The following is a 54463-nucleotide window of genomic DNA, read 5'->3' on the forward strand; positions in this document are numbered from 1 at the left end:
TGCAGTCTCGTGGGCTCGGAGATGTGTATAAGAGTCGGAGATCCCACCGCGCCGGCTTGATCCCTCCGGAGGCGATCCGCTCGACAAGCTGCAACAGGTGCTGCAGGACGCCGCGTCCCCGTAGCGCTCTGTCAGGCTGTCGGTATGAACGGACCATGCCCCTGCGGCAGCGATAACGGCTATCGCGCCTGTTGCGGGCCGCTGCACGAGGGCGAGTTACAGGCCCGGACGGCCGAGGAATTGATGCGGTCGCGGTACTCGGCATTCGCCTACGGTGACGCTGACTACCTGTTCCGCACGTGGCATCCGCGCACCCGCCCGGCCGACGTGACCGTCGACCCGGGCATCACCTGGACCGGCTTACAGGTGATCGACACCCTGGCGGGTGGGCCGGGCGACGAGTCCGGGGAAGTGGAATTCACGGCCCGATACGAGTCCGCGGGTCGCGCAGGCAGCCTGCATGAGCGCAGCCGCTTCGAGCGCCGCGCCGGCCGATGGTTCTACCTCGACGCCATGGACGATTCGTAGCGGCGCTCCACCTCGGTCTGCCTTGGAGCGAGTGACGGGATTTGAACCCGTGTGTACGGCTTTGCAGGCCGCTGCCTAACCACTCAGCCACACCCGCACAACTCGCAACCATGCCAGCGAACGCGGGCATAGCCCAGTCTTTTACTCGGCCCGATCATTTCGTTGAGCGGCTGCGCGCCAAATAGCTCACAGCCCGATGTAGACGGCCTTGGTGTTGAAGTAGGCCTCGATGCCCTTGCGGCCCCGCTCGCCGCCCCACCCCGACTGCTTGTGCCCGCTGATCGGCATCGACGGGTCGGCCGCCAGCGAGGAGTTCACCCAAATCTGGCCCGCACGAAGCTCATTCACCACACGATGGGCGCGGGAGAGGTTCTCGGTCCAGATCGAGCCGGCCAACCCGTAGTGTGTGTCGTTCGCCGCGGCGATCACCTCGTCCTCGTCGTCGAACGGGATCACACAGCCGACCGGGCCGAAGATCTCCTCTTTGATGAGCCGCATGTCCGGCGTGGTGTTGGTGACGATCGTCGCCTCGTAGAAATACCCCTTGCGGTCCATCGGCTTGCCGCCGGTGATCACCTGCGCGCCGCCGGCCACGCCCTCGTTCACGATGCCTTCCACGCGCTTGCGCTGCTTCTCGCTGATCAGCGGACCCAGCACCGAATCGGGGTCATCGCTACCGCCCATCGGCAGCATCTGCGCGAACCCGGCGAGGCCCTCGACCACCTGGTCGTAGATGCCGCGCTGGACGTACATGCGCGAGGTACACGAGCAGTTCTGCCCCGAGCCGGCGAGCAGACCCATGCCGGCCCCCATGATGGCCTTATCGAGGTTCGCGTCGTCGAACATGATCAGCGGCGACTTACCGCCGAGCTCCAGCGTCAGCCGCTTGAGATTGCCCGCGGCCGCCTTCACGATCAGCCGCCCGACCTCCGTCGATCCGGTGAATGAGATCTTGTCGACGTCCGGATGCGCGGTGAGTGCGGCACCCGTCGTCTCGCCGTAGCCGGTGATGACGTTCAGCACGCCGTCGGGCAGACCCGCCTCGCGGAAGATCTCCTCGAGCTTCAGTGCGGTGAGCGGCGTCTCTTCGGCGGGTTTGAGGACCGCGCTGCACCCCGCCGCGAGTGCGGGCGCGACCTTGAGCATCGCGACGAAAAACGGCCCGTTCCAAGGGATTATGAGGCCGACGACGCCGACCGGCTCGAGCTGGGTGAAGGTGTGGTAGGTCTCCCAGGTGCCGAGCAGACCGTCGGAGACGAGGTTGGCCGACTCGCCGTGGATCTTGCCGACCCAGCCTGCGTAGTACTTCAGCATGTCCACCGACACCGGGATGATGTGACGCGCGGCCGTCGTGTTCATGCCGTTGTCTTGGGCTTCGAGCGCCGCGAGTTCCTCGGTGCGTTCCTCGATAATGCGTGCGGCGCGGAAGAGGACGTTGGCGCGGTGCGACGCGGGCGCCTTGCGCCACACGCCCGACTCGAAGGTCTCGCGTGCCCGGGCCACCGCCGCGTCGACGGCCGCCTGGTCCGAATCGGGGACCTCCGCGATCTGCTCCTCGTTGGATGGGTTGAAGACCGCAATGGTGTTACTCAATGTTCGTCATGGCCCTTCACTCGCGGGAAATGCTGTCGTAGCGCGACAGAGGTTACGCGCTTAACCATAGGGTGTCCAGTACGTGTGGAGGTCACGCGGGGCGTCCGATGCGGGCGGATTGTGCTGGTCACCGGGGTGATGACACCGGACCGACGATTTGTTGGCCGCGGGTTTGAACCCAGCCCGCGCCAGCATGAATTGGCGGCTAGATTACCCATATGCGGGTTTTTCGCCTGTTCGGCGTAGTCCTGGCAATTCTCACGGCGGGTCTGCTGTGGGCATGTCCCGCCGGGGCGCAACCGCCGTCCAAGCTCACCGATCACATCACTGACAGCACCGGGGTTCTGACGGCGTCCGACCGGGCGGCGGTCAGCGCTGCCATCGACCGACTCAACCGCGACCGCCACATCCAACTGTGGGTGGTCTACGTCGACAACTTCAACAGGTTCAAACCCGACAACTGGGCCGACCGAACCCGAAGTGCCAGCGGGTTGGGCGACCACGACGCGCTGCTGGCCGTGGCCACGAACACCAAGTCGTACGCGTTCAACGTGCCGCCACAGGTGCAGGGCCTGACGCCGGCCGAGCTGAACAGCTTGCAAACCAACCAGATTGAACCGGTGCTGGGCGCGAAGAATTGGGGCGGTGCCGCCGTCGCCGCGGCAGACGGGTTGGACAAATCGACAAGCTCAGCAAAGCCGGCGAGCTCATCGAAGCGGATCTGGCCGCTGATCGCTATCGGCGTCATCGTGGTCGTGCTCGTCGTTGCATTGCTACTGGTGCTGCTGCGTGCACGCCGCCGCCGGCGTGCCGCCCGCAGTGGTGGACAACTGGACATCGGCGGGGGCGATCATCCGGTGCAGCAGGCGTTGTCCACAGCGGACGCCAGAGTGCGCCAAATCTCCGACTATGCCGCCAGGTATCGCTCCAACATCGGCTCCGAGGCCCAGGCGCGGCTCGACGACGCGAAACGGCACTTGGCGGCCGCACACGGCGTCGAGACCAGCAACGACAGCGACGCCATCGCCTACGCCAACAGGGCATCGACGCTGGCCGCTCAGGCGCAGAGCCTGGCCAACGGCGACGTTCTGGAAGCGCACCGCACCCCGCGGCGGCGAGGCAGCACGTCTACCCGGTGACCGGCGAGATCGACCAAACAAAAAGGCGCGCAAATCATTTGGTGGCGGACCACCAGCGTCAGCGGTAGGCGGCACGCAGCAGCGTCAGCGTCTGCCCGACGGTTGCCTCCATATCCCGCGTAGCGTCGACCCGCAGAAGGGACGGCTGCTCATCGGGAGGGGTGAACGCGGCCCGCAGCTCGGGCCACAGCTCGACCCGCGCATCCGAGACAACACCTTGCTCGGTGGCTCGCCGCTCGAGTCGTGCTATCAGGGTGGCGTCGTCTGCCTCGCACAGCACGACGTGAAGGTCGGCTCCGAGCCGGTGCGCCAGTTGCTGCAGCTGGGACCGCTCGCGCGGATTGCCGAATGTCGCATCGACGACCACGCCGCGGCCCCGGCGTAACCAGCGGGCGGCGTCGCGACGCAGCGCGGCATACGTGCTCCGCGTCATGGCCGGATCGTAGAGCCCCGAGCCGAATTCATCATTACCGCGCCGGGTCGGCTCGATGCCCGCCATTCTCTTGCGCGCCACGTCTGACGAGAGGTGCACCAGTCCTAGTCGCCCGGCGAGCGCGCGCGCCAGGGTGGTCTTGCCGCTTGCGGGCAGGCCCATGGTGACCACCATCGGTCGAGGGGGTAGACCACCCGCGTGCGCCCACGCCAAATCGAAATACGCTCGCGATTCGGCGATGAGCTGACGCGCTTCACCAGCGGATGCCTGTTCGGTCTGTGCTAGACGCAGGCTGCGGACCTTGCCGCGCACGTACGCCCGGTAGCAGGTATAGAAGTCGAGCAGGCTGACCAGTCCGCCGTCACCGCTGGCGCGCACGTAGGAATCGACGAACCCCCATGCCAGGTCCGTGCGACCGTGGTACTCGAAATCCATTGCCAGAAAAGCGACTTCCGAGGCCAGGTCGGCGCACCGATAGCGCGGTGCGAACTGCAAGCTGTCGAACAGCAGGATCTGGCCGTTTTCGATGCAGATGCTGGCGGCGTGCAGGTCACCGTGGCCGTCCCGCACGTGCCCTTCAGCCACGCGCCGCTCAAGCAACGATGCCTGTTCCTGCAGGAACTCGTCGACGTAGGTTCGGATGTCCTCGTTGACATCGCTCGAAATGGTTCGACCGACGAAGGGACCCATCTGGTCGAAGTTCTCCCGCCAATTCGCGATGACGCTTGAAGGGGTGCCGTACGCATCGATGTCGGGACCGGTTTCGGCCCGGCTGTGCAGCTTGGCCAGCGTACGGCCGATTCGTCGCGCGAGACGCATGTCGACGTCGCGGCGCGCGAGCTTGGCCGGCAGCATGCCCTCTTCAGGCAGACGCCGCATCCACACGGCCGGTTCGCCCGACCCGGTTTCGCCGCCTATCCGGTAACGGCCATCCTGCTCGGTGACTTCGACGATTCCCAGATACATCTCTGGGCTGAACCGCCGATTGAGTCGCAGCTCCTCTTCACAGTCCGCGCGACGCCGCTCGATGCTGGTGAAGTCGAGGAAACCGAGGTTCACAGGCTTCTTGAGCTTGTAGGCATAGGCGCCGGCGAGCAAGACCCACGAGCTGTGCGTCTCGTGCAGACGGACGTCGTCGGCCGGCGGGTCGTAGGCATCGGGCCGCAGCAGGTCGGCGACGATCCGTGGGTGGCCGTCGGGTCCGGCTGGGTCGAAGGCGTGCGTCATGGTCTCGCCGAACGATTGCAGGCGGTTCAGGTCGCCGTCAAGGGCTTTCGTATCCTGGCCGAACGTCGGCGGGCAAAACTGAACGCGTGACACCGGCACCCTGGTAGCGGAATTCGTGCACGGGACGGCGCAAGGGCTCGACGGTGCCGTCCGGCTGCGCGATCACGCCTCCGCCAGAGGGGATGCCCAGCCCGGTGGTCGTTCCCTTGAGCGTCTGAATCGCCCGCGAGAGCCGCCCCCACTCGGCTCGCTCATCGTGCGCGTCGATAACCAGGGGGATCAGATCGAACATGTCGAGCAACTCCGTCCCTTCGGTATCCGGTGATTCGACGACTCCGTAGCGTCCGAGCTGGACCGCGCCAGCCGAAATACCCACCAGGACAGCCCCTTTGGCGTGCCGGTCCAGGATCACGTCCTTCATGCCGGTTTTTTCGAACGTATTCCAGCCGAGACGCACGTCGCCGCCCGCCAGGACGATCAACCGGGCACGCTCCAGGAATGCGCGGTCGTCCGGGCCGAACGACGAACCGATCATCCGGCGATGGGTGATCCTCACAGCATCCATCGCCGCTTCGAAGATCTCATAGAACTCGGGCCGGTCCCCGTTGGATGCACCGATGTACGCCGCGCCCAGTGGCTCGTTCCGAGGCGATTCATCGAGCGCGGTTTCGAGGAGCAGCCGATCGTCACGCTTCCAGAACAGCATCTGGCTGTCCGCCAGCAGATAGAGTGGTTGGGGTTGTGGCGCCGTCACTTTGACTGGTCTTCGCCGTCGCGCTCGTCGAACCGCGCCAGGGCGAGGTCGAGCCGATCGGGATCGAAGTCCTCGATGTGTGCGACGCGATCACCCTCGACGAGAATCAGTTGAATGAGCGGGATTTCGATCGCTGCGCCATCGGTGGTCGTTCCTCTGGTGACTGCATGACCCACAGCGCCTCGAGCCGAGAGTCGGAGGAACTCGGTGGATTCGACCCTGTAGTCGGGTGCGAGTGACACCAGCGTTCGCATCGATGACATGTGGTCGGCCATCGTTTGGGTGTCCCGCTTGCCAAGCTGCCGGTGATTGACGTGCGTGGCACCGGCGGTGACCCTGGTAAAGGCATCCCAGTCGTGATTGTTGACGGCCTCTGTCAGCCGCTGCATGACCTCGACGACTTCGGTGTGGACGACGTCGCCGGACGCGATCCAGCGTTCCGTCAGCGCCGCGAACGCCCCGTTGATGTCCTCGGGGTCGAGGCTCACGGTGTGGTGGATGAGGCCGTCGTCATCGACTTCCACCACCGCGAGGAGTTCGACCGTGACCGGCTGGTCGGGTTCATTGATGTCGCGCCAACGCAGGCGCGCCAGCGCAAAGCGAGAATTCCTGATCGCGATGGGTTCCAGCTCCACTCGCCAGCTGGAGGGGGGTGTGTCGAACATCGCCCGGGCATTTTCTCGCCGGGCCGGCTCGTCGTGATAGGCGCGCAAGCCTTTTCGACGATCCTCCATTCGCCCATCCGCATCGAGCGTTGCAAGGAAGCCGTCCAAGTCAGAACGATTGAACGCGTCGAATGCCCGCGCCAAAGCCGCAGTGGCGGCGTTCTCGAGTTGGGGAGCCGACCGATTGAGCTCGTCGAACCTCGCGAGCGCGGCATCGAGGTCTGTCTCGTCGAAGACCTCGCAGCGGTCGAGCTTGTCGCCGTCAGCTGTCAGGATGCTGACCTCTCGCCACTCCGCTTCGAAACCCTCGGGCGACGCCCCAGTCGCAGCGTGAGTGACGACCGCGCCTCGCGGGCCCAGCCGATGCACCGCCGCGATACGGATGGCCAGGTCGGGGGTCTGATCCAACGCGCTCCGGAGGAATTTGATCAGCTCGCCCGGAGCCATCGCCGCCCCACGTCGATGATCGATGTCGACGAAGGCTGTTGTGGTCGGCGGAAGCTGGCCGCGGTTGAGCGCGGCGTAGCTCTCTACGATGGCAGACCACGTGCAGGAGTGCGCGGCCGCTTCGCCGGAGAGGTACCGGGTTTCGAGTTCCTCAAAGGCGGCGTCGACGTCGTCGGACTCGAAAAAGACGTGGGCCCCAATCCGCCCGTCGGAGTGGGTCTCTGCGATTCCCAGCATCTCGACGACGAATTCCCCGCGCCGTACGTCGGGGTTGAAAGAGCGGATACGAATGAGGGCGAGCCGCTCCCCGCGCGTCGCGATGACCGTCAATGTAACGTGCGCGAGGCCCTCTTCCAGGGCGCGCATGTTCGCTATCACGGCGTCGCGACCGTCCCAGAACCCCACGTTCACCACGCGACGGCGATCGTCGACATAACTGTTGCGGGTAAGCATCTCGGCTACTGCCGCCCAATCCCCGGCCGCCGAGTGCGCAAAGAGTTGGTGTTCCGCCCGGCTCGCGGCATTCTCGAGTTGAAGCGGCTGGGACTGCAGTTCCTCGAACCTCGCGATCGCGGCATCGACGTCTGTCTCGTCGAACATCTCGCAACGTTTGATCAGATCGCCTTCGAATGTGAAGAGGACGGTCTCCTGCCACTCCGCATCGAAGCCCTCTTGGGAGGACCCGCAGGCGGTATGTGTGATCACGCATCCGGTGTTTGTCAGTCGATGCACCGTCTCGATAAACATTTTGAGATCCGGCGCGTCGTTCCACGTGGCTTGGACGTACGGGACGATCTCGCCCGGCTCGAATGTTATCCCGCGCCGGTGGTCGATGTTGTCGAAGTCGGGTGCAGTTGCGGGAATCTCATGCCGGTTGAGCGTGGCGTAGGTCTGCATCATGAGCGACCACACGCGCGTGTGCGGGGCCGCCTCACCTGCGAGGTAGCGCGCGTCAAGTTCGGCGAAGGCGGCGTCAATGTCGTCGACGCCGAACAGGGTGCGAGAGGCGGCCCGGTTGTCAGCGTTGATCTCGACCACGCCGAGCGCCTCGCTGCGGAATGACTCGGGCGCTTGATCTCCGACCGGGAGAAGGAGACGACCGAGGGTCAGGTGCTCACCGCGCGTTGCCATCACGGTCACCGTCATGTGCGCGACACCGACGTCGGCGATCGCCCGCATGTCCGCGACTTCGGCATTCCGACCGTGTCGGATTCCGGCATTCACTACTGGACGGCGATCCTCGGCGCAAAAGTCTTCGGTAACTAGCTCCGCCAAGGAGATCCAGTCGCGGGCCGCGAAGTACGTGAAGACCCGCTCGAGCACTCGGCTTGCCGCGTTCTCAACCCGCCGCCAGCGCGGTTGCAGTTTCTCGAACCTCGCGATCGCGGCGTCGAGGTCTACTTCATCAAAGACTTCACAACGGTTGATCAGGTCCCCGTCCACCGTCAGAAGGCTCACCTCGAGCCACTCGGCGTCGAAGCCGTCCGGCGACGTCCCATGTGTTGACTGGGTGACGACCGCTCCGTGACCGCTAAGCCGATGCACCGCATACACGTAGATCTTGGCATGCGGCGCTAGCTGCCATGTGGCGTGGATGTATGGAATCAGTTCGCCCGGCGAAAACGCTCGCCCTCGCCGGTGGTCAAGATTTACCCAGTCTGGCGTCGTCAAGGGAAGCTTGTGCTCGTTGAACGCAGTGAAATCTCGCAACAGAGTCGACCACGTATGCCGATGGGCGGCAGCTTCCCCTGCGAGATACCGCGTTTCGAGTTCCTCGAAGGCGCTCTCGATGTCGTCTGGGTCGAAAACGACCACAGACGCACACCGGTTGTCGTCGTTGACCTGCACGACGGAAAGCGCCGTAGCTTCGAATGCTGCGGGCAGCGAACCTTGGCTTGCGAAAGTGAAGCGGAAGAGCACAAGGTTGTCTCCGCGGGTCGCAACGACGGTCGCCCGCACATCAGACTTCCAAACCTCGGCGGTGGCTCGCCAATTCGACATCTCGATATCTCGACCGCGCCGGGTTCCGGCGTTTACGCCTCGGCGGCGGTCGTCTGAGCGAAACTCCCCATCGATGAGGTCTGCCATGGCATCCCAGTCATGGGCCGCAAAGTGCGCCAAGAATTGCTCGACCGCTTGGCTCGCCTTGTTCTCTATCCGCGATGCCGGCCGGCTGAGTTCCTTCAATCGCGCGACAGCGGCGTCCGGGTCTGTCTCATCAAACACCTCGCAACGGGTCAGTCGGTCGCCATCGGCGATCAGAAGCATCACCATGCGCCATTCGACTCCCAGGCCGTCTGGCGAGGACCCGTGTGCATAGTTGGTGATCACCCCTCCAAATCTGTTGAGTTGGTGCACGGTTTCGATATGGACTTTGAAGTCCGGGGTGAGATCGAAAAGGGTATGTATTGCTGAAGTCATGTCGCTGGTAGTGAATGGTGTGCCTCGTCGATGGTCGACCGTCACCCAGTCCGCCGGGGGAAATTCATGCCGGTTGAACATCGCGTGCACGCCGGCTACCACCGACCACGTATCTGCATAAGCGGCCGCTTCGCCTGCGATGTAGCGGGCATCGAGTTCGTTGAAAGCCGCGTCAATGTCGTCCAAATCGAACACGATGCGCGCGACGGCGCGGCCGTCGGCGTCGAGTTCTACGACATCGAAACCGATTACGTAAAACCGATCGGGTCCTCGGTCCGGGCCCGAGATTTGGACTCGACTGAGGACCAAGGTCTCTCCACGAGTCGCAATCACGTCTGTTGCCAGGTCGATATCGAGATCGGCCATAGCCGAGATCTCGGCGATTACAGCATCTTTGCCCTGCCGCAGGCCGGCATTGACTACCCGGCGACGATCTTCGGTGCAAATGCTGTCGGCGAACATCTCGGCTGCTGCCTGCATGTCGTGAGCTGCATAGCACGCCTTGAATCGCTCGTACTGCCGGCTTGCCGCATTTTCCAGTTTCGGCGCCGGAGCCGTCGTCAGCTGTTCGAACCTCGCGATCGCGGCGTTGAGGTCTTTCTCGTCGAACATCTCTAAGCGGTCGATCAGGTCGTCAAGGACCGTTTGGACGTTGATCACTCGCCATTCGGCGAGGGAACCGTCGTGCGAAGTCTCATGCGCCAGGTGGGTGACGACCGCGCCGCGGTCGTTCAAGCGATGCACCGACTCGATGAAGATTCTCAGATCGGACGGGCGATTTCGCGCGGCACCCAGCCACTCGGGCATTTCACCGGGCGCAATTGATATCCCTCGCCGGTGATCAATGTTCGCCCAATCCGGCGTTGTCGGAAGAGGTTCGCGTCGATTGAGCGATGCGCAGCTCCGCGTGATTGCCGACCACGTGCGCGCATAGGCCGTCGCTTCGCCGGCGAGGTAGCGGGCGTCGAGTTCGGCTACGGCGGCGTCGAAGTCGTCGGGGTCGAAAACTATCCGCGTCAAGAGACGCTCGTTGGAATCGATTTCAATAACGTCAAGAACATCGGTGTGGAAGGCACCGGGCGCTTGATCCCAATCCGCATACCTCAGGCGGGTGAGAATGAGGCGTGCGCCACGCGTTGCAACGACGGTCGACGTCATGTTGGTGCCTCCGAGGTCGGCAACGACCCGCATGCTCGCGATCTCGGCGTCTCGACCATGCCGCGCTTCCACGCCCACCACTCGACGTCGATCCTCGGTGGAGAAGTCTTCGGCCAGCATTTTCGCCAATGCATCCCAGTCGTGCGCCGTGAAGCGCGCTAGAAAGCGCTCGGCCACTTGACTAGCCGTGTTTTCCAGCTTGAGTGTCGGTCGGCTGAGCTGTTCGAATCGTGCAATCGCGGAGTCGATTTCGGTCTCGTCGAAGACCTCGGTACGGTTTATCCAGCCGTCCTGGACCGCGAATAGCGCGATCCCGCGCCACTCGGCCGTCAAGCCCTCTTGGGAAACCTCATGCGCCGCGTAAGTAATGGCCGTTCCGATGTCGCTGAGCCGATGCACTTGCTCGACATAGATGTTGATCTCTTGCTTGGAGTCCCACCCGGCGTGGATGTATGCGGTCACGTCGCCAGGTCCGAACGCTGTTTCCCGTCGGTGGTCGACGTTGATGCAGTCCGGACTGGTCAAAGGTGGTTCGTGTCGGTTGAGCGCGGCGTAACTTTCCGCAACAGCTTTCCACGTTTCCGCATACGGCGCCGCTTCGCCGGCGAGGTACCGGGCGTCGAGTTCGGCGGTGGCGGCGTCGAAGTCGTCGAGATCGAAAGCGGCCATCGCCGCGATCCGCTCGTCTGTGTCGAGTTCGACCAATTGTAGGAAATCGACGCGGAACGCTTCTGATTCCTTGCGGCTTCGCGAGTAGCGGGCACGAGTGAGGGCCAGGCGCGCTCCACGGGTTGCAACGGTATCTGATCTCGCGTCCGTCACTTCGATGGCGGCGGCCGACCGGTAGTCTTGGATCGCAGCATCTGGGCCGCGTCGTATCCCGGCACCAACCACCGAACGACGATCGTCGCCGTAGTAGTCGTCGGTGAGTAGCTCGGTTATCGCGTCCCAGTCGCGGGCCGCGAAATACGCATGCAGGCGCTCGTATACCCGTGTCGCTGTATTTTCGAGCGGCGCTCGCGGATGCAGTTCTTCGAGCCGTGCCTGGGCCGCATCGAGCTCGGCGATCGCCGTATCGATGTCGTCGATGTCGAACCACACCTGCAGGGCAACCTGGCCATCTTCATCGATCCCATAAAGCAGGAGGAATTCGTCCTGCGGTGCCCCAGGGCTGACGTCGGCCGCGCCTATCATCAATCGAGCCAGCGCTAGACGCTCGCCTCGCACGGCGATAGCCATTTGGGTGACCCGCATAGGGACTTTCTCCAGAATGCGCCTGTTCACACCTGGGAACTCGCCCGGTGAGACGTCGACCTGTCCGAAGCCGACAATCTTGCGGCGGCTCTCGATGAACCCATTTGGCGCGAACAGCTGCTCGAATTCGTCCCAAGCCTCCCGGTTTATAGCGGCCGCTACACGTTCACCCGCTCGCACGCACGCGTTGTCGAACTCGACCCTTGGCACCTCGGGTGGAATCGGAATGGTGCCGAGGTCCCGCTTGCCAAGGATTCCCCGTGCCATCTCCGCAAGCGCCGCAGCGCCTTTGCGCTCATACAGGTCGACCGCTTGCTCGGCGGCGGCTCGAGCCCCGGCCACGTCGCCGGCGGCGCCCAGCACCGTTGCCAGCGTCAGGCATGCGTCGCCGTGATCGACCAGGGCGTCGGTGCGCTCGGCCAAGGCGACTGCCTCGGAGGCGACCAGCCGGGCTCCCTCGTAATCGTTGTTCCGCGCCAGCAGATGCGCCCGAAGCGTCCGCCACGCAATCGATGGCTTCAGTGCGTGCCCGGCGAGACGCTCACTCTCCGAGCACAATTCACCGGCCTCGTCATCTCGATCGAGCGCAAGACACCCCCGCCCCAGCAGCGCGGCGGTCTCTGCGGTGTCGGCGTCCAGGCCCATCCGACGAAAGCCGTTGTAGGCCTTACGCAGATGCGGCTCAGCGGCTGCCGGGTCATCGACGATGAGTTCGACGATGCCGGCGAACTGCTCGACCTCGAGCAGCGCATGGCGCAGGCCGAGCTCGGTGACCGTGCGCCGGGCCGAGTCGATCATCCGCCGGGCTGCCGCGGCGCGCCCGCGAAAGGCCTCCAACACGGCCTGGCATCGGGTCGAAGTGGCCTCGACGGCGGGGGAGTCGGTGGTGATCCGCAGCAGCCGAACCACATCGAGGCACCGCCCGCCGGCGCGCGGAACCGGGTTCGGGCCCCACAGCGCCGCGAGCGGCGCACCCGCCAAAACCGCGTTCACCCGGCGGTGTTCCCGCGCCCGCCGCGCTGCGGTCAGCGCGTCGTCCAGCGCGACCTCGCAGTCACCGATTCGTCCGAGACGATTGAGGCAGGCCGCGCGGACGGTGTGCGCCTTGGCTTCTCCGGCGGCGTCGTCCAGTTCGGCGAGTTTGGCCGCCGCCGCGCCCAACGCGGCTTCGACCTCGTCGAGGCGCTCGGGGTGTACCAACATCGAGAGTTGGCCGTCGAAGCATGTCGCCCATGCCGCGAGCCGGGCCGAATCAACCGTCGCCACTTGCAATTTAGATACCGCACCCGCCGCAGACGCCACGTCTCCCGCGGCCAACAAGGCCTCGCAGCGGGCGATCAACAGCTCGGCGGTCTGCTCGTCGCGGTCGGGCAGCTCGTCGTCGATCTCCTCGAGCGCGTGCAGGGCGTGGTGGTAAAGGTCGGCGGCACCCTCGTAGGCCAGTCGTGCCATCGCCTGGTCGGCGGCGCGCCGGCAGTAGAAGACCGCCTTGGCCGCGTTTCCCGCCCAAGCACATTCGAAATAGTGATGAGCCAACTCGGCCAGCAGCTCGTCCTCGGCGCCGGGCAGCGTCTCGAGGGTCGCGGCGATGCGCTGGTGCAATCGCATGCGCCGCATGGACGCCAGCTCGGCCAGCAGTGACTGTCGGACGAGGGCGTGGTTGAACCGGTAGTACCCGCCGGGCTCTTCGATCACGATGCCGGCTTGGCGTGCTTCGTCGAACGCGTCGACAAGGTCGCTTCCGACCACCTGCTCGACCAGTTCCAGGGCGAACCGGCTTCCGACGACCGCGGCCGCGGCAAGGGCTTTGTTGATCTCGGCCGGAAGCCGAGAAAGCCTGCGGCTCACCGCTTCCCGTACCCCCTGGGGCAGGGTGCTCTGGTCCCACACCCCGCCGCTCTCGTCGACATGGCGCAGGGCCTCGATCAGGAAGAAGGGGTTACCGCCCGTGACCGATGCCAGTGCGTGAGCGAGTTCCTCGTCGTCGTAACCGGCCTCCGCGACGTAGGCCGTCACGTCCTCCTCGTCGAGTCCCCCGAGGGTAAGCCGGTTGGCTGTCCCGTCGCGGTGCAGGTCGGCGAGCATCGCCGCGAGGGGGTGGGAGCGGTCGAGGTCGGTGCTGCGGTACGTGCCGATTATTTGCACACGGGCGTGATCCCCGAAGCGCAGCAGGTGCCGCAACAGGAGCAGGGTCGGTTTGGCTGCCCAGTGCAGATCATCGAGGACGAGAACGACAGGCGCGCTCTTCGACGCGGTTTGCAGCAGCGCGACGACGGCGTCGAAGAGTGCGTAACGCTCGGTGTCGGGGTCGGCGTGAGCCGGGGAAGTGAGATCGGGCAGGACATCCGCCAGCCCGGGCACAAGCGCCAGCAACGCTTCGACGCCGCGCAGCCCTCGCAGCCGGTCTGCGCCCACACACGGTGCCAGCGAACGTAGCGCTTCGGCGAACGGCTGATAGGGCGCTCCGAGATCCTCGTCGCAACGCCCGTACAACACGACCGCTCCTTGCGCGTAGGCCTGTTGCGACCACTCACCGGCCAGTCGTGTCTTGCCGACTCCGGGTTCGCCCGCGATCAGTACGGTGGGCACACCTCCGGCAAGCGCGGTCTGCCACGCCGAAAGCAGCCCTTCGAGTTCGCGTCCACGTCCCACGAACGGCCCGGGGCCCACCAACACCGCGGGAAAGTTGGGCCGCTCCATCGGCGCCCCGGGCGCCTGCGCTTCCGATTGTTCGGCACCTATTTCCAGTCGCAGCTCGAAAACATGCTCGGGCCGCGCGAGGTTCTTCAGTTGACGCATCCCGAGGTCGGTCAGCATGACGTCGTCGGCCAGCGAGTCGATGACGAGCTCGGCGGTCGCACCGGAGCACAGGATTTGGCCGCCTTCGGCCAGGGACCGCAGGCGCGCAACGCGGTTGACGGCCCGGCCGAAGTAGTCCCCGTCGCGAAGCTCGACCTCGCCGGTATGCAGCGCCATGCGGACACGGATGGGGTGCCGCGATGGCCACGGCTCGTGAGTGATCGCGTCCTGCAACTCAATTGCGGCCGCGGCGCCCGCCGAAGGACGATCGAAGACCGAAAATGTCGCGTCACCCTCGCCGCGCGTCTTGATCAGCCGACCGCCACGTGACGTGACGACCTGTTCGACCAACTCATCGTGGCGCGCGAGCGCGACCGCCATGGCATCGGGGTCGGCCTCCCACGCGGCCGTCGACCCCTCGATGTCGGTGAGCAGAAAAGTCACGGCGCGCGTCACCGACGAAGCGTGTTGTGCCACAGCGATATCCAGTGAGGCGTCCTGTGCGACGATCGCTGCCTCGAGCCGGCGAAGTGCCGGCCCCGGATCGACCCCCAGGTCGTCGGCAAGCAGCGACCGGGCTCGTTGATAAGCGCCGAGGGCATCACCTTGCCGGCCGGCGCGGTACAGGGCGAGCATCAGCTGGCCCCATCGCCGCTCCCGCAGCGGGGCGTCGGCCACCGCGGCCTCGAGGTCACCGATGACCTCCGCGGCGCGGCCCGTTGCCAGCAGCGCGTCCGCGCGGTCCTCGACCAGCGCGGCGTGGCCCTCGATCCATCGCGTCTTCTCGGACGTTCCGCGTCGGCCATCGGGCAGTTCGGGGATCCCGCGCCACAGGGCAAGGGCCTCCTCGAAGCGGGCCAGTGCCTGGCTCGTGTCTCCAGCGGCGGCGGCGTCGCGTCCGAGTCGAGCCGCCGATTTGTAGCGCGACGCGTCAACCTCGCTCTCGGCGAGGATCCAGCCCGCCCCCTGGGTCAAGACAAAGCCGTCGCCGAGCGTGCGACGCAGCGAAGAGATGTGGGTCTGCAGGGCTTTGGCGGCGGTGCGTGGCGGGTCTTGGCCCCAGAGCAGCTCGACGAGGGTGTCGGCCGGCACGACGGACCCGCAGTGCAGCCCGAGCATCGTGAGGATGGCGCGCGGTTTCGCGCCCGGTATGACGACGAACGCTCCGTCTTGCCGGACCTGGAGAGGTCCCAAAACCCCCAGTTCCACCGGTGAAAGCGTACTCATGTCAGCTATCTTCGGCGGGACAATTCAATACTCGGTCAAGATCGGGTAAAGCCACGCTGCCTGCAGTTCGTTGTCCGGCCCCAACCTCCCGTGACCTCGATGGATGTCTACCAGCTACTGCGCCGGTCCTCACCGATTGGTGCGCTAGCAAGGCCTTGTCGTGCTGGGCTCGTCCAGATACCGAACATCCGTGTTCATCCGACCGTTTACGGTTGGTACCTATGGACAGCGGCCGGAGTGACTCCGCCTTCACCTGGCAGGGCCGGCGCGAACTGGTGAGCCGGATGCATGACCAGCTCGATGAGCTGGTGGCGGCGCGTGACCAGATGGAACAACTGGTGCGGGTCATCGTCGAGATCGGCTCCGATCTGGACCTGGAGGTCACGCTGCAACGTGTCCTCAAAGCCGCGATGGAGCTGACCGGTGCCCGCTACGCGGCCCTCGGCATCCACGCAGCCGACGGCACCCTCGTTTCTTTCGTGTACGCGGGGATCGACGCTGAGACTGCACGGCGGCTCGGCGATCTTCCGGTCGGCGATGGCCTGCGCGTCGACGATCTGAATTCCCATCCCGCGACCCGCGTGTTGCCCGGACACGACCCGCCGATGCATGCGCTCCTCGGCATCCCGATCACCGTGCGGGCGGCCAACTTCGGCAGCCTGTACCTGGCCGACGACCGGCCGGACCGTGTCTTCTCCAACTCGCAGGAAGGTGCCGTGCGCGCCATGGCCACGGCCGCGGCCGCCGCCATCGACAACGCCCGACTCTTCGAGCGCGAGCGCGAATCGGCGAAATGGACGAAGGCCAGCCGCGAGATCACCACCGCGCTGCTGTCCGGCGATCCGCAGACAGGGCCGTTGCAGCTCATCGTGAACCGGGCGCTGGAGCTGGCCGGCGCCGAGCAGGCCATTCTGCTGGTTCCCCGGGAGGCCGATTTGCCCGTCGACCAAGTCGACGCCCTGGTCGTGGCCGCGACCGCGGGCCGGTACTCCTCGGAGGTGATCGGCCGACAGGTTCCGATGGACGGCTCGACCACCGGTGGCGTGGCCCGGCGCGGGCTGCCGCTGATCACCGATTCCTTCCAATACCCGATCGAGGGCTTCACCGATGTCGGTGAACGTTCGGCGATCGTCATGCCGCTGATCGCGGACGACGCGGTGCTCGGCGTCATCGCCGTCGCGCGCGACCCGCACCAGCCGGTGTTCGGCAGCGACTACCTCGAACTGGTCAGCGACTTCGCCCGGCACGCGGCGATCGCCCTGGCGTTGGCGGCGGGCCGCGAACACGCGCTCAACCAGGAACTCGCCGAAGCCGACACCGTCGATGACGCGGTGAAAGCCGCCGCGGAGGAACTGCGCCGGCTCTGGCGGGCACGCCGCGTCCTGGCCGTCACCTTCCCGAGGCAGACGTCGTCCTCCCTGGACACCACCTTCGGTGCACCGCAGGTGGTGTCTGTCGGCGAACCCGCGCAGTGGGACGACCTGCCATCGGACATCCAGCTGGCGCTCAGATCATTGCGCGACGGCGAGCTGCTGACCCCCAGTGCGACGCAACCCGGAACGGCGGGCATTGCGCTGCAGCATCCCGAGGGCGTGCTCGTGGTCTGGATGGATCTGACGGCGCAGCGCCCGTTCACCCTCGAGGACCAGACCTTGCTCACCGTGCTGGCCGGCCGCCTCGGCCAGGGTTTGCAGCGGGTGCACCAGGTCGATCAGCAGCGCGAGACCGCGCTGGCCCTACAGCACGCCATCCTGGGGCCCGCGGATCTGCCCCACGGGTTCGCGGTGCGCTACCAGGCCGCGACGCGGCCCCTCCAGGTGGGCGGTGACTGGTACGACATCGTCGATCTGGATGACGGGCGCATCGCGTTGATCGTCGGTGACTGCGTCGGTCACGGCCTCGCCGCCGCCACCGTGATGGGCCAGGTGCGTAGCGCCTGTCGCGCTCTGCTGTTCGAAAACCCAAGTCCTGGTGCAGCGCTCGCGGGGATGGACCGCTTCGCTGCACGGCTGCCCGGTGCGCAGTGCACCACCGCGGTCTGCGCGGTGCTCACCCCTGAGACCGGTGAACTGGTCTACTCCAGCGCCGGTCATCCGCCGCCCATCCTGGTGCACGGTGACGGCAGCACCCAGATACTCGACGAGGGTCACACCATCGCGTTGGGGATACGGGGCAACTGGATTCGACCGGAGGCCCGTGTGACCATCCCGGCGCGTTCGACGCTGGTGCTCTACACCGACGGTCTGGTCGAACGCCGCCGGGTTCCGCTGGATCACGGCATCTCCCGTGTCGCCGGCGTCGCCCAGGATTCGCGCGCATTGACCCTGGAGGATCTGGCCAATCAGGTCATGTCCCGCGTCGCGCCTTTCGGCGGGTACCAGGACGACGTCGTGCTGCTGCTCTACCGCCACCCGGCCCCGTTAGAGCTGAAGTTTCCCGCCGACATCGGTCAACTTGCGCCCGCCCGCACTGCCTTGCGCAACTGGCTGACCCGGGCCCGGTTGGACGCCGACCAAACCTTGAACGTGCTCGTTGCCGCCGGGGAAGCCGTCGCCAACGCCATCGAGCACGGTCACCGTCATAGGCCGCAGGGCACGATTCGCCTGGGAGCGGTCGCACTCGGTGACGAGGTCCAGTTGACCATCACCGACACGGGCACGTGGAAGGCTCCGCAACGGTCTTCCCACCCGGATCGCGGCCGCGGGATTCCGCTGATGCGAAGTCTGATGCACGATGTCGACATCCGGCCCGACACCGACGGAACCACAGTGCACCTATCCACGAGGATCACCTGATGACCACCCCGCTCACGCTCGACACCGCGCGCGGCAGCGGCGGGAAGTTCGTGCTGGTCGTCGCGGGGGAAATCGACCTGAGCAATATCGATGCGTTCAATCTGGCGTTGGCCAGCGCCGCGACCGAGGCCACCGGCGGCGACGAGACGTTGCTCGTTGACCTCAGCGCCGTGGAGTACCTGGACAGCGCCGCGATCAGCGTCCTCGCCAGCCACGCCGACCATATCGAGATCGTCGCCCACCCGATCCTGATGCCCGTCCTCAGGATAAGCGGCCTGAGCGAGCTGACTAGCGTTCAAGCCGCGCCGACAGCGGGGCAGTGACGCACCAAGAACATCAAGTTCGCATCGAAGTGATTCTTGCTCGCAACGCGACGCTCGGACTGGCGAACTGGCTGAACGGCGGGGCGCGGGAACTCCACGTGCCCGCCAGTCGTTATACCGGCTAAGTAACCTGGTGATTCCGAGGGGGACAACAGCCGCATGCCACGCACAGACAACGACACCTGGGATTTGGCGACCAGTGTGGGCGCGACCGCGACGATGGTCGCAGCCGCACGAGCCATCGCGACCAACGCCGACAACCCGCTGATCGAAGACCGCTTCGCCGAGCCGCTGGTTCGTGCCGTCGGGGTGGACTTCTTCACTCGCTGGGTCTCCGGCGACCTGGTGGCCGCCGACGTCGACGACCACGAATCGGGCTGGAAGCTCGAACACATGCCCGCCGCGATGGCCGCCCGGACCCGATTCTTCGACTCGTTCTTCCACGCCGCGACGCAGGCCGGGATCCGGCAGGCCGTGATTCTGGCATCGGGCCTCGACGCGCGGGCCTACCGGTTGGCGTGGCCGGCCGACACGACCGTGTTCGAGATCGACCAGCCGCAGGTGATCGAATTCAAGGCCGCCGCGCTGGCCCAGCTGGGCGCCGCACCCCAGGCCGAGCTGCGCACGGTCGCCGTCGACCTGCGCAATGACTGGCCAAAGGCGTTGACAGAGGCCGGCTTTGACAAGAGCCAGCCCACGGCATGGATCGCGGAGGGCCTCTTCGGGTACCTGCCGCCGGAGGCGCAAGATCGCCTGCTGGACAACATCACCGCACTCAGCGCTGACGGCAGCCGGCTGGCGTGCGAAGCTATTCCAGATATGTCCGAGGCAGACACGGAGAAAGCCCAGGAGATGATGCAACGGGCCACCGCGAAATGGCGTGAGCATGGCTTCGACCTGGAATTCGGCGAGCTCGGCTATCAGGGCGAGCGCAATGACGTCGCCGCCTATCTGGACAACCTGGGATGGCAGTCGGACGGCATTCGGATGACTGAGCTGTTGGCCGACTCCGGTCTCGATGCGATCCGGCAGACCAACGACTCGGTGTCGGTGGCCGACACCATCTACTACAGCTCGGTGCTGAGTAAATGACGGCACCGCAGCGGCGGGGGCTCAACGAGGCCGTTACGCGGATATGGAGCTTCCTGGCGCCGGCATACGATCTGCCCTTCCTGCAACAGTGGGTGTACCGGCCTCCGCACAACGAGGTGATAGCCCAGCTGCGCAACCACGGCGCGCGCAAGATCGCCGATATCGCCTGCGGTACCGGCATTTTGAGCGACCGGATCCAGCGTGAACTGCAGCCCGACGAGATCTATGGCGTCGACATGTCCGACGGCATGCTCGGTCAGGCTCGTGCCAGGTCGAATCGGGTGCAGTGGCTGCGTGGCCCGGCCGAGCAGCTTCCGTTTGACGACGGCGCCCTCGATGCCGTTGTGACGACTTCGGCCTTCCACTTCTTCGACCAGCCGGCGGCATTGCGTGAATTCCATCGTGTGCTGGCGCCCGGCGGCCTGGTGGCCGTTTCGGCGCTGAGTACGCGGCAACCGCGGCTGCAGTCCGCCGCGGGCTCTCGGTGGAAGCCGCAACACAACGCATCCGCGCCCGAGATGCGGACGCTGTTCGAAAACGCCGGGTTCGTGATCACCGATCAACACCGGGTCCCGCGACCGGTGTGGACGGCGCTCGTGCCCGACCTGTTGACTGTCGGCACGAAAAGCTGAGCGCCGTGTCGGGCGTGAAAACCGCTCGGCGCCAAAGCCATACAACCGACAACGCCCGCTTCGCCAATCGGCGAAGCGGGCGTCTTGTCAGCTATCGATCACAGCGGGATCCACACTCCGAAGAGCCAGAAGCCCCACTGGTTGAAACCGGGATCCCAGATTGGGGTTTCCTGGTAGCCCCAGTAGTTGATCGGGCCGTAGTCCCAGCGCCCACCGGGCGGGGGAAGCGGTCGATCCCATGCCGGCCGCGGCGGCTCGCCTGCGCCCCACGGTCCGGGTCCGTCGCCCCACGGTGCGCCATGGAAGTAGCCGCGCTGGCCGTCTCCATGCCATGGGCCACCGGGGTGAGGATCCGGTCCACCGAATCCGCCGGGAGCACCGGGGTGATTGCCAGGGCCACCAGGCCCGCCGGGGTGGTCGCCGGGTCCGCCCGGGCCACCTGGGCCGCCGGGATGGTCGCCGGGTCCGCCCGGGCCACCGGGGCCGCCGGGGTGATCACCAGGCCCGCCGGGGCCGCCCGGGTGACCGGGTCCACCGGGCGGCGGTCCGCCAGGGCCACCGGGGCCGCCGGGGTGATCACCGGGGCCGCCGGGACCACCCGGGCCACCGGGACCGCCAGGATCGTTGGGACCGGTGGGCGCGTGGCCACCGCCAGGCGCCGCCGGCCCGCCATGATTACCCGGAGGCTGTGGCGCCCCGGGAGCAGCGTTGGCAAGCCCGGCGCCCATTCCCAGGGCCGCAGCGCTGAGCGCGCCGGCGATGGTCACCCCTCCGACAAGTTGCTTCAACTTCATGATGCTTCACCTATCCACTAGGGATTTTTGCAAGGAAGTTCCTTGGAACACCCCCCTTTACACCCCCGACGCTAAATAGCCTTCCTATGGACTAGCTGTGACTCGCCCATGCAGAGCTTTTGGCCAGGCACTCCACCCAACGGTGGTGTGCCACACATCACCGCGGGGGCGCAGCGGCTGCCGCACCCCCCGGCACCAGGCGTTTTGGCCGCGGATCGAGGCGTTTTTCTGCCGGCGTGCGGGCCGGTTTGGGAAGGCTATGTTGGCTAGTCGGCCAGGGTTTTCCTCTATATGGTTGCGCCCGTGCCGAGTGCGTCACATCCGCACGAACCCCACGTCGGTTCGGTGTCGTCGAAGCTGAATTGGCTGCGCGCGGCCGTCCTGGGCGCCAATGACGGGATCGTCTCCACCGCGGGCATCGTCGTGGGGGTCGCGGCGGCCACCGCCGAACGCGCCCCCATATTGACCGCCGGCAGCGCCGGACTGGTCGCCGGAGCGGTGTCGATGGCGCTGGGTGAATACGTCTCCGTGAGCACCCAGCGCGACACCGAGAAGGCGCTGTTGAGCCAGGAGCGTCGCGAACTGCGTGATGATCCCATCGCGGAACTGGATGAGCTCGCCGTGCTGTACGAGGCGAAGGGCCTGACGCCGGCGACCGCGCGTACCGTGGCCGAGGAACTCACCGACCACAATCCGCTGCTCGCCCACGCCGAGGTCGAACTCGGCATCAACCCCGACGAGCTGACGAACCCCTGGCAGGCGGCATCCTCGTCGGCGCTCTCGTTCGCGATTGGTGCCCTGTTGCCGTTGATCGCGATCCTGGCTCCGCCCACGACGTGGCGGGTCCCGGTCACCGTCGCGGCGGTACTGATCGCGCTGGTGATCACCGGTGCGGTCTCCGCCGGTTTGGGCGGAGCGCCGAAGGGCCGCGCAATGCTGCGCAACGCCATTGGTGGCAGTCTTGCGTTGGCGGTCACGTACGCGATCGGTCATCTGGTGGGCGCCGCACTCGGCTGACGTCCGGCGACTGGAAGCGCAACTGTAACATCGACAGTTGCGGTCCTCAGCAGAGCCCGCGAATCCCATCACGCGGAGGGTCATGCAGTGGCCGAGCCCAATATCGTGCCGGAAGAAGCTCAATGGGCAGAATCGGTGCCGTACTTTGAGCGCGACGAAAAATACTTCGTGCCAACCAAAATCGCGCGCGGCGGATGGGGTCCATCGCTCAGCGGCCATGTCGTCGGCGGACTCTTGGCGTGGGCGGTCGAGGAGGCGGTTCAGGACCCGCAACTGCAACCGGCGCGGTTGACCGTCGATCTGCCCCGGCCAACGGCGTTGGCGCCGCTCGAGGTGCACACGCAGGTCCGACAGGACCGGCGCCGGTTGCGGCTGGTCGAGACCGTGATCATCCAAGACGACGCCCCGGTGGCGCAGGCGAGCGCGCTGTTTCTGCGGCGCGGCGCGCAGCCCGAGGGCCACGTCTGGTCACCGCCGGTGCAGATGCCCCCGATCCCGCTGGACGAGGCCTACTCGACGCTGTTCATGCGAACCTACGGCTGGGGCGCCGATGTGCAGAACCCCGATCCCGACTGGCCCCAGACCGATGGCCCGAAATACACGTGGATACACGAGACGCGCCCGTTGATCGACGACGAACCGCTCACCGCCTTCACCCGAGTGGCGATGGCCGGTGATATCACGGCCTCGATTGCCAACTGGGGCACCAACTCCCTGCAGTTCATCAATGTCGACTACACGCTCACGCTCAGCCGGCTGCCCGAGGGCGACCATATCGGGCTCGCCTCGCTGACGCATCACAGTCACGACGGGGTGGCCAGCGGCTCGGCGGTCCTGGTGGACGCGAAGGGGCCGATCGGCACCGGCGTGTCCGTCGCGATCGCGCACTCGGGATTTCGACCGCCCTCCACCGATCCGTCAGCCGGGTGAGGGCGGAAGGGTAGGCACGGTGACGTTCTGGGCATTGATTGCCGATGCGGCGCAGCGGGGATCGAGCCGGCCGCTTCTCGCCGACGAGTACGGGCGCAGCCTGACCGCGCGTCAGCTGCACGATGCCGCGTGCGCGACCGCCGCCGCCCTGGCCGAACGTGGCATTGGCCCGGGAACCGTCGTGTCCTGGCAGCTGCCCACCACGCTGGAAACCATGGTGGTGATGGCCGCACTGACGCGACTCGGTGCGGTGCAGAACCCCATCATCCCGATACTGCGGGAAAGCGAGGTCGGCTTCATCACCGGCCAGCTGGACACCGAATTCTTTGTGGCCCCGGAGCTTTGGCGCGGATTCGATCACGGTGGGCTGGCTCGGGGATTATCGGCGGGCAGGGGCTTCGAGGTCATCACCCTCGACCTGGCAACGCCGCCAACCGCCGGCCGGCTGCGGCTGCCCGGCGCCGGCGCCGCCGAGGCCCTCCCCGCGCCACCGGCATCCGCCGCCGACGCTCGCTGGATCTACTACTCCTCGGGAACCACGGCGGCCCCCAAGGGGATCCGTCATACCGACACGTCCGTCATCGCCGGCTCGGCGGGAGTGGTGGGCATGGTGGGGGCCAACAGCAGCGACGTGGATCCGATCGCCTTCCCGATCGCGCATATCGGCGGGGCCGCGATGCTGGCCACCGCGTTGCTGACCGGTATGCGGTTGGCCCTGTTCGAGGCCTTCGACCCGGCCACCACGCCGTGGGCCATCGCCGCGCACAATCCGACCTTCCTGGGCACCGCGACCCCATTCTTCGTCGCCTTTCTCGAAGCCCAACGCGCCCAGGGTGATCGGCCGCTGTTTCCCTCGGTCCGGGGCTGCCTGGCCGGAGGCGCACCCGTCACCGCCGAACTGGGGCGCCAGGTCCGCGAGACCTTCGGCCTGGCCGGAATCGCCAACGCCTGGGGGATGACCGAGTTTCCGTGCGCGACTTCGCCCCCACTGACCGCAGCGCCCGAGGTGCTCGACCATACCGTTGGGCCGCCGGTACCGGGGGTCCAGGTCCGCGCGGTCGACAGCCACGGCGTCGAGCTGGGCGCCGGACAAGAAGGGGAGCTGCGGCTCAAGGGACCCCAGTGCTTCCTGGGCTACGCCGACCCGACGCTTGACGCCGACGCGTTCGACGGCGACGGCTGGTTGCGCACAGGCGATCTGGGCCTGATCGATGCCAATGGCAATGTCCGCGTCACCGGCCGCACCAAGGACGCGATCATCCGCAATGCCGAAAACATCTCGGCCCTCGAAATCGAGAATGCGCTCGCCACCCATCCCGCCGTGGCCGATGTCGCCGTCATCGGGATTCCCGACCCGCGCACCGGCGAACGCGTCTGCGCCGTCGTGGTACCCGCGACGGACGACGGTCTGTCATTGGAATCCCTTGTGCGACACTGTCAATCACGAGGGCTCAGCCGATACAAGCACCCCGAGCACCTGGTGGTCGTCGACACGCTGCCGCGCAACCAATTCGGCAAGGTGATCAAAAAGGACCTGCGGCAGGCATTCGGGTAAGCAGGGACTCGATAGCGCATGCGCTAGCACGTTTCACGACGTCAGCATGGTGCCAACAGCGCCGGCCCCTACAGCCCCTTGGGCGCGTCGCGGACGGCCTGCACCGCCGCGGCATCACCGTCGAATTCGACCTGCGCCTGTCGCCCCACGGCGAACAGCAGTAACTCCTCGGGCGCCCCGGTGACCGTCACCGCCGGCCCCTGACCGGCGGTGAGCACCGTCTTGCCCTCAGAGGTACGCAACGCCACCCGGCCGGGCACCTTCGCGAGGGTGAGCCGGGCCATCAACGGCAGGGTGCGCCGCAGCATCTTGCCCAGGGCGGGCTCCAGGGAGCGCGGCTGCCAGCTCGGCTGCGCGCGGCGGACGTCCTCGTGGTGGATGAACATCTCGGCAACATTGGCCACCGGGTCGAGCAATTTGAACGGCGAGTAGACCGGCGGGCCGGCGGCGAGCTTGCCGACCAGCTCGTCCCAGTCGTTCTGCTCGGCCACCTGGTTCTGCACCTTCTCGGTGTGAGACGCGAGGAAGGGGATCAGGATGCCGGGCGCCGCATCGGGGCGGTACTCGCGGATCACCAGGTGGGCGGCCAGGTCCCGGGTCTTCCATCCCTCGCACAGGGTGGGCGCGTCCGGCCCGACGCCGCGCATGGTTTCCACAAGGGCGGCACGTTCGCGTTGAGCAACAGACATGCGTTCAGCCTAGAGCCGGTCGCCCGCGAAGAGGACGGGTCCACCGGACACCAGTGATCGGCGGCTCGGTAAATTTGAAACGTCATGCTGTCGAAGGGAATCTCATGAGCGCGCACGTCGAGCAGTTGGAGTTTCAGGCAGAGGCTCGGCAACTGCTGGATCTGATGGTCCACTCCGTCTACTCCAACAAGGACTCGTTCCTGCGGGAGCTGATCTCCAATGCTTCCGACGCCTTGGACAAGCTGCGGCTGGAGGCGTTCCGCAACAAGGACCTCGACGTCGACACCTCCGACCTGCACATCGAGATCGACGTGGACAAGCATGCGCGCGTCCTGACCATCCGCGACAACGGCATCGGGATGACCCGAGCCGAAGTGATCGATCTGATCGGCACGCTGGCCAAGTCCGGCACCGCCGAGCTGCGCAAGCAACTACGAGAGGCGCAGAACGCCGCCGCCTCCCAGGAACTCATCGGTCAGTTCGGTATCGGTTTCTATTCCAGCTTCATGGTCGCCGACAAGGTCGAACTGCTCACTCGCAAGGCCGGCGAGAGCGACGCGACCAAGTGGGAATCGAGCGGCGAGGGCACCTACACCATCGAATCGGTCGACGACGCCCCGCAGGGGACGTCGGTCGTCCTGCACCTCAAGCCCGAGGACGCCGAGGACGAGCTGCACGACTACACCGCGGAGTTCAAGATCAGGAGCCTGGTCAAGAGGTACTCCGACTTCATCGCCTGGCCCATCCGGATGGAGGTCGAACGTCGCACCCCCGCCACCGAGGAGGGCGGCGAGGAGACCGTCACTATCGAGACCGAGACGCTCAACTCGATGAAGGCCCTGTGGGCCAGGCCCAAAGAAGAGGTCTCCGAGGAGGAGTACAAGGAGTTCTACAAGCACATCGGGCACGCCTGGGACGACCCGCTCGAGGTCATCGCGATGCGGGCGGAGGGCACCTTCGAGTACCAGGCGCTGCTGTTCATCCCGTCGCACGCGCCGTTCGACCTGTTCAACCGGGACGGCCAGACCGGGATCCAGCTGTACGTCAAGCGCGTGTTCATCATGGGCGACTGCGACGAGCTCATGCCGGAATACCTGCGCTTCGTCAAGGGCGTCGTTGACGCGCAGGACATGTCGCTCAACGTGTCGCGCGAGATCCTGCAACAGGATCGGCAGATCAAGGCCATCCGGCGGCGGTTGACCAAGAAGGTGCTCGCCACGATCAAGGATCTGCAGTCCGAGCGCCCGGAGGACTACCGCACCTTCTGGACCCAATTCGGCCGGGTCGTCAAGGAAGGCCTGCTGTCGGACTTCGACAACCAGGAGACGCTGCTGCAGATCTCCTCCTTCGCCTCGACGCACAGCGAGGAGGAGGCCACCACGCTCGCCCAGTACGTCGAGCGGATGAAGGAGGGCCAGACGCAGATCTTCTACGCCACGGGGGAGTCGCGTCAGCAGATCCTGAAGTCGCCGCACCTCGAGGCGTTCAAGGCCAAGGGCTATGAGGTGCTCCTGCTCACCGATCCGGTCGACGAGGTCTGGGTGGGCACGGTGACGGAGTTCGACGGCAAGCCGCTGCAGTCCATCGCCAAAGGCGAGGTGGACCTCAGCGCGGACGGCGACGAGAGCGAGGCCGAGCGTGAGGAGCAGCAGAAGGAATTCGCCGACCTGCTCGCCTGGCTGAAGTACACCTTGACCGACCACGTCAAGGAGGTCCGGCTGTCAACCCGCCTGACGGACTCGCCGGCCTGCCTGATCACCGACGCCTTCGGGATCACACCGGCGCTCGCGCGCATGTACCGCGCTTCCGGGCAGGACATTCCGGTGGGCAAGCGGATCCTCGAACTCAACCCCAACCACCCGCTCGTCACCGGCCTGCGCCGAGCCCACCAGGACCGCAGCGACGACCCCTCGGTCGCGGAGACCGCGGAATTGCTCTACGGCACAGCACTTCTTGCCGAAGGCGGCGCGCTCGACGATCCGGCAAGGTTTGCCGAGATACTCGCCGACCGGTTAGCTCGCACGGTGTAACCCGGCGTTTACCCGCAAATGGGCCATTTTCGGGATTGAAAACTCGCTGGCAGGGATACTTATATCCCATGCCTGAGTTTCGCGTTATCGACCCACATGGCCGGGTCGTCGCGACGAAGAATTTTGCCAACGCGGAGGCCGCGTACGCCTGGTTCGTCAACTCCGTTGGCGGCAATACCGAGCTGGGTTGGCGCATGGAGGTCAACGACGACGGGCGATGGGCGTTCTTCGATGACACCGAAGGCTTCACCGCGCCGGTGAGCCACCGGCCAACCAAACGGTGAAAGTCGCGTCAGAAGTCTTTGTCGAAAAGCTCGGATCGATTTTGGTGGTCAGCGCCGCCAGTCCCTGACGCTGCGATGACGTTCGCCGCAATGGCGGGTCGCTTGCCGTCGCGAACATCGAGAATGCTTCGCGCCGCGGCGAGTTCGATTAGGCGGCGCACCTCGCGGACGGCCGAACCCAGGTGGGGAGTGAACACGGTGCGGTCGTGCGCGAGCAGATCGGCAGGAATGTCTCGCGGACGATCTCGATCTGAACAGTCCTCAAAAGCGAAGACGTCGGCGGCATAGCCGCCCAGGTGACCTGCCACCAATGAACGAGCGACGGCATCTTCGTCGACCACTGACCCGCGGCCGACGTTGACCAACAGCGCCCCTTGGGGAAGCCGCGCCAGTGCCGCCGGTCCGATGAGGTGGCGGGTGTGGTCGGTGAGCGGCGCCGTGACCACCACGGCGGTACTGTCCGCCACCAGGTTCTCGAACGTAACCGCTCGCACGCTGAGCTTTTTCTCGTCCGCGACTGATAGCGGCTTCGGATCGGTATACAGCAGTCGTGTGTCGAATGCGCGCAGTCGATCCGCTACCGCGCGTCCGACGGCGCCCATGCCCACGATTCCGACCTGCCTGCCGGCCAGGCCGCCACCATAAAGTTCGGGTCGCCAGCCGCGATGTTGACCCGACCGGACGACGCTGTCGCCGGCGAGAAAGTGGCGGTCCAGCGCGATCAACAGGCCGACGGCGAGATCGGCAGTCGGCCCGGTGAGCAGGTCTTCGACATAGCTGACCCAGATGCCACGTGCCGTGCACGCGTCGAGATCGATGTTGTCGTAGCCCTTGAGCGCCCCGGCCACTATCCGCAGCCGAGGACTGTGCTGTAGCAACTCCGCGTCGATGTGGTCGGGCATGAACACCATCAGCGCATCGGCATTGCGGCATCTGCTGAGCAACTCGGTTCGGGTGAGGCTGTTCGGTGTTTGGTTCGCGGACACCTCGCACGACTGCCCCAACAGGTCAAGCACGTCCGCCTGAACCCGATGGGTGATGACGACCCGAAACGGCTGTGGGTGAATCGAATTCATGCGAATCGGCTTCTCATCCAGCCGCTCAGACCATCCACGATTGTGACCGTTCCCAAGATGACCAGCATGATGGCGCAAACCTGCCGGTACTCCAGTACCCGCAAAGCGGCCATGAGTTGGAAGCCGATGCCGCCGGCGCCAACCAGCCCGAGCACGGTCGAGGCCCGAAAGTTATACTCCCAGCGATAGATTGACACGCCAGCCAATTGCGGCAGCACTTGCGGCAGAAACCCGTGCGCGATCACCTGGGCGGGTCGCGCGCCCACCGCGCGTGCGGCTTCAACCGGGGCCGGGCTGACCTGTTCGATGGCTTCGGCATAGAACTTGCCCACCATGCCTACCGAGTGGAGTCCGAGCGCCAGTACCCCGGGCAAGGCCCCGAATCCGACGGCGGCTACGAATACGATCCCCATGATGAGTTCAGGTACCGCGCGAAGACCGTTCAGAATCGTTCTGGCGACGTGGTACACCACTGGGTGCGGCGTTGTATTGCGCGCGGCGGCGAGTCCAAGCGGAAACGACAGGACGATCGCGATGAAGGTTCCCGCGACGCTCATCGCCACGGTGTCCAGGAGTGGCGCGACCCAGGATCCGGCGCGGCTGAAGTCCGGCGGCCACATCTCACCGATCAGCGAAAACAGGGCCGGAACCCCGTCGCCGAGCCGGCGAGCGTCCAAAAGTCCGACATAGGCGCAGCAACCGAGCACGACCACAGCGACCGCGACAACAACCAAGATGAAACGGACACGTCGGCGTTGCTCGAGGCGCACGATGGCCGCGTAATCGGCGTTCAAGGCCTCCGGGTTCAGCCGAACGCGTCGCGCTGCGACCGTCATCGGCTGAGCGAAGAAAGGTCAATGCCCAGCTGTGTGCTCAGCTGACGGACCACGTCGTAGTCCGCGTCGGTCACTGGCGCAAATGCGACCGCCTTGAATGGCTTGAGCACCACCGGATCCTGAAGGGTCAAAAAGGCATTCGTGACGGAGGCCTTGAGCGTCGGGTCCAGATCGCTTCGCATCGTCCAGGGATAGTTCGGGTATGGCTTCGACTCGGCGACGACCCTCACCTTGGCCGCATCGATCGTGCCCTTTTGCACCAAGGTCTCAAAGATCGGTTTGCTGATACCACCGCCTGCGGCATTGCCGTTCTGCACCGCTAAAGCGACCGCGTCGTGAGCGCCCACGAACTGCTCCTGATAGTTCTGACCGGCCCGCAAACCCTGGTCTGCCAGCATCGATTTCGGAATGAGGTGGCTCGAGGTGCTCGCCGGGTCCCCGTAGGCCATCGTTTTACCCTTGATGTCGGCAATTGTGTTTATGCCCTGGTTGACATTGCCGATCACCAGCGCGTGATAGACGGGCGGTCCACCGCGCTGCTCGACGACGGCGGCAAAGGGTTCGATGCTGGAGTCTTTCGATCGTGCCAGCACATAAGACAAGGGGCCGAAGTAGGCCAGCTCCAGCCGTCCATGCCGCATCGCCTCGATCATCGACGAGTAATCCGTGGTGACCACCAACTCGATCTGCTTACCGAGTTTCGATTGCAGGTAATTCTTCAACGGCTGGTTGTTCTGGATGACTGTGTTGGCATTTTCGTCGGGCAGCAATGCAACTCGCAGTAATGACGGGTTAGGCGCCGTCTGGCTATGGGAGCTCCCACAACCGGCGAGAACGATCGCCAACAGTGCGATTACCAAGATGCGCGCGGCCTTCATCAGGATTCCTTTGCGGTCGGGACTGTCGGGGAGCTGTCAGCGCGGTGATAAATCCGGTCGATCTGGGCGGAGTTGATTTGGTTAGGCGGTGCGTCGGCGATCACGCGGCCGGCTGACAGCCCGACTATGCGATCGGCAAAGCGTCGGGCCAGCTCGACCTGGTGCAGACTGACCACGGCGGTGATGCCATCCTGTCGGCAGATTTCGCGGAGCATGCTCAAGACGCTGATCGCGGTTTCCGGGTCGAGGCTGGCCACCGGCTCGTCGGCGAGGACAATGTCGGGTTGCTGGGTCAGCGCCCGGGCGATCCCGACCCGCTGTTGCTCGCCGCCGCTGAGTCGATCCGCGCGGACCATGGCTTTTGATAACAGTCCGACGCGATCGAGAGCCGCCAGCGCACGGTATGTCTCAGTGTCGTTTATCCGCCAAAATCCATGCAGGACACTGGTTGATGCCACGCACCCGAGCAGGGCATTGTGCAAGGCGGTGTGACGACCGATCAATTGATGTTGTTGAAAAATCATGCCGGTACGTCGCCGGTGCACACGGACCCTCGAGCTGCTGTCAAGCGGGCCGATACCCGCTACCTCAATGAAGCCGCTGGTCGGGACCACCAAATGGTTCATGCATCGCAGCAGAGTCGACTTGCCCGCCCCTGACGGGCCAAGCAGGACGGTGAAGCTGCCCGCTGGGAATCCGAGTGTCAACGGGTGCAACGCGGTCGTGGCCTCGTAACGCACACTCACGTCGTATAGCTGGATCACAGTCCTCCAAGACCCCGCTCGAGCGCGTTCAAATTGACACCGAACCCGGCGACGTGCTTACGCTACTCGACAAGTGCAACTCGAAACACCCTCTTGCCGAAAGCCTTTCGAGTGCACGAGAAGTTAGCGTCTGTACGCCGAGCGCCCCGATACTGTTCACTCAGTGATCGTTTCGCGGCCGATTGGTAGACACCTTTGGACGGTAAGGTCCCTTGCCTTTTCGTGGGATAGCGCGCAGTCGACGCAGGGGCTCGACGTACGCTCCCACCATGCATGTCGATGCGATGACGATTCCCCAGCCGCTCGGCCAAATCGGTGACCTCGCCCGCCGGACCCAATCCGCCGGGTTCTCCGGTTTGTTGTTCACCGAGACGGGCCGCACCGCATACCTGAATGCCGCCGTGGCGTCGCAGGCCGCGCCGGATCTCGAATTGTCGACGGGCGTCGCTGTCGCATTTCCGCGCAGTCCGTTCGTGACCGCCGCCGCGGCGTGGGAACTGCAGGAGGCCACCAAGGGTAAGTTCCGGCTGGGCCTGGGCACCCAGGTGCGCACCCACGTGGTGCGGCGCTACGGCACGGCCTTCGAGCGGCCCGGGCCGCGGCTGCGCGACTACCTGCTGGCCGTGAAGGCGTGCTTCGCGGCGTTTCGCTCCGGGACGCTCGACCACCACGGCGACTTCTACGATCTCGACTTCATCACCCCGCAGTGGAGCCCGGGGCCCATCGACGCTGTAGACCCCAAAGTCGATATCGCAGCGGTCAATCCGTGGATGCTGCGGATGGCGGGCGAGGTGGCCGACGGTGTTCACGTCCACCCGATCGGCGAACCGGGCTACCTGGCCCGGCACGTGCTGCCGACGGTCGCCGAAGGGGCGGCCAAAGCGGGCCGTTCACCGTCGGACATCGCGATCATCGTGCCCGTCATGACAATCGTCGGCGACACCGATGAAGAGCGCGACCGGCAGCGCGAGGTGGTGCGCGCCAGCATGGCTTTCTACGGGAGCACACCCAACTATGCATTCATCTGGGACGAGGCGGGTTTCGAGGGCACGACCGCCCGGATCCGGGAGAGGCAGAAGGCCGGAGACTACGCCGGGATGGCGGCCCAGGTCAGCGACGATCACATCGCGGTCTTCGCCACCGAGTCGACCTGGGACGGGCTGGCCGACGCGCTGACCGCGAAGTACGCGGGAACGGCGACGCGGTTGGTGATGTACAACTCGGTCGCCGATCAGGACCGCTTCGAGCGGTACGGCGAGGTGGCCCGCCGGATACAGGCGGTCAGCGGCTGAGCTGAATGGCCTTGACCACCAACAGCAACGCCCCGACCACCAAATAGGCGCGCAGCGCGATCATCGCGAGCCGCGTTCCGGGTGACCAGGTGACCGGCTCGAGCAGTGCCAGCGGTGGCATGCGCCAGGTGTTGCGGTCGACGCCGCGCCCCGGAAGTTGAGGCTGGGGCCGCGACGGCTGCCGGCGAGCCACCCAGCGCAGCATCGGCGCCGCGGCCGCCGCGAGAATGACCAGCCCCAGCGTCAGGTAGCCCGCGACCGCGACGACGTTGAGGTCGGGAAACAGCGTGGTAGCCATCAAGATTCCGGATAGCAGCAGCAGGACGCCCACGATCAGCCCGGCGACCCAATTGAGCCAGGACCGATTTACCCACGGCCCCAACACCTCTCGGTCGTTGCACAGCAGCAGCAGAAACACGCTGGCGCTGGGCAGCAGGAGACCGGCGAGGGCCTGCACGGCGGTGGTGATCAACCCCAGCGGGGCACCCGGAATCAGCACGATGACCGCGGCCAGCGCCACCATTGCGGTGTAGGACAGGTAGAACTGCTTGGCGTCGGAGAAGCCACGGTGCAGCGAATGCTTGAGGCCGAACACGTCTCCGAAGGCGTAACTGGTGGCCAGGGTCACCGCGGCGGCTCCGATGATCGAGGCGTCCATCAGCACGATGGCAAAGATCGAGCCGAGTATCGGGCGGTGCGCGCCCAGCAGATGCGCCGTGGCCCCGGCGTCGGTGAAGCCGCCAATGGTGTTGGTGGAGCGCGCCGCCCACTCACCGGTCATCATCAGCGCGGCGGCGCCGACCACCACCACGAAGGCGCCCAGCACGGTATCCGCGCGTTCATAGCCCATGAACCGGGGGGTGATGCGCTTGTCGACGACGTTGGACTGCTGGAAAAACAGCTGCCACGGCGCCACGGTGGTGCCGACGATCGCGATGATCAGCAGCACCGCGTCCGAACTGATGCCGCCCGAAACGCTGGGCACCACAAACGACTTCGCCGCGTCCACCCACTGCGGATGTGACATCAGCAGCATCGGGATCTGCAGCAGCGTGACGGCGATGAAAATGAACATGGCCCGCTCCCAGCGGCGGAAGCTGCCGCTGGCCATGATCGCCACCAACGCCACCGCCGAGATCGGTACCGCCACGTATTTGGAGATGCCGATGTATTCGGCGGCCAGGCTGATGCCGATGAACTCGGTGACGATCGTCAAGAAGTTGAGCAAAAACAGATCGCCCACCGAAAACCAGCCCCAGCCACGGCCGAAACGTTCGTTGATCAGCCGGGCGTGCCCGACGCCGGTGACCGCGCCGAGCCGAACCACCATTTCCTGGTTGACGATGAGCACCGGGATCAGCAGCAGCAACACCCACAGCAGCGAATAGCCGTAGTTCTGGCCGGCTTGGGCGTAGGTGGCCACCCCGCCCGCGTCGTTGTCGCCGACCATCACGATGATGCCGGGTCCGACGATCGCGAGCAGGGTCAGCAGCCGCGTCCGCCAGGTCCGGGCATGCTCGGTTTCCCCGACGCTGATGCGGCCGAACGCGCCCTCGATATCACCCAGATGCGCGCTGTCCAGCACCGCGGTGCGCCGCGGTGGTGTCGGCTCGGAGCGTTGCACGTCGACGCCCTGCGCGTCGGCCTGGGTGGTGTTCTCGCCGCCCGAACTCACTGCGGGGAACCTCCCGTGGGCGGTGTGTCACGGTCGTCGGCGGCGATTTCGCGGATCGGGCGCGGCGCGGGCTCGCGGCGGCGCCAGTCTTCGGGAATGGTGGCCTCCAGCACGTCGTCGACGGTCACCACCCCGAGTAGGCGGTCCTGCTCGTCGACGACGGGGATGGAGTAGAGATTGAAATCGGCCATCAGCAGCGCGATATCGGTCAGGTCCGCGACGGCGTTCACCCGCACCGGGTCGGAATCCATTAGGGCTCCGAGTTTTTCAGCGGGATCGACCTGCAACAGGGTGATCACTGAAACGACGCCGTCAAGACGCTTGTCCTCGTCGAGCACGTGTACTTTGATCAGCGCCTCCGGCTGGATGCTGCGCGAGGCGCCAATCAACGCCAACGCCTCGCTCGCGGTGGCGGTGGCCGAACACGTCACGGAGTCGACATTCATCAGCCCGCCGGCACTTTCGGGGTTGAAGCCCATCAAGGTGATGACCTTGGTGCGTTGCGGGGCGGGCATCAGCTCGAGCACACGGCGGCGCCGTGACTGGCGCAGGTCGGCGATCGCGTCGGCGGCATCGTCGGCGCGCATCCGGCCCAATAGCGCGGCGACCTCGATGTCCGGCATGTCGTCGAGCAGCCGGCTGGCTTTTTCCGGATCCAACTCTTCGAAGACGTCGGCTTCCAACTCCGGGTCGCTGTGCACCCGATCGAGGATCTCGCCGCCCTCGGCCTTGTCCGCTTCCTCGAGAAGATCGGCGATCTCGGCGGCCTTGAGGTCACCGAACCGATCCGACAGACGCCGGACGGCGTCGGAGCGCGCGTGGCCGATCAGCGGCTCGAACGCCTTCCAATCGCGAGACGCGTGGCCGCCCGAATGCTTGATCAGCCCGAACAATCGTGGTGGACGGCGGGTATCCAAGCGGGTGACCATCCAGCCCTCGCCGGTCTGCTCCAGCTCGACGTCGTAGGCGCGCACCAGCTCGACGGTCGCCACGTCAATCAATCGGTGGCCCAGCACATCGGTGCGCAACAGCACCTCGCCCTCGCGGCGTTCGAACCCGCGAAGGTCAACCTTGTTCTTGGTCAACAGAACTCGGTCCGCGGAGAACTCGTCGATGGTCTTGTCACCGATGAAAACCCGGCGTCCGCCGACCCCGGCCACGATCCCGGCCACCAGCGGATACTCTTCGGCGCCGCGCAGCCGCACGATCACGTCCTCGACGCGCCCCACGGTTTCTCCGGCGCGGGCCAACACCGGGGCGCGCAACAACTGCGAGAGATGGATGACCTGTTGCCCGGCGCGCCGCTTGGACGCCTTCTCCGATAGGGCCATTTTCCCTCCTCAAGGCGGTACGACCGAACCCGCGGACAAAGTACCCGACGTAAGCGTCGCGGCGCCATGTCCGGCTTGAAATCGATCGTTGGACCGTCTCGGCGGCCAGAGCATACGCTTTCGCCGCCACGGACGACTACAGCCAATAGGTAAACGGCAGAAAGCTATTGGGCTCGGCTCACCCCGGTGACTATTGCTTGTCGACTTTTCCGGCGATCTGGTCGGCGATGCTGACGCCGAGGTCCCCGACGTCCTTGCGGCACGCGTCGATGTCGATGACGACGTTGTTGCGGACGGTCAGCGCCCGTTGGCAGGGCACCGTCACGCTTGCGCCGTTTCCGACGACGGTCAGGGTCACGGGAACGCTCAAAACTCCGTTGGCGTTGGAAACCTGGCCCACCTTCCACTGCAGCTCCGGTTTGCCGTCGGCGGCGGGGACGGTGTCCTGGCGGTTGGCGCAGGCGGGCCAGCGCTGGGCCGACGTCGTGAAGAATGCGCTCGCCTGCTCGGGGGACCCGAACAGCACCACGACCTGATATACCTCAGGGCTTTCCAGTTGATCCGCACTCGCGGGCGCCGGTGCCTCGTCGTGATAGCCGTAAACCGCAGTGCTCCCGCTGTCGGCGTACACGGACGCCAACGCCGCGTGCACCGTGTACCGGCATTCAGCGGGGAATGTGTAGTCCTCGCGCTTGAACGGGTCTTCCAACAACTTGGTGATCGGTGGATCGCTCGACGTTCCCGTGGCACCCAGCACGGTGTCGACGTCGTTCGGCGAGAGCATCAGATCGGGCAACGCAGCCTGCGCCAGGGGAGTCTTCGACGACGCCGTCGTGGTGGTCGACGACGAAGCGGTGCCGCCCTTGTTGTCACCGCCGCACCCGGCGACCAGTATTGCGGCAGCAACGACAACTGTCGCGGTCAGCTGGCTCTTCATGCGCATGGAGCATACGACGGCACCGCCTATCGTGAGCGAGATCGGAATTAACCGTTATGTTCGCTGTGTGTCCGCAGTCGACTTCACCTCGGTATCCCCGATCGTCCCGGTTCGGGACTTGGACGTTGCACTAAGCCGGTATCGCCGGCTCGGCTTCGACGCCCACGCATATGAAGGACCCGAACGGTACGGATTCGCCGATCGCGGACAGGTGTCGATCCACCTCACCGAATGGGCCGAGCACGACCCGCTGCGCACGGCCGCCAGCGTGTACTTCTACGTCAGTGATGCCGACGCCCTGTATGCGGAGTGGGCGGCGCTGGAAAACCTCGACGGTCGCCTCGTCGCCCCGCAGGACACACCGTACGGTTTGCGCGAATTCGTCTACGTCGATCCCGACGGCACCGCGCACCGCGTCGGCTCGCGGCTGGGTTGACCTCAGGCCGTCTCCGTTGCGGGAGAAGGTTTTTCCTCAGAGGTTGGAGCATAGCTGGCCTGGCTGTGGGCCAGCGCCACCGTCGCCGCCGCCATCAGACCCACCGACATGGCCAAGGCCACCCAGCCGAAGTCGTTGGTCTGCAGCGTCTCTCCCAGCACGGTGACACCGAGCACCGAGCCGACGATGGGCTCGGCGACGGTGACCGCCGGCAGCGACGCGGTGAGCGGGCCGGCCCGAAACGCCGACTGCTCCCAGGCGGTGGCGGCGATCGCCAGCACCACCCACACATACGACTCGGGTGCGCGCAACAACGCCGCGATACCGTGGTCGAGTTGATCCACCACGCCTTTGGTCAGCACCGAAAACAGGCCCCATAGCGAGCCGGACATCAGGCCCAGCAACAGCGCTCCGACCGATCCGGGGAACATCCGCGCGCCGATCACGCACAGGACCAGCGCGGGCCCCATGACCAACGCCACGATGGTCCATGTCTGCACCGACCCGCGTGGGGTCCCCTGCTGGGGATCGCCGACCGTCACCACCACCGCGACCGCGACCGCGAGCAAGGTAGCCCAAATGCCTTGCCGGCGTGTGATTCTGCGGTGGCTCACCCTCGCGTTGATGAGCAATGCGAACAGCAACGACGTCACCAGCAGCGCCTGCACCAGCACCACCGAGCCCAGGCCCAGGGCCGCGGCCTGGAACCCGAACCCGGCGCCGGCCACCAGACTGCCGGTCCACCATTGCCGGTCGCGCAGCAGCCGGCGGAACAGGGTGAAGGTGCCGACCGGCTTTTCGGTGACCTGTTGAGCGGATCGCTGCTGGACGACGTCGCCGGCGCCGACCATCAGCGCGGCCGCCATCGCGAGCCCTGCGGCGATGGCGGTGCTGCTCACCAAGACCTCCTATGCGCCTGGCTCGGAATTGTGCTTGTGGTGCAACCGGTTTGCGTCGTCGTCGCTCCGACGAACGTCAGCTGTTGCGCCGGATCTTGAGCGCAGTGGTGATCATGGGAACCTGCAGCGGCAGCCGGGCCAGGGCGATGAGGCGCATCGGCCACGGCTTGCCCCACCACAACCGGCACATGTTGACGTTGGCGGGAAAGACGCCCACGAACAGCGCGACGGCAGCCAGGGCGGCCAGTCGACGGGTGGCACGCGGCACCAGCAGTGCCCCGGTCGCGATCTCGACGACCCCCGACGCGTAGGTGTAGAAGCGTGGAGTGCCGGGAAGCTCGGCGGGCACGATCTGGTCGAACGGTTTTGGCGCCAGGAAGTGCACCGTGCCGATGCCGATGAGCATCGCCGCGACACGGTATGCGGTGCTCTGCGCGTCACGCTGGACGAGGGGTGTGCTGGTCATCGACCCATTGTGCTCGCGTGCCAAGAACGAGTTACGTGCGGTCGGCGTCGGTATAGCGGATGATGCCGCGAATGTTGCGGCCCTCGAGCATGTCGCGATAGCCGTCGTTGATCTGCTCGAGGGTGTATTCGCGCGTGACCATGTCATCGAGGTTGAGCTGCCCCAGCTTGTACAGCTCGAGAATCGCCGGGATGTCGTGCTGGGGGTTGCCGCCACCAAAAATGCTGCCCTGCAAGCTCTTCTGTAACAGCGAGAGTCCAGCGAGGTTGAGGGTCACCTCATTGGCCAGGACGCTGGCCATGCCGGTGAGGCAGCAAATCCCGCCCTTGGCCGTCAGCCCCATCCACGACTCGACGTCTTTGCCCTCCACGTGGCCCACGGTGACGATCACCTTGTGGCACATGAAGCCTCGCGTCGCCTCGGCGATGCCGGCCGCGGCGCTGCCCACGTCCGCGAAAGACGCTGTGGCGCCGAACTTGAGCGCCTGCTCACGCTTCCATTCATAGGGATCGACGGCGAATATGCGCCGGGCCCCCGCGATGCGGGCGCCCTGCAGGGCGGCGACGCCGACGCCGCCGATGCCGATGACCGCGACGTCCTCACCCGGTGAGACCGCTGCGCTGCGCACCGCCGAGCCGTAGCCGGTGGTCACCCCGCAGCCCACCAGGCAGGCCACGTCGAACGGGATCGACGGGTCGATCTTGACCACCGAGGTGTGGTGCACCACCACGTACGGCGCGAAGGTGCCCAGCAGCGACATCGGGATGACGTCGCGGCCCTGCGCGGTGACGCGAAACGATCCGTCGGAGACGGATTGACCCGACAGCAGGCCCATGCCGAGATCGCACAGGTTGCGCAGTCCCGTCTGGCACGGTGTGCATTTCCCGCAGGACGGGATGAAGGACATGACGACGTGATCGCCGACGGCCAGGTGTTCGATGTCCTCGCCGATCTCGGTGATGATGCCGGCGCCTTCGTGACCGCCCAGCACCGGATAGCTCGGGATGGGGAAGTCGCCCGTCATCAAATGGTGGTCGGAGTGGCACAACCCGGCCGTTTCGAGCTGGACGGTCACCTCGCCGCGGCGGGGGTCGCCGATTTCGATCTCGTCGACCGACCATGGCGCGTTCAGTTTCCAGACCAGCGCACCTTTGGTCTTCAACCCGTTGGCCTCCGTGTTTACCCGAACCGCTTAATTGTTAGCGTCGTCACAGCAGTCCGGCCTACTGAATTTAGACCATTACTATTGCCTATACAGTATTTGATACGATTCGCGGCGTCTGACCGCCCACAACAACGAGGTTGAGAACATGGGAACACCCGTCATCGTCGGAGCCGCCCGGACCGCGATCGGCCGTTCGTTCAAGGGCACGCTGGTCAACACGCCGCCCGAGACCCTGATCACCGCCGTGCTGCCCGAGGTGGTCCGCAGGTCGGGCGTCGACCCCGCCGACATCGACGACATCATCTTCGCCGAATCGCATTACGGCGGTGGAGATCTCGCGCGTTACGCAGCGACTGCGACGGGCCTCGAGCACGTTCCCGGACAGTCGGTCAACCGGCACTGCGCGGGCAGCCTCACGGCCATCGGCAACGCCGCGGCGCAGATCGGCTCCGGCATGGAGCGCGTGCTCATCGCGGGCGGCGTGCAGTCGCTGTCGATGACGCCATTGACGAACTGGCGGATCCCCGGCCCCGAGCTGAAGTTCGAGGAGCGCTGGATGCCGCCGACGCACGTGGAGACGCCGGACGCGCCCGCCAAGGACATGTCCATCACGGTGGGCTGGAACACCGCGCAGGCGGTCGGGATCACCCGCGAGGAGATGGACGCCTGGGCGGCCCGCTCGCATCAGCGCGCCGTTGCGGCCCAGGACGCCGGCAAGTTCGTCGACGAAATTTTGCCGCTGAAGATCACCCAGTTCGACGGCTCGGTCACCGAGTTCGCGGTGGACGAGCATCCGCGTCGCGACACCACCGTCGAGAAGCTCGCCGGCCTCAAGGTGCTGCACCCCGAAATCGAGGGCTTCTCGATCACGGCGGGTAACAGCAGTGGCACCAACGACGCCGCCGCCGGCGTGGCCCTGGTCGATCGCGACTACGCCGCGGCCAACAAGCTCAACGTGATGGGCACCGTCAAGGCGTGGGCCGCCGCGGGCGTACCGGCCCGCGATTGTGGCCTCGGTGCCGTCAAGGTCATCGGGAAGGTGCTGCAGCGGGCCGGTCTGTCGCCCAGCGACGTGGCGCTGTGGGAGATCAACGAGGCGTTCGCGTCCGTCCCGATCGCGGCGTGCCGCGAATACGGCATCGACGAGGAGAAGGTGAACTTCTCCGGCAGCGGCTGCAGCCTCGGTCACCCGATCGCGGCCTCGGGTGCGCGCATGGTGACCACGTTGGTCTACGAGCTCGCCCGCCGCGGCGGCGGCATCGGCGTCGCCGCGATGTGTGCCGGCGGCGGCCAGGGTGGCGCTGTCGTCATCGAGGTCTAGCGGCGATCGCGAGGTCAGCGGCGGGTCGCCGCCAGCCGGTTCAGGGCGGGTCGCCGCCATCAAGTATGAGCCACCGCAACGTAGTTCGCACCGGCTAGTTGCAGAATGTGTAGCCGATGAATTCCGTGCCGCGCGTATCGCCGCTCGAGTAATTGGCGAAGTGCACTGCCGGCGCTCCGTTGTATTGAGTGTTCATCTTCTGCACGTTCGGTGGCGGAGTGCCCTTGGGGAAGGCCAGAATCATGTCGGCGAAAATCTCCAGGCCGACCTGGCAGATGGCCTCGCGCCGCGGCTGCTGCGGATTCCACGCGTGCACGACCACCGGTTCGGTCAGCTGAGATCCCGCCGCACAATTCGGGTCACACAGCTTGAACAGTGCAGTGCCCGTCCCGTCGGCGCCTTGCGGTCCCCAGGAACTCCACGACATGTCCTGCAGCGCAACGGCCACGCTGGCGCAGCCCAACACGTTGAGCCGCTTCGGCCGCGAAACCGGCGGGACGGACGGGTTGTAGCAGCCCGGGATGGCGAAGCTCTCCGGCGCTGACGGCGTCGGCTGGGTGCTGGGTGCCGTCGCGCTCTGCTGGCTGCGGGTCAGCTGCACGCCCACCACGGTGAGGACCCCGACCAGCACCACCGCCACGACAATGCCGGCCCCGATCAATCGCCCCCGCGAGGTGTGCCGCAGCCGCCTCGATAATGGGACGTTGGCGTTGCCGCTCACGGTCACCAGATTACGGGTGAAATGTTTCCGCCGGGGCGGTGCCCGCCGACTGACATGACAGGGTAAAGTTGGTCATCGCTACCAACATATTGAGGATTCCGTGGAGCTGCCGATGAATGACCATGATCTGGCCGCGCGGTTGGCCACCGAGGCCGGTCGGCTATTGCTCGGGGTTCGGGAAGAGTTCGCCGACGCGGAAGCGGGTGACCGGAAAGCCGCGGGGGACAAGCGATCCCACGATTTCTTGATGGAGGCGCTTGCCGCCGAGCGGCCCGGTGATGCGGTGCTGTCCGAAGAGGGCGCCGACGACCCGGTGCGGTTGCGCTCGGACCGCGTCTGGATCGTCGATCCGCTGGACGGCACGCGGGAATTCTCCGAGCTGGGACGCGACGACTGGGCGGTGCACGTCGCACTCTGGGAGGCCGGCGAGCTGGTCGCCGGCGCCGTGGCGCTACCGGCCCAGGGCATCACGTTGGCGACTCCGGACATGGATTCGCCTCCTGTCGCGCCGGGCAAGCCGCGCATCGTGGTGTCGCGCACCCGTCCACCCGCCGTCGCATTGAGCGTGCGCGATGCGCTGGACGGAGTCCTGGTAGAAATGGGTTCGGCCGGCGCCAAGGTCGCCTCGATCGTTCAAGGGTTGTCCGATGTGTACGTGCACGCCGGCGGCCAGTTCGAATGGGACTCCGCCGCGCCGGTGGCCGTAGCACGGGCCGCCGGGCTGCACACCTCTCGCATTGACGGGTCCACGCTGGCGTACAACCAACCCGATCCGAAGCTGCCCGATCTCGTGGTCTGCAGGCCCGAACTGGCGGAAGCCGTACTCGCGGTTACGCGCTGACCGTCGGCGCTGTGATATGCGCCCAGTCGGTCACTTTGGCGACGTGAGCTTGTCAGTTTGCTTGGGGGAGTGCGTGAACGCCGCGCGATAGGCGCTCGGGGTCAGACCGGTCTTGTGAATGAAATGGTCGCGCAGTGAGTCCACGGAGCCAAGCCCGCTGCGATGCGCGATGACCCTGACCGGCAGATCTGTGGTCTCCAGCAGTTCCCGCGCGCGGTCGATCCGCAGTTGCAGGAGCCATTGCAGAGGGCTGACGCCGGTTTCCTTTCGGAAGCGTCGATTGAGCGTACGAATACTGACGTTGGCGTGCCCGGCCAGATCGGCGAGCGTGAGCTTGTCCTGAATTTTCGTCAGCGCCCAGGCGCGCGTCTGACTCAAGCCGGTGGGGGTAGTCGCGGGGACGGCCGCGCTGACGAACTGCGCTTGTCCGCCGGCGCGCACCGGGGCGACCACGGCCAGGCGGGCGACGGTATTGGCAACTGCCGCACCGTGATCGGTGCGGATGAGGTGAAGGCACAGGTCGATTCCGGCGGCCAGTCCCGCCGAGGTGACGACCGACCCGTCTTCGACGAACAGCACTTCGGGCCGGACTTGCACGCGTGGATAGCATTGCGCCAACTCCGCGGCGTAGCGCCAGTGGGTCGTCGCGCACCGCCCGTCCAGCAAGCCCGCCGCCGCCAGGACGAACGCGCCGGTGCAGATCGACGCGATTCGCGCACCGCGACTTGCGGCATCCTGTAACGCCGACACCAGCTCGGGTGCGACGTCGTCGCGCGCGCCGGTTCCGGTAACGAGAACGGTATCGGCGACGCCGATCGGCTCCAAAGAGTCGGTGACGATTACGTCGAACCCACCTCGCGTGGCCACCGGTCCGGGCACCGGTGTGCAGGTACGGACCGCGTAGGCGTCGCGCCCGCCGACCTGCACGCCGCCGAACAGCAAGTCCGGGATGGACAGCTCGAACGCCCCGACCGGCGGGACGGCGACCACCGCAATGTGATGTATGGCCAGAACCTCCCCAACTATGGCTTTTATGCCACTAGCGCAGTGTAGCCGGTCGCCCGAATAGTGGGGCTTTGACGCCTCGAAGGAGGCTTTGCCGCCCAAAGGAGAAGTGTCCGTGAAAGTTGTTGTCGGAGCAGGGGGTGCGGGTATAGCGACCGCTGAGCTGCTCGCCGATGCTGGTCATGAGGTACGGCTGGTCACCCGCCGCGGCAGCGGTCCGAGCCATCCGCGGATTCGGTGCATCGCGGTTGATGCGTCGAAAACCGGCGACCTCGTGGATGTGCTCGCCGGCGCCGACACCGTGTACAACTGCGCTGCCCCGCCGTATCACCTGTGGCGCACCCAGCTCCCCGCTCTTGCTTCCGGCATTCTCGACGGCGCGATCGCGGCCGGCGCCGACTACGTCATGTTGGGCAACCTGTACGCCTACGGCCCCGTGGCAGGCCCGATCACCGAGCACCTTCCGCTGAAACCGAACTCGGTCAAGGGCGAACTGCGCGCACACGTCTGGACGCAGGCGAAGGCCGCCCATGATGCCGGCCGGGTTCGCGTAACGGAAGTCCGCGCCAGCGATTTCATCGGCCGCGGCGCCATGTCGGTGTTCACGATCATGGTCACGCCGAAGGTGCTTGCCGGCAGGGTCGCACTGTTTCCCGCCGACCTCGATGCACCGCACAGCTGGACCGGCACCGTCGATGCCGCACGCACCCTGATCACTGTCGGCGCCGACGAGCGTAGTTGGGGACGACCGTGGCACGTCCCCACCAACCCCGCGGTGTCGCCGCGGGAGTTGGCGACGGTACTGGCCAACTGCGCGCGAGTCGGCGCTCCCAGGTTGCGCCGCATGCCGGGTTGGTTGCTGGCCTCGGCGGCCTTGGGCTCCAAAGTGATCCGCGAATTGCCTGAGATGCAGTATCAGCTGCGGGAGCCGTTCGTGATGGATTCCTCGGAAACTGCCCACACGTTCGGCCTGACTCCGACCCCGCTCCACGAGATCCTGCACGACGGGCTATCCCGGGATCCTGCCGGGATCGCGACAGGCCGCGGGGCGCGATCATGACCGAAGTCCGCCAATACTGCGAACTTGGCGCGTCGGCGCAGCAGGTGTGGAGCCTAGTCACCGATTTCGGGAGATTCGTCGAGATGCTCGTCGCCTCGCGTGACGGCACAGTCAGGACCCGCGGCGCGGGAGTCGGTATGCTGCGCACTGTCACGGTCGGCGGGGAGCACATGATCGAACGCCTCGACGAGATCGACGAGAGGCGATGGCGAACACGGTATTCCATGATCGCCACCGGACCGTTTCCGGTGGCCGACTATCGAGCAACAATTACGTTGAATCCGCTCGGTGAGAACAGGTGCGCGTTGACCTGGGCAGGCTCCTTCATTCCCCACGGCGCCAGCGAATCCGATGCCGCTGAGGCGGTGCGCTCAGTCTACGTCGAGGGAATCGCATTGATGCGTCAGCGGTTTGGGGGATGATGCGCGCGCGATGCGCGGCGTGGCACCCAGTCAGACCGTGACGAAGTCGGCCATCATCGCCATGTCCTCGTGCTCGAGGTTATGACAGTGGACCAAATACGTTCCCTTATAGTCGGTGAACCGCACGATCACTTCCACCGCTTCGGCCGGTGCAACATCGATGGTGTCTTTCCAACCGTGATCGAAGGGCCCGGGCGGTCTGTTGTCGCGCGACAAGACTTGAAAGTGGTTGAGATGGACATGGATCGGGTGGCGGATGTCGGTGATGAAGCGCCAGATTTCGACGTCACCAACGCGCGGTGTCGCGAGCGGAACGCCGGGCCGGTAGGGCTTGTTGTTGATCATCCACACACCCGCTCGGCCTTGTCCGAACAGAAAGGTGCGGGTGGTCGTGGCCCCGTTGCGGTCCAGGGGGACGAAGGTTTCGCTGAGGCGTTGCGGAATGGTGGATTCGTCTGATCGGTCGGTGCCGACGACATCGAAGCGCATGACTCGCGCACTGGCCTGTGCGCCAAGGGTGTTGACGAGCTGTACCCGGGTGCCCGGACGATAACGGGAGAAGTCGACGACGAGGTCGAAGCGTTCGGCGGGTGCGATATCAATCGCGTCATAAGTGAGCGGGCTGGGCAGAAGACCGCCGTCACTGCCGATTTGGGTGAATGCCGAGCCCCCAGGCGGCGGCGGATCAAGCTGCAGTCGGTAGCGGCGGGCGTTGGAGGCGTTGAGCACCCGGAATCGATAGCGCGCGGGATCGGTGTCCAGCACCGGCCATGGCGCACCGTTGACGAGCACCACGTCGCCGAGCACACCGTTCATGTAGGGGGCGGCGACATCGCCGCCGTCGGTGAGCGGGTATTGGAACGAGCCGTCAGCCGCAAACGATCGATCGGTGATCATCAGCGGAATGTCGCGATGACCGTTCGGCAATGGGAGGCCACGCTCTTCGTCGTCGTGGACGATGTGAAATCCCGCGAGCCCTCGCCAGACGGCCTGGCCGGTGTAGCTCATGCGATGGTCGTGATACCACAGTGTCGCCGCGCGTTGCTGCATCGGGTACACGTATTCGCGTTGTCCGACAACGGAGTTACGTGACATGCCCGAGCGCATACCGTCGTCGTGAGTCATGGCATGGGCGGTGGCTCGGGGCTCAATGAGGTCGAGCGGGTAACCGTCACTGTCGGGTGGGGTGTGACCACCGTGAAGGTGCACGGCGACCGGAACGGCTAAGGCGTTGTGGTGGCGGATCACTGCCCGCCGACCCGACCGAGAGACGATGGTCGGCCCCGGAAATGTCCCTCCATACGTCCATGCGGCCGTCGTCAGGCCGGGCAGTATCGCCAAGTCGGCGGCGCGCTGGGTGACCGCGTAATAGTCGCTGGTGGTGTCGCTGGCGATGGGCGCCAACTGGTCTGGTATCGGTAGCCGCGCGTGGTAGTGCGGCGGCAGCGGCACCTGGCTGCGCAGCAGCTTGCCCGGCTCGGCGGAGCCCAGCGCCATTTGCGCCGCGGGCCATCCGGCACCCGCGATGCCGAGTCCTGCGGTGAGAAGGCCGGCTCGGAGCAGGGCGCGCCGCTTCACGGCCCCGCCTCGCTCTCGACGGTGTACCGGTCCGGCAGCGGGGTACGCCAGATCATGGTCGCCAGTTGGACAATCCCGACGACGAGCAGCACGCCGAGCGGAATGTGTAAGGCTGCCAACCGCAATTCACCCGCGGCGAATTCGGCGACGAGTAACAACGTCTGCACGACGGCCCCTACCAAGGCACCCGGCGGACCGCCGACCCGCCAGACCCAGGCGAGGATAACGACTTGCACCGCAGAGGTGATGGTGATCGCTCGCGCTCCAAGCGCGTGCAGCATCAGCGCGTCGTATTGGCCGCCCAGAAAATTGCCCGCCAACGTCGCCTGCACCAGCGCGAGCACCACCATCAACGCGGTGCTGACCCGTGCCGACACTAGCGCTGCGCGTGCGGTCGGGGCTGCCGCGGTTCCCACGTCAGATCACCCCTGGGTGTGCCGCGAGTGTCACACCCAGGGCGGCGCAGTTCAGCGCCAGGAGAAATCCGCCGAACATCATCTGACCGCTGATGTCGTGGGCCAGCACGTGGGTGTACACGGCGCACACGAAGAAGACGACCAGCCCCGCCGCAGCGGCGATGCCCACAGCGGGAATCCACAGGCCGACAATTAGTCCCATGGTTCCCAACGTTTTCAAGGTGCCGATGGGAAACCTCAACCACGAGACGGGCACGCCCGCGCTCTCCATCCCGGGCAGAATCGGCGCGAAGTGAACCAGCGCCGCGATACCCGAGAATCCATCGAAGGCGATCGCGATGAACGTCACGACCAAATATGCGGTGTGCACGGTGCCCTCCTCAGGGAATTCGTCCGAGTGACCCGGGTACCAATGCCGGACCAGAGTCTTTGGTGGACAGGGCCTCTCGGCGCACCATCTGCCACAGGGTGGGGGTGGAGTCGGTGGTGGAGACGATCACAATGCGGCCGACGGAGGCCGAGTCAGCCACCAGGGAAACCAGATAGTCGGCCAAGTCGATGCGTGCGGTGAACGCGCCCACCGGATCGACGGGCCCGCTGAGGTAATCGGTCGGTTCGGGCAGGTCGAAGAGACCGGAGGGCCGGACGATGGTCCAATCGAGGCCACTGCCGCGCACGATGGCTTCCATGCGTCGCATGTCGTCGTAGACCGTCCTGCCGATCGTTCTGCTGATCACGGGTTCAACCAGCCGCAACAGGAGCGGCGCGTGAAGGCGCCGTGTGGGACGTACCGACGTGGAGCTCACGACGATGAGTCGGCGCGTTCCCGACGCACGCATGGCTTTGACGATGTTGGTCGCTCCGGCCGAATAGGTTTCAACTCGCCGGCCGGTGAACGGCACACCAAGCACCGAGACCACAGCATCGGCTCCCGCAACAGCCTCGAGGACGGCGGCGTCATTGCGGACATCGGCCCCCACAACCGTCAATTGTGCGTGGAGAATAGGGAATTCGCGTGGCCGACGCGTGACGGCAACCACAGAGTGGCCGGCTTTTAGCGCGCGTGCGACGGCAAGCCTTCCCGTGGGTCCGTTGGCGCCGAAGATGATCGACTTCATCGCTTGCTCCTAATTTAATCACGACTAGTGATCATCATGATAGATGACAATCATGCTTGGTGCCAGATTGTCGTGACGCGTCCGGTTATGGCCGCGGCTTGGGTTGGGGCGCGGCGATCACGCCAATTCGGGGTGAACTCCGGGGATGAGGCCTGCTCGCGCGGCGACGCGCTGGAGAAGGCGGCGCAGCTCAGCGCGTTCTTTCGATGACAAGGGCGCGGCTATCTCGTTTTCGAGCTCACGGCCTTGCTCATGCAGCGCAGGCAGCAGTCGGCGGGCCTTGGCGGTCAGCGTGACGGCGACCGCGCGCCGGTCCTCGGGGCGCGGTCGCCGGTTGGCGAGCCCCCGCTGCTCAAGCTGGTCGATGACCACGACCATGGCGTTGCGGTGGATGCCGAGACGTTCGGAAAGCTGACGCTGGGATTGGCCGTCGGCACTGGCCAATGCCAACAGAACCGCGTACGTGCGAGGGTCTGCCCCCATCGGCGCAAGGCGACGCTGGAAATCGCTGCTGACGTGAGCGCCGAGTTGGGCGAGCAGAAACGGGATTCGTTCGTCGAGTTCGGCGATGCCGGAGCGGTTTTCACTCATTGGCTGACGACGGCTCCTCGAGTGCATGAGTGTTTGCGCCGCAGGGCATTACGGCAAGCGTGGCTACCGCCCAGACCGTCATGCTACAAGATAATCATCGACCGATACAGTTCTTTCGGGTTTCTGTCGCTGCGGTGCTCCGAAACGCGCTCGATGACCGCGCGAGCATAGCGAGCAGTCTGATGGTGCGCTGTTGTTCGCTGTCGCTACCGCAGGGCACCGCCATGAAGTCGGTAACCCCTGCATCCTGCAGGCGACGAAGTCCGCGCTCGACCTCGGTGTCGTCGCCGACGATGGCCACGTCCGCCGGATTATTCAACCCTTCACGGGCCAGGGTGCTGCGATATTCGGGGACTTGCGCGGCGACTGCGAATTGCCGGCTTATAGCGCTACGCGCCTCGTCGACGTCGTCGGTCGCCCACACTGGTAGGCCGGCCACGATTCGCGGTGCAGGGCGGCCCGCCCGGGCGGCGGCTGTCGTGATGGTGGGCACGACATGGGCGGACAGGGTCCGTGGGCCGGTCATCCATGTCACCGTGCCCTCGCTGAGTTCACCGGCTACCCGCAGCATGGCCGGCCCCAAGGCTGCGAGCAGCACGGGCGGGGCGGTTACGCCGGGAAGATCGACCGCGCCGGCGGCGGTGACGAAACCCCGATGGTTGACGGGTTGTCCATGGAGCAGTTCGTTCAGCAGGCCGAGATATTCACGCATGCGCGCCACAGGTCGGTCGGTTGGCATCCCAAACATCCCGGTGATCATCGCGCCGATCCCCGCCCCGATTCCCAAGGTCAGCCGGCCCGAAATGGCGTCTTGAACCGTCAGTGCCTGGCTGGCCAGAACGAGGGGGTGGCGCTGTGGCACCGGTACAACCGCGGTTCCTAGCTCGATGCTGTCCACCGCGACGCCAGCCAGCGCCACACTGGTCAGCGCATCGATCCCCAGTGCCTGACTCGACCATGCGACGGGAAAGCCCGCCTCTGCGGCCTCCCGAACCTGTTCGACTATGCCGTGAACCGTCGTCGGTCCCCGAACCTCGCCGATGGCAATGCCGATGCGCACTGATGACCTCCATATCCGACTTTCGAAGCATTGAAACGGGGTGGCCCTCCGTTTATCTCCCGCTAAGATACGGGGGGCAACCCCGTTTTTGCAAGGAGCGTGCAGATGCCGCGTCGGTCACCCTCGCGGGATGAGCAACACACGCGGGCTGATGCCCGGCGCAATCGCGAAAAGATCCTGAGTGCGGCCAGCGCTGTGATCAGTGAATCGGGAGCCGATGCCTCCCTTGAGGAGATCGCGCGCAGGGCAGTAGTGGGATCGGCGACCTTGTATCGCCATTTCCCCAGTCGCGCAGCGCTTTTGCAGGCAACGTTTCACGACCGGGTCGTCACCCTCTGCGATCGCGCCGAAGAGCTGGCCGAGACTGCGGACGGTCCCACTGCCCTGGTCGCCTGGCTTCGCGAGCTGGTCTCGCATGCGGCAGCAACCCGTGGGTTGGTGGCCGCGCTGGTGGAGTTGCCAAGCGTCGGTCGGTACGAGGACTCGCATCGACTGATTCGGCAGGCGGGTCAGCGCTTGCTCTCCCGCGCCCAAACGGTTGGATCGGTCAACGCTGACATCACCGTCGACGATGTGCTGCATCTGGCCAACGGCGTGGTGGTCGCGGCCGAGGCTTTAGGCGATGCGGCACGTAGCGCGGACCGTCTGATGGACATCGTCGTGAACGGACTGGTTGTGCAGGGCCGATTGCAGCCGTTGCCGAAGTAATTGGGGCACAGCACACTTCAATCCCGACTGTTCGACGACCCAGAGGGTGGCGTTCTGCATATGCGGAACCGGCTCAGAGCCAGGCCTGCTGCCACGACTGGATGCGCTCGGCCAGTTCAAGCCCGCGGTCCTCCTGAATGAAGTGGCTGGCCTTGATGCGGGCGTGCGGCTGGCCCGCGGCGCCGGGGATGTGCTTGATCAGGGCGCTGTCCGCCTTCCCGAGGATCGGATCGCGGGCCCCGAAGATGGCGAGGAACGGCTTTTCCCAGCGGCCGAGGGCGTCCCATGCTTTCCTGTTGGCCGGAATCGCCGGATCGGTGGGTGAGGTGGGTACCAGCTGAGGAAACGCGCGGGCCCCGGCCTGATAGGTCTTGTCGGGGAAGGGCGCGTTGTAGCCGGCCCGGACTTTCGACGGCACGCGGCGAACGGTCCCGGCGCTGACGATGCGGCCGGCGGGCAGGACGGGGGAGTAGTGCGCGAAAGCGCGCCAAGCGTAGAAGGCCGGCGGGGTGCGCCGTTGCGCCGTGGGGAGGAAACCGTTGGCCACGACCAGCCGCCCGACGCGTTCGGGCTGCTCGGCGGCGATGCGCAGCCCGATCAGCGATCCCCAGTCCTGCACGAACAGCGTGACGTCCCTGAGGTTGAGATGCTCGAACCACGAGATCACCCACTCCACGTGGCGCTGGTAGGTGTAATCCTCGACCCGGCTGGGCTTGTCCGAACGGCCGAAACCGATCAGATCGGGCGCGAGCACGCGGTTCCCGGCGTCGGTCAGGGGCGGAATCATCGTGCGGTAGAGGTAGCTCCACGTCGGCTCGCCGTGCAGCAGAACGATCGGCGGCCCTTCGATCGTGCCCTCGTCGAGGTAGTGCATGCGAAGCGGCCGGGTGTCGCTCGCGGTTACGTCAAGGTAATGCGCAACGAACGGGTAGTCCTCCAGGTTTTCGAATCGGGAGTCCGGGGTTCGCAGCACATGCATATCAGCTCCTCCGGTGAACCGGCACCTCTGCTAGCCTCTCGCGCCGGCGCGAATTCGTCTAGTAGCAGATTCATTGAGCTGGGCCCCAAAGGCCACTAAACTGGCCTGTTCATGGCAATTCGGCGCGCGGTTCTGCTCATAGCCGACATCGGCGGGTACACGCATTACATGCAGTGGAACCGGACGCACCTTGCCCACGCCCAGCTGACGGTTGCAGGCCTGTTGGAGTCGGTCATCAACGCGGGCAAGGGTTTGAAGCTAGCCAAACTCGAGGGTGACGCCGCGTTCTTCTGGGCACCGGACAGCCACGCCAAAGAGGTGGTGTGCGACCGCCTGTCACGGATGCGCACGTCGTTCCTGGAGCGGCGTGAGCTGATGAAGAATGACATCGCCTGTCAGTGCGCGAGTTGCGAACAGCTGGAGAAGCTGTCGCTCAAGTTCGTCGTGCATGTAGGCGAGGTGGCGGATCAGAAGGTGAAGCGCCACGTCGAGCTGGCCGGCTTCGATGTCATTCTGGTGCACCGAATGCTGAAAAACATGGTGCCGGTCGCCGAATACGTGCTGATGACCGATCCCGTCGCGGCTTGCCTCGACGAGCCTATGCGCGAGCTTTGCATGCCGTTGGTGCACGTCTTCGACGGCATCGGAGAAACGTCGACGCACTACATCGACCTTGCGGCGGGGCAGGTTCCCGTCGCGGCGCCGCGGCGCAGCTTTTTCCGCCGGCTCGGTGCGACGACCAGGTTCGAACTCGACAGCCTGCCCTTCACACTCGGTATGAAGGAGCCCGCCCAGGGGTTCCGCAACCTGGGCCGGGGCGCCGAGGAAGTCTCCGCATAGCCGAAAACCCCTGTGGCGCGACCCCGGTCCACTATGGGGTGTCGCCCAGGGCCCGTCCCATTCGCGAAACCGCCTCGGTCAGGATGGCTCGCGAGGTGGCGAAGTTCAATCGCACGTGCCCGGTTCCGCCGGTGCCGAACACGTGGCCGGAGCTGAGCGCCACCCGCGCGTGATCGAGGAACCAGCGGGCCGGCCCGGCCAGATCGGCGACCACCGCAAGGCCATCGGCGGCTTCTTCGTCGAAGCCGAGCTCCCGGCAATCCAGCCATGCCAGGTAAGTGCCTTGCGGCCATTGGTATTTCACGCCGGGAAGGTGCTCGGCGAGCAACTCGCCCAGCAGTGTCCGGTTCTCGTCCAGGCCCTGCAGGGTCGCGTCGAGCCAGTCGCTGCCGCTCCGAAACGCCTCGGCATGGGCGATGACACCCAGGTGACTGGGTCCGTGACTGACCTCCTCCGGCATCCGGTTCAGGTCGGCGGCGGCCTCGGGTCCGGCGATGGCCAGCGCGGCTTTCAAGCCGGACAGATTCCAGGCCTTCGACGCGGAGATCAGGGCGAAGGCGTTCTCGGCGCCCGGGACGGCGAGGAAGGGAGTGAACCGCGACCCCGGCAGAATGACGGGGGCGTGAATCTCGTCCGACACCACCCGCACGCCGAACCGCCGTGCGAGCTCGGCGACCGCACCGAGTTCATCGGTGGTGTGCACCGATCCTGTCGGGTTGTGCGGATTGCACAGCAGATAGGCGACCTTCGCGTCCCTGCCGGCCCCTGCGCGAGCCCGAACGAACGCATTCTCCAAGGCGTTCAAGTCAATTCGTCCGTCGGCGAGGGGCGCCTCGATGACGCGGCGTCCGTCGTGCGCGACGAATGCGTAGAACGGCGCATACACCGGAGGGTTGACTACGACGGCGTCACCGCGATCGGTGAGCAGGCGCAACACCTCGACGACACCGAGCATGACGTCGGGAACCAGCGCGGTGCGGCCGATCTCCAGGTCGTGCCATTGCCAGCGCCGCGCCGCGAATTGGCTGACCGCTTCAGCCAGCGCGGTCCCGCAGGGATATCCCGTGTCGCCGTTGTCGATGGCCTTCCGTAGCGCTTCGGCCACCGTCGGTGCCAGGTTGACGTCCATCTCGGCGACCCACAGCGGCAGGACGTCGGCGGGGTGCGCATTCCATTTCATGCTGGTGCGAACCCGCAGTTGCTGCAGCGTCAATTCCTCCAGTGGATTGGGAGTCACGCCCGCAGAGTAACCGGCGCGACCTACCCGCCGACAAACGCATTTTGTGGGATGGTCAACGGAAGGTCCACCGAACTCAGCAATCCCGGCTGCGCGGCAACGACATACGGCACGGCGTTGACGACGCGCATCGCGGTGGCGACCATGGCGCCCGCCCCGGAGGTCATCCCGCCGATGCCGGCCTTCGCGGGATCCTTCAGCGTCGCGGCCAGCGTGCAGTCGATGTCCGGATCGCCGCTGATCTGGACGCGGTAGGACAGATCGCCGATTCCTTCCGGCCAGTCCGGGGCGACGTCGTGTGCCAGCCGGGTGACGTGTTCGATGATGATCGCTTCGCGGCCGTCGACGATCCCGGTGGCCCGCATGCGCAGCGCGCCGCAGGTTCCCGCCTCGACGGTGCCCATCGCGACATCCAGCGTCCGATTGGTGACCGCGCGGTCGAAGAACTCGCGGACTTCCTGGACTTCGACCCCCAACGCGTCGCCGATCAACCGGATCTGGCCCTGCCATTCCCCGGCGATCGCACCCGCAAAGCCGATCCACGGCTGGTAGTCGAGCGGACGTCCGAAACCCAGCGCGTCACTCATGATGTCGGGCACACCGTAGTCGTCGTACAGGCCGATCTCCCACGCGTGAATCTTGTCGATGGACGACGACTGCGTGGACAGCACCAGCGGCAGATAGTCGGCGGCGAAGCCCGGCTCGATCCCGGAGGCGTACAGCGACACCTGGCCCTGCTTGGCCGCGGCGACCAGCTGGTCGCGCCACTCCGCGGGCTCGTAGGCGTGCGGGTTGACCATTCGCGTGGTGCTGGTGGTCACGACGTTGATCCCGGCTTCGAGCAGCGTGGCGTAGTCCGGGATGGCCAGCGCGTCCCGCTCCGGGCCGCTGGCCGCATAGATGACACAGTCGGGCTTGAGCGCGATCAGCGCGTCGGCGTCGTTGGTGGCTTTCAGGCCGATCGGCTCACCGCCGGCCAGCTCGCCCGCGTCCTTGCCGACCTTGGCGTCCGAGTGCACCCACAC

Annotated in this window: 46 protein-coding genes and 1 tRNA gene; 19 read left to right on the forward strand and 28 right to left on the reverse strand. The window is 65.8% G+C overall.

The genetic code is table 11. The features are described from left to right. The first annotated feature begins 144 nt into the window (after positions 1 to 144). On the forward strand, positions 145 to 528 hold the full coding sequence (locus tag A5760_RS25600; RefSeq protein WP_064886093.1) for a YchJ family protein: 384 nt from the start codon (positions 145 to 147) through the stop codon (positions 526 to 528). 23 nt (positions 529 to 551) lie between these two features. Here A5760_RS25600 and A5760_RS25605 read toward each other — a convergent pair. After that, positions 552 to 625 (reverse strand) — tRNA-Cys (locus tag A5760_RS25605). Between the two features lie 89 nt (positions 626 to 714). Further along, positions 715 to 2121, reverse strand: coding sequence for an aldehyde dehydrogenase family protein (locus A5760_RS25610; protein ID WP_064886095.1), 1407 nt, complete (start codon positions 2119 to 2121; stop codon positions 715 to 717). A gap of 218 nt (positions 2122 to 2339) precedes the next feature. Between A5760_RS25610 and A5760_RS25615 the strand changes: the two genes are divergently transcribed. Further along, positions 2340 to 3260 (forward strand): TPM domain-containing protein, encoded by a 921-nt coding sequence (locus A5760_RS25615; RefSeq protein WP_064886097.1) that lies wholly within the window; start codon positions 2340 to 2342, stop codon positions 3258 to 3260. A 58-nt stretch (positions 3261 to 3318) separates the two neighbouring features. Here A5760_RS25615 and A5760_RS25620 read toward each other — a convergent pair whose 3' ends face one another. From A5760_RS25620 to A5760_RS25630, 3 genes are read right to left on the reverse strand one after another with little or no spacing between them, the layout of a single operon-like run. Further along, positions 3319 to 4920, reverse strand: coding sequence for an AAA family ATPase (locus tag A5760_RS25620; protein WP_064886102.1), 1602 nt, complete (start codon positions 4918 to 4920; stop codon positions 3319 to 3321). 37 nt (positions 4921 to 4957) lie between these two features. After that, the gene (locus A5760_RS25625) at positions 4958 to 5674 is read right to left on the reverse strand and encodes a Type 1 glutamine amidotransferase-like domain-containing protein (RefSeq protein WP_064886103.1); all 717 of its coding nucleotides are present in this window, start codon (positions 5672 to 5674) and stop codon (positions 4958 to 4960) included. After that, positions 5671 to 15537 carry a BTAD domain-containing putative transcriptional regulator gene (locus A5760_RS25630; protein WP_064886175.1) on the reverse strand — a complete coding sequence of 3289 codons (9867 nt, stop codon included), beginning with the start codon at positions 15535 to 15537 and terminating at the stop codon, positions 5671 to 5673. The genes A5760_RS25625 and A5760_RS25630 overlap by 4 nt, the downstream gene beginning before the upstream one ends. A gap of 329 nt (positions 15538 to 15866) precedes the next feature. Between A5760_RS25630 and A5760_RS25635 the strand changes: the two genes are divergently transcribed. The 4 genes from A5760_RS25635 (at position 15867) to A5760_RS25650 (ending at position 20487) form a co-directional block, all read left to right on the forward strand. Next, a complete protein-coding gene (locus tag A5760_RS25635; protein WP_064886105.1) occupies positions 15867 to 18440 on the forward strand; it encodes a SpoIIE family protein phosphatase in 2574 nt (857 codons plus the stop codon). Next, positions 18440 to 18763 (forward strand): STAS domain-containing protein, encoded by a 324-nt coding sequence (locus tag A5760_RS25640; protein WP_064886107.1) that lies wholly within the window; start codon positions 18440 to 18442, stop codon positions 18761 to 18763. Before A5760_RS25635 ends, A5760_RS25640 begins: the two co-directional genes overlap by 1 nt. A gap of 159 nt (positions 18764 to 18922) precedes the next feature. Beyond that, positions 18923 to 19855 carry a class I SAM-dependent methyltransferase gene (locus A5760_RS25645; protein ID WP_064886110.1) on the forward strand — a complete coding sequence of 311 codons (933 nt, stop codon included), beginning with the start codon at positions 18923 to 18925 and terminating at the stop codon, positions 19853 to 19855. Beyond that, the gene (locus tag A5760_RS25650; RefSeq protein ID WP_064886111.1) at positions 19852 to 20487 is read left to right on the forward strand and encodes a class I SAM-dependent methyltransferase; all 636 of its coding nucleotides are present in this window, start codon (positions 19852 to 19854) and stop codon (positions 20485 to 20487) included. The genes A5760_RS25645 and A5760_RS25650 overlap by 4 nt, the downstream gene beginning before the upstream one ends. A 98-nt stretch (positions 20488 to 20585) precedes the next feature. Here A5760_RS25650 and A5760_RS27490 read toward each other — a convergent pair whose 3' ends face one another. Further along, positions 20586 to 21281 carry a chitin-binding protein gene (locus A5760_RS27490; RefSeq protein WP_082279628.1) on the reverse strand — a complete coding sequence of 232 codons (696 nt, stop codon included), beginning with the start codon at positions 21279 to 21281 and terminating at the stop codon, positions 20586 to 20588. A gap of 303 nt (positions 21282 to 21584) precedes the next feature. On the opposite strand from A5760_RS27490, the gene A5760_RS25660 reads away from it, so the two are divergent. The 3 genes from A5760_RS25660 to A5760_RS25670 all read left to right on the forward strand — a co-directional run bounded on the left by A5760_RS25660 (position 21585) and on the right by A5760_RS25670 (position 24783). After that, positions 21585 to 22298 (forward strand): VIT1/CCC1 transporter family protein, encoded by a 714-nt coding sequence (locus A5760_RS25660; protein ID WP_064886176.1) that lies wholly within the window; start codon positions 21585 to 21587, stop codon positions 22296 to 22298. Positions 22299 to 22385: 87 nt separating this feature from the next. Further along, positions 22386 to 23228, forward strand: coding sequence for a thioesterase family protein (locus A5760_RS25665; protein ID WP_064886114.1), 843 nt, complete (start codon positions 22386 to 22388; stop codon positions 23226 to 23228). A gap of 19 nt (positions 23229 to 23247) precedes the next feature. Then, positions 23248 to 24783: a class I adenylate-forming enzyme family protein gene (locus tag A5760_RS25670; protein ID WP_064886115.1), complete on the forward strand. Its 1536-nt coding sequence runs from the start codon at positions 23248 to 23250 to the stop codon at positions 24781 to 24783. Positions 24784 to 24851: 68 nt separating this feature from the next. Here A5760_RS25670 and A5760_RS25675 read toward each other — a convergent pair whose 3' ends face one another. Next, positions 24852 to 25472, reverse strand: coding sequence for a TIGR03085 family metal-binding protein (locus tag A5760_RS25675; RefSeq protein WP_064886117.1), 621 nt, complete (start codon positions 25470 to 25472; stop codon positions 24852 to 24854). Positions 25473 to 25576: 104 nt separating this feature from the next. Between A5760_RS25675 and htpG the strand changes: the two genes are divergently transcribed. Continuing rightward, a complete protein-coding gene (gene htpG / locus A5760_RS25680) occupies positions 25577 to 27502 on the forward strand; it encodes a molecular chaperone HtpG (protein WP_064886119.1) in 1926 nt (641 codons plus the stop codon). 68 nt (positions 27503 to 27570) lie between these two features. Then, entirely contained in the window at positions 27571 to 27786 is a 216-nt protein-coding gene (locus A5760_RS25685; protein WP_064886120.1) for a hypothetical protein, read from the forward strand. Between the two features lie 8 nt (positions 27787 to 27794). On the opposite strand, the gene A5760_RS25690 is transcribed toward A5760_RS25685, so the two are convergent. Genes A5760_RS25690 through phnC form a run of 4 tightly spaced genes read right to left on the reverse strand, consistent with a single transcriptional unit; the run spans position 27795 to position 31340 of the window. Further along, positions 27795 to 28862: a phosphonate dehydrogenase gene (locus tag A5760_RS25690; RefSeq protein WP_064886126.1), complete on the reverse strand. Its 1068-nt coding sequence runs from the start codon at positions 28860 to 28862 to the stop codon at positions 27795 to 27797. Further along, entirely contained in the window at positions 28859 to 29656 is a 798-nt protein-coding gene (phnE, locus tag A5760_RS25695) for a phosphonate ABC transporter, permease protein PhnE (RefSeq protein WP_064886177.1), read from the reverse strand. Before phnE ends, A5760_RS25690 begins: the two co-directional genes overlap by 4 nt. A 38-nt stretch (positions 29657 to 29694) precedes the next feature. Next, the gene (phnD, locus tag A5760_RS25700; protein WP_064886128.1) at positions 29695 to 30576 is read right to left on the reverse strand and encodes a phosphate/phosphite/phosphonate ABC transporter substrate-binding protein; all 882 of its coding nucleotides are present in this window, start codon (positions 30574 to 30576) and stop codon (positions 29695 to 29697) included. Continuing rightward, positions 30576 to 31340, reverse strand: coding sequence for a phosphonate ABC transporter ATP-binding protein (gene phnC, locus A5760_RS25705; protein WP_064886130.1), 765 nt, complete (start codon positions 31338 to 31340; stop codon positions 30576 to 30578). Before phnC ends, phnD begins: the two co-directional genes overlap by 1 nt. A 269-nt stretch (positions 31341 to 31609) precedes the next feature. Between phnC and A5760_RS25710 the strand changes: the two genes are divergently transcribed. Then, complete coding sequence (locus A5760_RS25710; RefSeq protein WP_064886131.1) at positions 31610 to 32632, forward strand: TIGR03617 family F420-dependent LLM class oxidoreductase; 1023 nt, start codon at positions 31610 to 31612, stop codon at positions 32630 to 32632. Here A5760_RS25710 and A5760_RS25715 read toward each other — a convergent pair. From A5760_RS25715 to A5760_RS25725, 3 genes are all read right to left on the reverse strand, one after another. After that, a complete protein-coding gene (locus tag A5760_RS25715) occupies positions 32622 to 34307 on the reverse strand; it encodes an NRAMP family divalent metal transporter (RefSeq protein WP_064886132.1) in 1686 nt (561 codons plus the stop codon). The genes A5760_RS25710 and A5760_RS25715 overlap by 11 nt on opposite strands. After that, positions 34304 to 35638, reverse strand: a complete 1335-nt coding sequence (locus A5760_RS25720; RefSeq protein WP_064886133.1) for a magnesium transporter MgtE N-terminal domain-containing protein — start codon at positions 35636 to 35638, stop codon at positions 34304 to 34306. The genes A5760_RS25715 and A5760_RS25720 overlap by 4 nt, the downstream gene beginning before the upstream one ends. Positions 35639 to 35828: 190 nt before the next feature. Continuing rightward, a complete protein-coding gene (locus A5760_RS25725) occupies positions 35829 to 36575 on the reverse strand; it encodes a sensor domain-containing protein (protein ID WP_064886178.1) in 747 nt (248 codons plus the stop codon). 67 nt (positions 36576 to 36642) lie between these two features. On the opposite strand from A5760_RS25725, the gene A5760_RS25730 reads away from it, so the two are divergent. Beyond that, complete coding sequence (locus A5760_RS25730) at positions 36643 to 37011, forward strand: bleomycin resistance protein (protein WP_064886135.1); 369 nt, start codon at positions 36643 to 36645, stop codon at positions 37009 to 37011. 2 nt (positions 37012 to 37013) lie between these two features. Here A5760_RS25730 and A5760_RS25735 read toward each other — a convergent pair whose 3' ends face one another. The 3 genes from A5760_RS25735 to A5760_RS25745 form a co-directional block, all read right to left on the reverse strand. Beyond that, entirely contained in the window at positions 37014 to 37910 is an 897-nt protein-coding gene (locus A5760_RS25735) for a DMT family transporter (RefSeq protein ID WP_269199210.1), read from the reverse strand. Positions 37911 to 37986: 76 nt separating this feature from the next. Further along, positions 37987 to 38376 carry a hypothetical protein gene (locus A5760_RS25740; protein WP_064886137.1) on the reverse strand — a complete coding sequence of 130 codons (390 nt, stop codon included), beginning with the start codon at positions 38374 to 38376 and terminating at the stop codon, positions 37987 to 37989. 31 nt (positions 38377 to 38407) lie between these two features. Continuing rightward, complete coding sequence (locus tag A5760_RS25745) at positions 38408 to 39538, reverse strand: NDMA-dependent alcohol dehydrogenase (protein WP_064886139.1); 1131 nt, start codon at positions 39536 to 39538, stop codon at positions 38408 to 38410. Between the two features lie 148 nt (positions 39539 to 39686). On the opposite strand from A5760_RS25745, the gene A5760_RS25750 reads away from it, so the two are divergent. Continuing rightward, a complete protein-coding gene (locus tag A5760_RS25750) occupies positions 39687 to 40862 on the forward strand; it encodes a thiolase family protein (RefSeq protein WP_064886141.1) in 1176 nt (391 codons plus the stop codon). 94 nt (positions 40863 to 40956) lie between these two features. On the opposite strand, the gene A5760_RS25755 is transcribed toward A5760_RS25750, so the two are convergent. Continuing rightward, positions 40957 to 41547 (reverse strand): hypothetical protein, encoded by a 591-nt coding sequence (locus A5760_RS25755; protein ID WP_419538280.1) that lies wholly within the window; start codon positions 41545 to 41547, stop codon positions 40957 to 40959. A 148-nt stretch (positions 41548 to 41695) separates the two neighbouring features. Between A5760_RS25755 and A5760_RS25760 the strand changes: the two genes are divergently transcribed. Continuing rightward, positions 41696 to 42424 carry a 3'(2'),5'-bisphosphate nucleotidase CysQ gene (locus A5760_RS25760; RefSeq protein ID WP_064886182.1) on the forward strand — a complete coding sequence of 243 codons (729 nt, stop codon included), beginning with the start codon at positions 41696 to 41698 and terminating at the stop codon, positions 42422 to 42424. 30 nt (positions 42425 to 42454) lie between these two features. Here the strand turns inward: A5760_RS25760 and A5760_RS25765 are convergent, their stop codons facing one another. Further along, positions 42455 to 43414 carry a GlxA family transcriptional regulator gene (locus tag A5760_RS25765; protein ID WP_331237277.1) on the reverse strand — a complete coding sequence of 320 codons (960 nt, stop codon included), beginning with the start codon at positions 43412 to 43414 and terminating at the stop codon, positions 42455 to 42457. 130 nt (positions 43415 to 43544) lie between these two features. Here A5760_RS25765 and A5760_RS25770 point away from each other — a divergent pair, with 130 nt between their 5' ends. Together A5760_RS25770 and A5760_RS25775 are read left to right on the forward strand one after the other, a co-directional pair. Continuing rightward, on the forward strand, positions 43545 to 44489 hold the full coding sequence (locus A5760_RS25770) for an NAD-dependent epimerase/dehydratase family protein (RefSeq protein ID WP_196772209.1): 945 nt from the start codon (positions 43545 to 43547) through the stop codon (positions 44487 to 44489). Further along, entirely contained in the window at positions 44486 to 44911 is a 426-nt protein-coding gene (locus A5760_RS25775) for an SRPBCC family protein (RefSeq protein ID WP_064886150.1), read from the forward strand. Before A5760_RS25770 ends, A5760_RS25775 begins: the two co-directional genes overlap by 4 nt. A 30-nt stretch (positions 44912 to 44941) precedes the next feature. Here the strand turns inward: A5760_RS25775 and A5760_RS25780 are convergent, their stop codons facing one another. The 6 genes from A5760_RS25780 to A5760_RS25805 form a co-directional block, all read right to left on the reverse strand. Then, positions 44942 to 46489 carry a multicopper oxidase family protein gene (locus tag A5760_RS25780; protein ID WP_064886152.1) on the reverse strand — a complete coding sequence of 516 codons (1548 nt, stop codon included), beginning with the start codon at positions 46487 to 46489 and terminating at the stop codon, positions 44942 to 44944. Then, positions 46486 to 46839 (reverse strand): hypothetical protein, encoded by a 354-nt coding sequence (locus A5760_RS25785; RefSeq protein WP_064886186.1) that lies wholly within the window; start codon positions 46837 to 46839, stop codon positions 46486 to 46488. Before A5760_RS25785 ends, A5760_RS25780 begins: the two co-directional genes overlap by 4 nt. A gap of 67 nt (positions 46840 to 46906) precedes the next feature. After that, entirely contained in the window at positions 46907 to 47275 is a 369-nt protein-coding gene (locus A5760_RS25790; RefSeq protein WP_064886154.1) for a DoxX family protein, read from the reverse strand. Positions 47276 to 47285: 10 nt separating this feature from the next. Further along, the gene (locus tag A5760_RS25795) at positions 47286 to 48023 is read right to left on the reverse strand and encodes an NAD(P)-dependent oxidoreductase (RefSeq protein WP_064886156.1); all 738 of its coding nucleotides are present in this window, start codon (positions 48021 to 48023) and stop codon (positions 47286 to 47288) included. Between the two features lie 117 nt (positions 48024 to 48140). Continuing rightward, on the reverse strand, positions 48141 to 48614 hold the full coding sequence (locus A5760_RS25800; RefSeq protein WP_196772210.1) for a MarR family winged helix-turn-helix transcriptional regulator: 474 nt from the start codon (positions 48612 to 48614) through the stop codon (positions 48141 to 48143). A gap of 94 nt (positions 48615 to 48708) precedes the next feature. Beyond that, on the reverse strand, positions 48709 to 49674 hold the full coding sequence (locus tag A5760_RS25805) for a TIGR03564 family F420-dependent LLM class oxidoreductase (protein ID WP_064886159.1): 966 nt from the start codon (positions 49672 to 49674) through the stop codon (positions 48709 to 48711). Between the two features lie 105 nt (positions 49675 to 49779). Here A5760_RS25805 and A5760_RS25810 point away from each other — a divergent pair, with 105 nt between their 5' ends. Continuing rightward, positions 49780 to 50382 carry a TetR/AcrR family transcriptional regulator gene (locus A5760_RS25810; RefSeq protein WP_064886161.1) on the forward strand — a complete coding sequence of 201 codons (603 nt, stop codon included), beginning with the start codon at positions 49780 to 49782 and terminating at the stop codon, positions 50380 to 50382. A gap of 73 nt (positions 50383 to 50455) precedes the next feature. Here A5760_RS25810 and A5760_RS25815 read toward each other — a convergent pair whose 3' ends face one another. Beyond that, positions 50456 to 51361 carry a haloalkane dehalogenase gene (locus A5760_RS25815; RefSeq protein ID WP_064886163.1) on the reverse strand — a complete coding sequence of 302 codons (906 nt, stop codon included), beginning with the start codon at positions 51359 to 51361 and terminating at the stop codon, positions 50456 to 50458. A 111-nt stretch (positions 51362 to 51472) separates the two neighbouring features. On the opposite strand from A5760_RS25815, the gene A5760_RS25820 reads away from it, so the two are divergent. Then, entirely contained in the window at positions 51473 to 52201 is a 729-nt protein-coding gene (locus tag A5760_RS25820; protein ID WP_064886165.1) for a DUF2652 domain-containing protein, read from the forward strand. Between the two features lie 31 nt (positions 52202 to 52232). On the opposite strand, the gene A5760_RS25825 is transcribed toward A5760_RS25820, so the two are convergent. Both A5760_RS25825 and A5760_RS25830 read right to left on the reverse strand, forming a co-directional pair. Next, entirely contained in the window at positions 52233 to 53438 is a 1206-nt protein-coding gene (locus A5760_RS25825; protein WP_064886167.1) for a MalY/PatB family protein, read from the reverse strand. A gap of 23 nt (positions 53439 to 53461) precedes the next feature. After that, a partial coding sequence (locus A5760_RS25830; protein WP_064886170.1) for a hypothetical protein occupies positions 53462 to 54463 on the reverse strand: 1002 nt, incomplete at its 5' end.

Source organism: Mycobacterium colombiense, from assembly GCF_001665835.1.
Taxonomy (GTDB): Bacteria; Actinomycetota; Actinomycetes; order Mycobacteriales; family Mycobacteriaceae; genus Mycobacterium; species Mycobacterium colombiense_A.

Bases quoted from the DNA above. Each gene is read 5' to 3' on its own strand.
- A5760_RS25600 (WP_064886093.1), top strand. From the start codon at position 145: ATGAACGGACCATGCCCCTGCGGCAGCGATAACGGCTATCGCGCCTGT.
- A5760_RS25615 (WP_064886097.1), top strand. From the start codon at position 2,340: ATGCGGGTTTTTCGCCTGTTCGGCGTAGTCCTGGCAATTCTCACGGCG.
- A5760_RS25620 (WP_064886102.1), bottom strand. From the start codon at position 4,920: ATGACGCACGCCTTCGACCCAGCCGGACCCGACGGCCACCCACGGATC.
- A5760_RS25630 (WP_064886175.1), bottom strand. From the start codon at position 15,537: ATGCTCGGGCTGCACTGCGGGTCCGTCGTGCCGGCCGACACCCTCGTC.
- A5760_RS25635 (WP_064886105.1), top strand. From the start codon at position 15,867: ATGGACAGCGGCCGGAGTGACTCCGCCTTCACCTGGCAGGGCCGGCGC.
- A5760_RS25640 (WP_064886107.1), top strand. From the start codon at position 18,440: ATGACCACCCCGCTCACGCTCGACACCGCGCGCGGCAGCGGCGGGAAG.
- A5760_RS25645 (WP_064886110.1), top strand. From the start codon at position 18,923: ATGCCACGCACAGACAACGACACCTGGGATTTGGCGACCAGTGTGGGC.
- A5760_RS25650 (WP_064886111.1), top strand. From the start codon at position 19,852: ATGACGGCACCGCAGCGGCGGGGGCTCAACGAGGCCGTTACGCGGATA.
- A5760_RS27490 (WP_082279628.1), bottom strand. From the start codon at position 21,281: ATGAAGTTGAAGCAACTTGTCGGAGGGGTGACCATCGCCGGCGCGCTC.
- A5760_RS25675 (WP_064886117.1), bottom strand. From the start codon at position 25,472: ATGTCTGTTGCTCAACGCGAACGTGCCGCCCTTGTGGAAACCATGCGC.
- htpG (WP_064886119.1), top strand. From the start codon at position 25,577: ATGAGCGCGCACGTCGAGCAGTTGGAGTTTCAGGCAGAGGCTCGGCAA.
- A5760_RS25685 (WP_064886120.1), top strand. From the start codon at position 27,571: ATGCCTGAGTTTCGCGTTATCGACCCACATGGCCGGGTCGTCGCGACG.
- A5760_RS25690 (WP_064886126.1), bottom strand. From the start codon at position 28,862: ATGAATTCGATTCACCCACAGCCGTTTCGGGTCGTCATCACCCATCGG.
- phnD (WP_064886128.1), bottom strand. From the start codon at position 30,576: ATGAAGGCCGCGCGCATCTTGGTAATCGCACTGTTGGCGATCGTTCTC.
- A5760_RS25710 (WP_064886131.1), top strand. From the start codon at position 31,610: ATGCATGTCGATGCGATGACGATTCCCCAGCCGCTCGGCCAAATCGGT.
- A5760_RS25720 (WP_064886133.1), bottom strand. From the start codon at position 35,638: ATGGCCCTATCGGAGAAGGCGTCCAAGCGGCGCGCCGGGCAACAGGTC.
- A5760_RS25725 (WP_064886178.1), bottom strand. From the start codon at position 36,575: ATGAAGAGCCAGCTGACCGCGACAGTTGTCGTTGCTGCCGCAATACTG.
- A5760_RS25740 (WP_064886137.1), bottom strand. From the start codon at position 38,376: ATGACCAGCACACCCCTCGTCCAGCGTGACGCGCAGAGCACCGCATAC.
- A5760_RS25750 (WP_064886141.1), top strand. From the start codon at position 39,687: ATGGGAACACCCGTCATCGTCGGAGCCGCCCGGACCGCGATCGGCCGT.
- A5760_RS25760 (WP_064886182.1), top strand. From the start codon at position 41,696: ATGAATGACCATGATCTGGCCGCGCGGTTGGCCACCGAGGCCGGTCGG.
- A5760_RS25775 (WP_064886150.1), top strand. From the start codon at position 44,486: ATGACCGAAGTCCGCCAATACTGCGAACTTGGCGCGTCGGCGCAGCAG.
- A5760_RS25785 (WP_064886186.1), bottom strand. From the start codon at position 46,839: ATGGTGGTGCTCGCGCTGGTGCAGGCGACGTTGGCGGGCAATTTTCTG.
- A5760_RS25795 (WP_064886156.1), bottom strand. From the start codon at position 48,023: ATGAAGTCGATCATCTTCGGCGCCAACGGACCCACGGGAAGGCTTGCC.
- A5760_RS25800 (WP_196772210.1), bottom strand. From the start codon at position 48,614: ATGAGTGAAAACCGCTCCGGCATCGCCGAACTCGACGAACGAATCCCG.
- A5760_RS25810 (WP_064886161.1), top strand. From the start codon at position 49,780: ATGCCGCGTCGGTCACCCTCGCGGGATGAGCAACACACGCGGGCTGAT.
- A5760_RS25815 (WP_064886163.1), bottom strand. From the start codon at position 51,361: ATGCATGTGCTGCGAACCCCGGACTCCCGATTCGAAAACCTGGAGGAC.
- A5760_RS25820 (WP_064886165.1), top strand. From the start codon at position 51,473: ATGGCAATTCGGCGCGCGGTTCTGCTCATAGCCGACATCGGCGGGTAC.